Origin of the sequence: Mesorhizobium sp. dw_380 (assembly GCF_018588885.1) — a bacterium.
In the GTDB taxonomy this organism is placed as follows: Bacteria; Pseudomonadota; Alphaproteobacteria; order Rhizobiales; family Rhizobiaceae; genus Mesorhizobium.
The window spans coordinates 1-56,504 of the sequence record NZ_JAFFIW010000038.1; the positions used below are offsets into that span (position 1 = coordinate 1).

36 protein-coding genes and 7 pseudogenes are annotated in these 56,504 nt (G+C 57.9%); 15 read left to right on the plus strand and 28 right to left on the minus strand.

What is annotated here, in order from left to right; all coding sequences use genetic code 11:
• From JT360_RS26455 to JT360_RS26485, 7 genes and pseudogenes are all read left to right on the plus strand, one after another.
• Positions 1-619, plus strand: a 619-nt coding sequence (locus JT360_RS26455) for an ATP-binding protein (RefSeq protein WP_502845491.1), incomplete at its 5' end; no start/stop codon positions are given.
• A gap of 228 nt (positions 620-847) precedes the next feature.
• Positions 848-2,206 carry an aspartate aminotransferase family protein gene (locus tag JT360_RS26460; RefSeq protein WP_245466456.1) on the plus strand — a complete coding sequence of 453 codons (1,359 nt, stop codon included), beginning with the start codon at positions 848-850 and terminating at the stop codon, positions 2,204-2,206.
• 457 nt (positions 2,207-2,663) lie between these two features.
• Positions 2,664-2,990: a thiamine pyrophosphate-dependent enzyme gene (locus JT360_RS34135; protein WP_348526695.1), complete on the plus strand. Its 327-nt coding sequence runs from the start codon at positions 2,664-2,666 to the stop codon at positions 2,988-2,990.
• Entirely contained in the window at positions 2,990-3,775 is a 786-nt protein-coding gene (locus tag JT360_RS26470) for an SDR family NAD(P)-dependent oxidoreductase (protein ID WP_126080649.1), read from the plus strand. Before JT360_RS34135 ends, JT360_RS26470 begins: the two co-directional genes overlap by 1 nt.
• Positions 3,776-4,119: 344 nt before the next feature.
• Positions 4,120-4,302 (plus strand): annotated as a pseudogene (locus JT360_RS34140) (transposase domain-containing protein); the annotation flags it as partial.
• A gap of 119 nt (positions 4,303-4,421) precedes the next feature.
• The gene (locus JT360_RS33740; RefSeq protein WP_245466465.1) at positions 4,422-4,664 is read left to right on the plus strand and encodes a tyrosine-type recombinase/integrase; all 243 of its coding nucleotides are present in this window, start codon (positions 4,422-4,424) and stop codon (positions 4,662-4,664) included.
• A gap of 595 nt (positions 4,665-5,259) precedes the next feature.
• A pseudogene (locus JT360_RS26485) lies at positions 5,260-6,474 on the plus strand (IS5 family transposase).
• Here JT360_RS26485 and JT360_RS26490 read toward each other — a convergent pair.
• The 5 genes from JT360_RS26490 to JT360_RS26510 all read right to left on the minus strand — a co-directional run bounded on the left by JT360_RS26490 (position 6,468) and on the right by JT360_RS26510 (position 13,817).
• Positions 6,468-7,739 (minus strand): aminotransferase class I/II-fold pyridoxal phosphate-dependent enzyme, encoded by a 1,272-nt coding sequence (locus tag JT360_RS26490; protein ID WP_126080648.1) that lies wholly within the window; start codon positions 7,737-7,739, stop codon positions 6,468-6,470. The pseudogene JT360_RS26485 and the gene JT360_RS26490 sit on opposite strands and share 7 nt — an antisense overlap.
• A gap of 524 nt (positions 7,740-8,263) precedes the next feature.
• Positions 8,264-9,103 carry a 2OG-Fe(II)-dependent halogenase WelO5 family protein gene (locus tag JT360_RS26495; protein WP_126080647.1) on the minus strand — a complete coding sequence of 280 codons (840 nt, stop codon included), beginning with the start codon at positions 9,101-9,103 and terminating at the stop codon, positions 8,264-8,266.
• Positions 9,096-10,352 (minus strand): diaminobutyrate--2-oxoglutarate transaminase, encoded by a 1,257-nt coding sequence (gene ectB / locus JT360_RS26500; protein ID WP_127330948.1) that lies wholly within the window; start codon positions 10,350-10,352, stop codon positions 9,096-9,098. The genes JT360_RS26495 and ectB overlap by 8 nt, the downstream gene beginning before the upstream one ends.
• A gap of 870 nt (positions 10,353-11,222) precedes the next feature.
• Positions 11,223-12,104: a radical SAM/SPASM domain-containing protein gene (locus tag JT360_RS26505; RefSeq protein WP_245466457.1), complete on the minus strand. Its 882-nt coding sequence runs from the start codon at positions 12,102-12,104 to the stop codon at positions 11,223-11,225.
• Between the two features lie 969 nt (positions 12,105-13,073).
• Complete coding sequence (locus tag JT360_RS26510; RefSeq protein WP_127330950.1) at positions 13,074-13,817, minus strand: LuxR family transcriptional regulator; 744 nt, start codon at positions 13,815-13,817, stop codon at positions 13,074-13,076.
• 676 nt (positions 13,818-14,493) lie between these two features.
• Between JT360_RS26510 and JT360_RS26515 the strand changes: the two genes are divergently transcribed.
• Positions 14,494-16,296, plus strand: coding sequence for an ABC transporter ATP-binding protein (locus JT360_RS26515; protein ID WP_126080644.1), 1,803 nt, complete (start codon positions 14,494-14,496; stop codon positions 16,294-16,296).
• 387 nt (positions 16,297-16,683) lie between these two features.
• Here the strand turns inward: JT360_RS26515 and JT360_RS26520 are convergent, their stop codons facing one another.
• The 5 genes from JT360_RS26520 to JT360_RS26540 all read right to left on the minus strand — a co-directional run bounded on the left by JT360_RS26520 (position 16,684) and on the right by JT360_RS26540 (position 23,709).
• Positions 16,684-17,424, minus strand: coding sequence for an SDR family NAD(P)-dependent oxidoreductase (locus tag JT360_RS26520; RefSeq protein WP_126080643.1), 741 nt, complete (start codon positions 17,422-17,424; stop codon positions 16,684-16,686).
• A gap of 1,571 nt (positions 17,425-18,995) precedes the next feature.
• Positions 18,996-20,204, minus strand: a complete 1,209-nt coding sequence (locus JT360_RS26525; RefSeq protein WP_126080642.1) for an ATP-grasp domain-containing protein — start codon at positions 20,202-20,204, stop codon at positions 18,996-18,998.
• Between the two features lie 591 nt (positions 20,205-20,795).
• Complete coding sequence (locus tag JT360_RS26530; RefSeq protein WP_245466459.1) at positions 20,796-21,557, minus strand: SDR family NAD(P)-dependent oxidoreductase; 762 nt, start codon at positions 21,555-21,557, stop codon at positions 20,796-20,798.
• A 141-nt stretch (positions 21,558-21,698) separates the two neighbouring features.
• Complete coding sequence (locus JT360_RS26535) at positions 21,699-22,706, minus strand: alpha-ketoacid dehydrogenase subunit beta (RefSeq protein WP_126080641.1); 1,008 nt, start codon at positions 22,704-22,706, stop codon at positions 21,699-21,701.
• Between the two features lie 19 nt (positions 22,707-22,725).
• Complete coding sequence (locus JT360_RS26540; RefSeq protein WP_126080640.1) at positions 22,726-23,709, minus strand: thiamine pyrophosphate-dependent dehydrogenase E1 component subunit alpha; 984 nt, start codon at positions 23,707-23,709, stop codon at positions 22,726-22,728.
• Between the two features lie 388 nt (positions 23,710-24,097).
• On the opposite strand from JT360_RS26540, the pseudogene JT360_RS33745 reads away from it, so the two are divergent.
• Positions 24,098-24,725, plus strand: a pseudogene (locus JT360_RS33745) (transposase); the annotation flags it as partial.
• Positions 24,726-24,727: 2 nt separating this feature from the next.
• Here JT360_RS33745 and JT360_RS34260 read toward each other — a convergent pair.
• From JT360_RS34260 to dddP, 3 genes and pseudogenes are all read right to left on the minus strand, one after another.
• Positions 24,728-25,274 (minus strand): annotated as a pseudogene (locus JT360_RS34260) (IS91 family transposase); the annotation flags it as partial.
• Between the two features lie 33 nt (positions 25,275-25,307).
• A pseudogene (locus JT360_RS34265) lies at positions 25,308-26,092 on the minus strand (tyrosine-type recombinase/integrase); the annotation flags it as partial.
• Positions 26,093-27,206: 1,114 nt separating this feature from the next.
• Positions 27,207-28,538 (minus strand): dimethylsulfonioproprionate lyase DddP, encoded by a 1,332-nt coding sequence (gene dddP, locus JT360_RS26560; RefSeq protein WP_126080638.1) that lies wholly within the window; start codon positions 28,536-28,538, stop codon positions 27,207-27,209.
• 283 nt (positions 28,539-28,821) lie between these two features.
• Here dddP and JT360_RS26565 point away from each other — a divergent pair.
• Positions 28,822-29,433: pseudogene (locus JT360_RS26565) on the plus strand (transposase); the annotation flags it as partial.
• A 1,227-nt stretch (positions 29,434-30,660) separates the two neighbouring features.
• Here the strand turns inward: JT360_RS26565 and JT360_RS26570 are convergent.
• The 14 genes and pseudogenes from JT360_RS26570 to JT360_RS26635 all read right to left on the minus strand — a co-directional run bounded on the left by JT360_RS26570 (position 30,661) and on the right by JT360_RS26635 (position 47,324).
• The gene (locus tag JT360_RS26570; protein WP_126080637.1) at positions 30,661-31,665 is read right to left on the minus strand and encodes an ABC transporter ATP-binding protein; all 1,005 of its coding nucleotides are present in this window, start codon (positions 31,663-31,665) and stop codon (positions 30,661-30,663) included.
• Positions 31,662-32,675 (minus strand): ABC transporter ATP-binding protein, encoded by a 1,014-nt coding sequence (locus tag JT360_RS26575; RefSeq protein WP_126080636.1) that lies wholly within the window; start codon positions 32,673-32,675, stop codon positions 31,662-31,664. Before JT360_RS26575 ends, JT360_RS26570 begins: the two co-directional genes overlap by 4 nt.
• Positions 32,672-33,565, minus strand: a complete 894-nt coding sequence (locus tag JT360_RS26580; RefSeq protein ID WP_126080635.1) for an ABC transporter permease — start codon at positions 33,563-33,565, stop codon at positions 32,672-32,674. The genes JT360_RS26575 and JT360_RS26580 overlap by 4 nt, the downstream gene beginning before the upstream one ends.
• Position 33,566: 1 nt before the next feature.
• Positions 33,567-34,505, minus strand: coding sequence for an ABC transporter permease (locus tag JT360_RS26585; RefSeq protein WP_126080634.1), 939 nt, complete (start codon positions 34,503-34,505; stop codon positions 33,567-33,569).
• A gap of 15 nt (positions 34,506-34,520) precedes the next feature.
• Positions 34,521-36,104 carry an ABC transporter substrate-binding protein gene (locus JT360_RS26590; protein ID WP_126080633.1) on the minus strand — a complete coding sequence of 528 codons (1,584 nt, stop codon included), beginning with the start codon at positions 36,102-36,104 and terminating at the stop codon, positions 34,521-34,523.
• 306 nt (positions 36,105-36,410) lie between these two features.
• Positions 36,411-38,438, minus strand: coding sequence for a CocE/NonD family hydrolase (locus JT360_RS26595; protein ID WP_127330952.1), 2,028 nt, complete (start codon positions 38,436-38,438; stop codon positions 36,411-36,413).
• An 818-nt stretch (positions 38,439-39,256) separates the two neighbouring features.
• Positions 39,257-40,030, minus strand: coding sequence for an SDR family NAD(P)-dependent oxidoreductase (locus tag JT360_RS26600; protein ID WP_126080631.1), 774 nt, complete (start codon positions 40,028-40,030; stop codon positions 39,257-39,259).
• A 391-nt stretch (positions 40,031-40,421) separates the two neighbouring features.
• The gene (locus JT360_RS26605; protein WP_127330954.1) at positions 40,422-41,492 is read right to left on the minus strand and encodes a 2-oxo acid dehydrogenase subunit E2; all 1,071 of its coding nucleotides are present in this window, start codon (positions 41,490-41,492) and stop codon (positions 40,422-40,424) included.
• A 128-nt stretch (positions 41,493-41,620) separates the two neighbouring features.
• Positions 41,621-42,364: an SDR family NAD(P)-dependent oxidoreductase gene (locus JT360_RS26610; protein WP_126080629.1), complete on the minus strand. Its 744-nt coding sequence runs from the start codon at positions 42,362-42,364 to the stop codon at positions 41,621-41,623.
• Positions 42,365-42,499: 135 nt separating this feature from the next.
• Positions 42,500-42,739: a biotin/lipoyl-containing protein gene (locus JT360_RS26615; protein WP_164762741.1), complete on the minus strand. Its 240-nt coding sequence runs from the start codon at positions 42,737-42,739 to the stop codon at positions 42,500-42,502.
• The gene (locus tag JT360_RS26620; protein ID WP_206516850.1) at positions 42,732-43,688 is read right to left on the minus strand and encodes an alpha-ketoacid dehydrogenase subunit beta; all 957 of its coding nucleotides are present in this window, start codon (positions 43,686-43,688) and stop codon (positions 42,732-42,734) included. The genes JT360_RS26615 and JT360_RS26620 overlap by 8 nt, the downstream gene beginning before the upstream one ends.
• A 23-nt stretch (positions 43,689-43,711) precedes the next feature.
• Positions 43,712-44,746 (minus strand): thiamine pyrophosphate-dependent dehydrogenase E1 component subunit alpha, encoded by a 1,035-nt coding sequence (locus tag JT360_RS26625; protein ID WP_206516851.1) that lies wholly within the window; start codon positions 44,744-44,746, stop codon positions 43,712-43,714.
• Between the two features lie 732 nt (positions 44,747-45,478).
• Positions 45,479-45,631, minus strand: coding sequence for an isochorismatase family protein (locus tag JT360_RS34145; protein ID WP_126083658.1), 153 nt, complete (start codon positions 45,629-45,631; stop codon positions 45,479-45,481).
• 766 nt (positions 45,632-46,397) lie between these two features.
• A pseudogene (locus JT360_RS26635) lies at positions 46,398-47,324 on the minus strand (IS630 family transposase).
• Positions 47,325-47,617: 293 nt separating this feature from the next.
• Between JT360_RS26635 and JT360_RS26640 the strand changes: the two are divergent.
• From JT360_RS26640 to JT360_RS26660, 5 genes are all read left to right on the plus strand, one after another.
• Positions 47,618-49,156: a trimethylamine methyltransferase family protein gene (locus tag JT360_RS26640; protein ID WP_126080626.1), complete on the plus strand. Its 1,539-nt coding sequence runs from the start codon at positions 47,618-47,620 to the stop codon at positions 49,154-49,156.
• Between the two features lie 59 nt (positions 49,157-49,215).
• Positions 49,216-50,865 (plus strand): ABC transporter substrate-binding protein, encoded by a 1,650-nt coding sequence (locus JT360_RS26645; protein WP_126080625.1) that lies wholly within the window; start codon positions 49,216-49,218, stop codon positions 50,863-50,865.
• 367 nt (positions 50,866-51,232) lie between these two features.
• On the plus strand, positions 51,233-52,105 hold the full coding sequence (locus tag JT360_RS26650; RefSeq protein ID WP_245466464.1) for an ABC transporter permease: 873 nt from the start codon (positions 51,233-51,235) through the stop codon (positions 52,103-52,105).
• Positions 52,106-52,132: 27 nt separating this feature from the next.
• Positions 52,133-53,104, plus strand: a complete 972-nt coding sequence (proX, locus tag JT360_RS26655) for a glycine betaine/L-proline ABC transporter substrate-binding protein ProX (RefSeq protein ID WP_126080623.1) — start codon at positions 52,133-52,135, stop codon at positions 53,102-53,104.
• Positions 53,105-53,190: 86 nt separating this feature from the next.
• Positions 53,191-54,384 (plus strand): quaternary amine ABC transporter ATP-binding protein, encoded by a 1,194-nt coding sequence (locus tag JT360_RS26660; protein WP_127330956.1) that lies wholly within the window; start codon positions 53,191-53,193, stop codon positions 54,382-54,384.
• 502 nt (positions 54,385-54,886) lie between these two features.
• Here the strand turns inward: JT360_RS26660 and JT360_RS26665 are convergent.
• Positions 54,887-56,504 (minus strand): GcvT family protein (locus tag JT360_RS26665; RefSeq protein WP_214475367.1); only part of this gene is annotated, 1,618 nt, incomplete at its 5' end.

A 56,504-nucleotide genomic window follows, 5' to 3' on the forward strand; every position in this document is an offset into this window, starting at 1 on the left:
GCATTATATCGCTCAGATAATGGGAAATGAGGTCGTTGCGATTGCCGCCGCTGACTACGGCCCCCCACCGCATTTCGTCTTTCATAGCGGCACCCAGCCAGCCTCGCTGACAGATGACGAGCACGAGCGAATCGCCGACGTTTCGCTGAGCTGCTTGCGAATTCTCGGCCTTGGCTGGGGTCCCACGAATGTTGAACTCCGGTGGACGAAGCTTGGCCCTGTCGTCATTGAAGTGAATCCGCGACTTTTGGGCGGGACGGGTTCTCAATTGGTTCGGCTGGCTTATGGAGTCGATCTTATCACCGAACACATCAAGCTTGCCGTCGGCCACGAATGGGATTTGCGCAGAAGGCATTCACACATTGTGGCCGTCCGGGTCCTAATTCCTGACCGTGATGGCATCGTCGATTGGATCCATGGCGGCAGTCAGGCTGCTGCTGTACCGGGTGTCGCAGAGGTGCAATTTTGTGTCGAGCCCAATACCCCTATCGTGAGGAAAGGCGACTATCGAGATCGCATGGGACATGTCATAGCCGCTTCACCCGACCGTGTCCGGACCGAGGCGATAATTCAGCGTGCGGTGAACTTAATCAGTTGGTCGATCTCTCCATTTCCGTGAACAAAGACAATCATCAGCCCCTCAAGTCGCCGCACCAGGGGAAGCTATTGAAGAGGAAACTTGTAGTGCAAAATCAAGTGCGGTCGTCGCAAAGTGAATGATACCTAATTTTGTTTCTGGGAACCTCTAGGCAATTGAACTTATCTGCGGTGGACAATTGTCTTCTGATTTTTTGCGGCGGCTATGTCGCGCGAGTAATTCCCAGGCCACAGCAAGAGGATAGCCGCGGTGTTAGAGCAACCAGCCCTGCCCCCCCCTCCGCTCGTCGGACCCCGTTCTGCCGAGACTTTCGGCCGGGCGCGCAGGGTTTTCCCGGACGGCACCACGCGGATCACTATCGAGCGCGATCCCATTCCCCGCTACATGCATCACGGAGAGAGTGCGTTTCTTGTCGACGTTGATGGCCGTCGTCTCCTAGACCTCAACGGCAACTTCACGACCCTCATCCATGGCCACGCCTTCCCGCCCGTGATCGAGGCCGTGACGCAGCAGCTCAGAAGCGGATGCTGCTTCGCCAACCCGACCGAGATTGAAATCGATCTTGCTGAGCTTCTCTGCGCCCGAATTCCGCATCTTGACCGCATCCGCTTCGTCAATACCGGTACCGAGGCGGTCATGTTTGCGATTAAGGCGGCGCGGGCGTTCACGGGACGTCCCGCCATTGCCAAGATCGAGGGAGCCTATCACGGCGCCTACGACTGGGTCGAGGTCAGCCAGGCTGCAACGCCTCAAACGTGGGGCGATCCCGAACATCCCGCGCCCACTCTTTCTTATCGCGGCATGCCGCCAGCTGTGCTCGATGACGTTGTGATTTTGCGCTTCAACAACGCCGAGGGCGCGCGCCGGCTGATCACGGAACATGCAGGGCGTCTCGCAGCCGTCCTCGTTGATCCCATGCCGAGCCGCAGTGGGCTCATTTCGCCCACGCCGGATTTCGTATCCGCCATCCAAGAGACGGCCCGTCGTCACGGTATCCTTGTTATCAGCGACGAGGTTCTCAACCTCCGACAGGGTTACGAAGGCGCCTCTGCGCTCTATGGGCTCGCCCCCGATCTCTTCGCGCTCGGCAAGATCATTGGCGGCGGGCTCCCCATCGGCGCGATCGGAGGCCGCAGCGAGGTGATGGCAGTCTTCGAGGCCGCATCAGGCGGTCCTGCTCTGCCGCAGGGCGGCACCTTTTCAGCCAATCCGCTCTCGATGGCAGCAGGACTCGCCGCGATGGAAGCCCTCGACCGCGCTGCCTTCGATTACCTCGAGCGGCTGGGGGACAAACTGCGAAACGGGCTCGAACGCATCATCGCGCGGCACGGCGCCCCTTTCAGCGTCACTGGAGCCACTTCCCTCTTTCGCCTTCACCCGCGGCGCAAGCCGCCGCGAGAGTTCCGAGAAAGTTTCCTTACCCTACAGGAGGTGGCCGTGATGACGGAATTAACTCGCTTCTTCGCCACGGAAGGCATCATTCTGCCCAAAGCGGCCGCCGCTTGCCTCTCAACACCGATGGGGGAGGATGAGATCGCCTTCGTCGCAAATGCTTTCGACCGCTTCCTAATTCAGCGCGCGGCGCTCCTCGACACTATCACGGGTTAGATCATGGAAGAAACCGTCGCACAGGCGATCGCGCGTGCGTTGAAGCCCTTGTTTGGCCAGAGCCTGCCGTCTGCCGTCCTCCTCGCCTGCGGTACGATTGGCATCCCGCCAGCTCGCCTACCGGCAGGAGAAGATGGGGGGCGCCATGGCAGACGACTTTGAACGCGTCTTAAGCAGGATTGCAGTGGTTACCACCCAAAACGGGCCGCCCGCGGCCATCCTCGTGCCATCACTTCCGGAGGCTTTCAAGGCGAGCCTGTCGGAACGCGCACCAACCAGAATGGAACAGACAGTTGGCGCCAGATCACGCCTGGCGCGTGCAACATCCATATCGGCGTCGATCCAACCGAGGTCGGTTGCACCTACGAGGCGCTGTGCCTCGTGGTCCATGCTGCGGTCACGATCAACGCTCTTTGTCAAATCCTCCAACACATCGACCTGTGGCGCCGCCGCGCCGATGGTACGCAACTGCGTGTCCGTCGTCGTAATCGTGCTAAAGAATGGCGTGCTCGGCTTCCAAAGGCATGCCGAAGCAATGCCGTTAGGACCCTGTACGAGCGCCTGCCATTTCGCTCCAGTCGACCACGCAGCAATCGCCCGGGCGTGCGGTTGCGGCGCGACCGTCGTCAGGGTACCGGACGACATAGGGCCTGCTCTCGAGGCGCTCGCCTCTGAAAGGCCGTGGCTAGTCAAGGTCGTCGCCGCCCCCAACGCCCATCCTGCTCTTTCCCTTTTCGGCGGCGCGGTTGACCAGAACGTCGTGCGCGACGTGGGTTCCGTTTGATGACGACAGAAAACACCAAATCAATGGGCGTTGCGGTCGTCACCGGCGGGGCAACCGGGATCGGGTTTGCGACCGTCGCGCATCTAATCGACGCTGGCTGGCGCGTCGCTTTCTTCAGCCAGACGAGAGAGCGGGTGGAGGCTGCCGCTGTCGATCTACGCGCCCGTTTTCCAGCTTGGAATATCCACGCCGACACGGTCGACCTCCGTGACGAACGCGGCGTCTGCCGGTTCTTCGCCAATGTCCGCGAGCGGTGGGGAACGGTATCCGCGCTTGTCTGCAATGCTGGCTACTCGCCGAAAGGTCCAAACGATCAGCGTGTCGCTCTCGGCCATATGCCGCTTGCCAAATGGGATGATGTTATCCGGGTGAACCTCACGGGCGCCTTCCTCTGTTGCCGCGAGGTGTTGCCCGGTATGGCGGAAGCCCGGCAAGGCCGTATCGTCCTGATCAGTTCACTCGCGGCGCGTACGCAGCCGAAGATCGCCGGAGCGAGCTACGTTGCCTCGAAGAGCGCGCTTGCAGGGCTCGCCCGGTCGATCATGAGCGAATACGCCGGGCTTGGTATCACGGTGAACACGATCTGCCCTGGCCGTGTCTTAAGCAATATGACGGGACCGCCCGAGAGGCCCGGAAACCGCGCTGCACTCGCGCGGATCCCGATCGGCCGGCTCGGCAGGCCCGAAGACATCAGCCGCGTCATTAAGTTTCTTGTTCGCTCGGATTCCGACTTCATTAACGGCGCCATCATCGATGTCAACGGCGGTGAGTTCGCCCCCTCTTAATCTGTCGGCCGGCGGCACAAACCATTCAGTGACGAAGGACGCGGCGCCGGCCACTCCCGCACATTCTGCGCATGCGCGAACTTACGGACCTGCTGCACTAGGGGCCATGGCGAACGCCTGGAACAGGCTGCCTTCGGACAGGGCCGTGGTCAAGCCAAGCGAGCCCTGGCATCACGCGCACGGCGGCGACTTCTCACATCCGAAGGCCACCATGACAGGATCTCGGCCGCGTCGTTCCAAGGACGCCTCATTGGCGGGAGGTGGTGGCCGATAGCGACAGCGGATGCTCGACAGCAGCGAGGACGTGCTCAGCCGTCAACGCCTCGAGGTTTTGGCTTCAGGCGATGCTTCTGGCCGCGCGTGCGGAGAATGAGAGGCTCCGCCAAATCATCAAGGAGTTGCAGCGCTATCGCTTCGGGCCAAGGGCGGAGGGCCTGCCCGAGGACCAGTTGCTTCTGGGCCTGGATGGCCAGCAGGTAGAGGCGGAGGGCTTCGCCGGCACCGAAGCCGCGGACCCATCAAAGCGGTTTGGCGCATTTGCCGCCGCGTCTTCATGGGATGACCTTCGGCGACAATCGATGCGATCGGCGCAACGACGCCCGTCGACATCCGCGATCGAGCCCTGCTGCTACTCGCCACGACGGGCATTCGCAACGGTGAGCTACGCGCCATTCAGCTGCAGGATATCGACTGGCGTGCTGGCGAGGTATCGGTCCGGCGCACCAAGGGCAAGCGGGATCGGGTGGCGCCGCCGCTCGAGGAGACCGGCGCCGCGCTCGCCGACTACGTCCTGCGCGCTCGACCGAAGGTGGATAGTCCGTATCTGTTCCTGTCCTTCACGCCGCCCGTGGCAGCATTCAAATGCGCGTTTGCGACATGGCGGGGTTGAACTCGGGCGAGTCGCAGGTGCGCATCTCCTGCGCCACAGTCTTGCTACCCAGCTCGTCAAGCAGTGAAGGCCGGTCAACGAGGTCGTCGATCTTCTAGGGCACCGAAGCATCAACACAACGCCATTGTACGTAAAGGTCGCCACCTCGCAGCTTGCCGAGGTCGCACTTGCGAACATTCGACCTGTCATGGCAGCTTACGATGGTGAGTGTGCCCGATCCGATACACGTTTTCCGTGCTCTTTGATTCGCCGAGAGCGATGCGGTCGTGAGCGGCAGCTCTTTTTGCGACAAGATGATCAAAGGCATGACGGCTCCGCAAGCAGCCCAGTCTCACGCCGGGCTTTGCGAAGTCGCAGCCTTCCTTTTTCAGCTCATGTTGACCAGTCCCGAGAGCGGGAAGTGTCGCATCCTTCGCATACTAAATGGTTTGCTACATATGGAGTGGCATGACGATTGTTCTAGAATTCAAATTGAATCGGCCCTTTGTACATAGTCTGCCTTCCTAGAATCAGACAAGTGGGCGGGGCGCTTCATAGACGCTGTAACCGAAACGTGATTCGCTCGGCCGGCGGCGGGCGAATCGAGGGACGGCGAATGTCGGGGCCACGCGAGAAGCGCGAGACGGGAGAGCAGGACCTGTTCCGCTCCAGGCTCGACCAGATCATCAGCATGAAGCACGAGCTGGTGCGGCTGGCGGATGCGATCGACTGCCCGATGCTGGAGGAGCGTTTTGGCGCGGTCTATTCGGACGGCCCCCGCATGCCGCCGCTGCCGACCCGGCTGATGGCGGGGCTGGCGATCCTCAAGCACACCTTCAACCTGTCCGACGAGGTGCTGTGCGAGCGCTGGGTGGAGAACCCCTATTTCCAGTATCTCACCGGGAGACGTTCTTTTGCCATACGCTGCCGTTCGACCGCTCGTTGATGACGCGTTGGCGCAGCCGCATGGGCGAGGAGCGGATCGTGGCGCTGTTGCAGGCGAGACTCAGCCTTGCGGTCAAGACCGGGGCGATGAAGCCGGCCGACACGCGCCAGGTGATCCCCGGATCAGTCCGAGGACCGACACCACCGTGCAGCCGAAGAACGTCATGTTCCCGACCGACGCCAAGCTCATCCACCGGGCGCGCGAGCGGCTGGTGCGGCTGGCCAAGAGGACGGGCCTCCATTTGCGCCAGAGCTATGTGCGGGTCGGCAAGCTGGCGCTGATCAGCCACCAGCGCTATGCCCACGCCAAGCAGTTCAAGCGGGCCAACAAGGCGCTGCGCAGGCTCAAGACTATGTCGGCCGGACCATTCGCGACATTGGTCGCCAGATCGCCGGCAATGCGGGGCTGGACGCGCTCTTCAAATGGCCGCTCTACCAGGCCGCCACCGTTCTCCAGCAACGTCAGCGCCAGCGCGTCCGCAAGATCTACTGCCTGCACGCGCACGAGGTGGAATGCATTGGCAAGGGAAGGCGCATATGCCCTACGAGTTCGGGGGGAAGGTGTCGGTGGCCACCACGCTGAAGCGTCCGGGCGGCCAGTTCGCCCTGCATGCAAAAAGCGCTGCCCGGCAATCCCTATGGCGGCCACACGCTCGCAAGCCCATAGAGCATCGGCCACATCAAGGCTGAGCACCGGATGAGCCGCAACTCCTCGCCGGCCAGCAGGGCGACGCCCTCAACGCCGCCGCCGGCTACAACTTCTCCCTCCTGCTCAACTGGTTCACAGGTTTTGTGGCTTCTCATCGCAGCCCAGTCAGCCGAGAGGACTCGAAGCCTGACTAATCTCGTTGTTCACGGACGACTGACAATTCTTGGTGTTCAGTGAGGCTCCTCTGTTGCGGTAAACACGGATTGTCCGTGGATCTGAATCTTATTACAGAGCCGCGCCAAGTCTGACAGATCGTGACTCGCTGTAAGACAGATGCGTATGCCCGCATGGCCCCGAGCGACCGTCGGAAAGAACGTGACGGAAGTGTAAAAGCCATCATCGAATAGGCGTGCTGCGAAATCAATAGCCGCAAATTCATCGCCCACATTAATCATGCGAATTGGCAGAGGAGCGCCTCGCTGATCTGTGTTGATGAGATCGTCGAACAGGGCGATGCGGTCGATCAATTGATCTCGGCGAACCCTGAGCTCGCTCGTGCGGTGGATTTTCGCCGAGGCCATAGCGGCACCGACAGCTGCAACGTTGGGCGAAGCCGAGAAGGCATGCGGAATGGAGTAGCAACGAAATAGCTCTTCTTGATATGCCGTTCCCAGCATGAGCATGCCGCCCGACGCGCCGAAGCCCTTGGCGAGGGACGCCGCGACGATCGTGCGCTCACCTAGCTCGTTGGGTAATTGCGAGCGCGCAAAACCTTCGCCACTTTCGCCAAATAGTGAAATTCCGTGTGCGTCGTCGATGTAAAGAAAAAGGCCATACTTTTCCTGCAACTCAAGAAGCCCTTCGATCGGCGCGAAGCCGCCCATCGAATAGACGCCATCGCAGACGTAAGCGACGATTGGATGCTTGCGGCAAAGCTGCTCCAAAGCATCGAGGTCATTGTGAGGAATTGTCTCGACTTGGGTCTCCTCGGCCACAACTGGCTTATGAAAGGCAAGCGAGGCATGTGCCAGACGGTCGAACACCATGACAGGTCTTTGACCTCCCGTTAAATGTCCGGAGGCGATGATTGGCAGTGCGCCCATGTTGGCAATCATAACCGTCGAGTAAGTAATAATCCGCGCCCCAAAGAGTTGGGAAAGCAATCCCTCAAGTTCACCAACGAGTCCGAAATTCAGGCGCGTGCGTGCACAAGACCAGTGGAGTGATCCGTATTCCTTTATCGCGGCAACCGCGCCTGCAACGATAGCTGGATGATTGTCCAAGCCGAGGTAGCAACAACGTACGTAGTCGGCCATGGTATCGCCTCGACGCTCGCCCTCCGTGATCATGACCGCCCTCCCCTCTAAAGACCGCCCGTAAACACCCATGAGACCACGTTGGTGAGCCCGTTCGAAATGCATTCGCGTCCGATCAATGACCGAAGCGGTGTTGCGGAAATGACTGGCGTTTGCAGCGCCCGCTGTGAATTCCACCGGAGACATTTGGACGTCCTTTCAAAAGTGCATATTTGCGGTAAATTGGCTCCCCAGTCTCACGTGATCCAAATTGCGAACCGCCGAATTCCGATGCGGCTGATGGCCGTCTGATATGATCCCGAAGACACCTTCAGTCTGTCGGATGAGGAGCTGGCGCGCCCTGGGTGGAGAGACCCGAATACCCAGTTCTGGGGTGAAGAGTTCTTCTGCCCTGAGTAGCCGGCGCATCCTGGCACAACGTGCCGCAAAGCCCAGGTTGGAGTTTTCAGCACTAGGTGGAACATGACACCGGAAATGAATCGCGAGACAAGGGAACCGCCACGCGGTCGAGCCCGTCATCGGCACAATCAAAGCTGAACACCGGAGGGGCGGCACCTGTATCGCCCACAATCAGGACGACGTCGGCGGCGCCTCCCTGGCCACCGCCGACTACTTCCCGCTCCTGCTAGACGGTTCAGGAGCTTTTGTGGCTTCTGTTCGCCGCGGCGCTCCCACTCAGGCCGATATGACCCGCGGTCGGGGACATCCACTCAGGTCCACCAGAGAACAAGATCTGGCCGCGCAAATCCGAAAAAGCAATTCAGCAGCACGCGACGCTTTCCGTTGCCTGATTGACCGGTAACCCCGTGAACGAAGCCGCCATCGATTAGGGCGATATCCCCAGTTTTGAGCTCGAACTCGCGGCAAGGGACGGCCTCCAGATAGGCTGCCGAATAGGGGTATCCAGTGGTCTCCACACCTTGCGATATCCGGTCCGCAACCGTCGGCTTGTGGCTCCAGAGCTTCAGATTGCCGCCTTCCTCAGGCATGCTGGGATAGAGGTTGAGCGCTGCGACCGTATTGTGCGCCACCGCAGAAAGCTCGTAATCATCGCCAGCACGTAAGACTTGAGCGACGTCGTCGTGGGGATCCAAGGAAAACGTGCCTGTGCCCGACCAACTGAGGCCGCGACAAACATTGGCCTGGCCGTGTTCGGAACGCGCTAGCCGCAATTCGATTCCCTGGTTGTGAAGCTCTCGCTTCAACGCCCCGAATACTGCTCGAACCGGGTCAACCAAATTCTTAAAAAGGGCATCGACGTACGGCCGCGCGTTTTCGGCGTCTGCGAAATAGGTGGCTGCATCCTTTCTGTAGTGAGATGCACCGACATATTGTCCGGGCACACCATCTTTACGCTCTCTGAGACCGGAGCTTCCAATAAAGTTCGTAGTGATCTCCTCTGCTACTTCGGTGCTGAAAGCTTGCTTGATGTGCAGAGCGGTGAGCTCACCTTTCAGGACCGAGATGATCTCCGCCGTGTTGATCGACCCGGTCCGTTCTTTGATCGAAACCGGCGAGATGGCTGGCACTTGAGATATCTGACTAGGCATTGTCTTGCTCCTGTAGTGCGTGTTCAAGGATGGTGATGCCACGATCGAGTTCGGCATCGGTGATGGTTATCGGCGGGAGGACTTTGATAACGTCGCGATTTGGCCCCGAGGATTCGATAAGAAGGCCATTTTCGAATGCGACATCGTGCACGCGGCCGACAACTGCCGGTGAACGGCATTTCAGGCCGGCCATCAGACCGCGGCCGCGCTTCTGTTCGATGTATCTTGGAAATTTCGCAACCAGGCGATCGAGGTGCGTTTGCAGCCTGACGGCTGTCCGCTCGACACCTGCAGTAAATTTCCTATCCGACCACATCTTGCACATGGCTCCTGCCGTCACGAAGGCGAAATTGTTTCCTCTGAAGGTCCCGCTATGTTCTCCGGGCTTCCATATATCCAAGTAGGGTCGAATCAGAACGATGGACAACGGACTACCTGAACCGCTAAGGGACTTAGAAAGACAAACAATATCCGGTTCGATTTTTGCAGACTCGAATGAGAAGAAGTCGCCAGTTCGGCCCGCACCTGCCTGGATGTCGTCGACGATAAAAACAATGCCATGCGTGCGGCAAATGCGCTGAATTTCCGTGAGCCACGCTGCGGATGCGGCGTTCATGCCGCCCTCTGCCTGGATGGTCTCCAGAATGATTGCGGCAGGCTTTTCTATGCCGCTCCCCGGGTCGCTCAAAACGCTGTCGATGTAACTGGCGGAATCGAAAGCTTGGCTCGGATAGCCGTCATAGGGAACACGGATCACATCGTGGCGAGCGACGCCTCCCAGTTCCCTGGTTGAGGCCGAGCCCGACACCGCTAGAGAGCCGAGCGACATGCCGTGGAACGCATTCGTAAAGGCCATGACGCTCGAGCGGCCGGTGTATTTTCGCGCCAGCGCCAGAGCCGCTTCGTTGGCGTTCGTGCCGGTCGGCCCAGGAAACTGAATCTTGTATGAAAGGCCTCTGGGTTTCAGGATCCAATCGACGAACCCTTCAATGAAGTCACGCTTTGCCGCCGTATGCATATCAAGCGACAGAAGAATGTTCTCACCGACGAGATATTCAATCGCCGGCGCCATAATATCCGGATTGTTGTGCCCGTAGTTGAGTGCGCCGGAACCCACCAGGAAATCGATAAAGGGCTTACCCGTCTCGTCCCAGATCGTCGCCCCAAGGGCCTTCGTAAAGACGGTGGGGAACGCCCGGCAATAACGACGAACGCTAGATTCATGAGCCGTGAAAGCGTCGGTGTCCATATTAAGTCCTCTGCACATAGTCGTCAAAGAAGAGAGCTGTTTAATGGCTAGTGGTTTGCGGCATATGTTCGTCGTTTAACATTGAAGCAGAATGCCGGAGGCAGCTTTGTTTGGTCTGGGTTTGGTCTGGTGGTGCCGGGATCCTCATTGAATATTGTTGGTTGCGTTGCCCTCCATTCGGATGTCTTCGGGGAATGTGCTGCAACAAGATGGCTTCTAAACCTTCCGCGAAAGCACCGATACTATGGCATCAGGTAGTTGACGTACCCACCCATCGCTGCCCATAGCGCCTCCGCACAAATGAATGGGTCCAAGGAGATCAGCAGGGTCGCGTCGCCAGAGGTTGTGTCGCTCGGCGGTAGCGAAGCCGCTCGCGAGCGCGCTCCTCGATGGCGCCGTAGCGAGCGAGCGGCTTCGCGGCGGTCATCAATATTCGCCGTTCAACCTCGGGCTGCGGACACCAACCTGATTCAAGAAACTATTTGATGACCGATGACACAGCGAAAGCCACGCTCTCTTTGAGAAGAATGCGGATTCCGATCTCTTGCGCGATAACTGGCCCGAGCCGCCGGATCAAAAGGGCGGGGCCGCCGTGGACCCCCTTGACGGAAAGCCCGTTCGTAGGCCAGGCGGAAGCAACCGGGAGACGCGCTGGCGAAGGGCCGCATCGGTTTCGAGAGCGTCAACTACCGCGACGGCAACCATCCCCGGCCGCAGCTGGGGCTGCTGCCTTCAGGCGAGTCGAACAGGAGATCGTCTGGGAGGCTGAAGGCGTTGACGAGGTGGGCCGTGAGTAAGTAATCAAGCGCTGATCGGGATCGACGAACGCTGTTTCCGTCCGACCGAGGTTGACCTGTGATCGGCGTTACCTCAAGGCAGGCAGGCCGACAAGCTCGGTTGGAAGCCGAAGACCCCTTTCGATGTGGTCGAGGCCCACTGCCGCGCCTCACGCGAAAACACGATGGCGTCGCGAGCAGGTGCATTTGTCGTGGGGCCATCCGCATTGCCAGGCACGCCCTCTCGGCCGGCATCCGCCCAGGTCCGGTCGTTTGGATCGGCGAATTCACACATTCTGCAAAGCAGAAAACCATCCGCTCCATTCATGCGGTCGACGATTTCGCGAAAAACTGGCTTTTCAAACAGATCGGAGTAACCCTCATATAGAAGGTTGCCCAATACGTGACTCCGTTCAAAATCCATGGAGCACAGGGTGACGTCGCCGTTTGGAAGAAGAACATTCCGATACTGTCGTTCGTCCACGCAGGTTAGGGCTCCGAGCACTGGCTGACGTGGTGCAACGATCTTAGGGTCGACGCTTCCACCCCTACTGCTCACCGGCCGCGCTTTTATCAGTGCTTCGGTAGGAATAATGTCGGCTATATCTGGGTGGGGCTCGCCCAAGGCCACGAATCGGATCAAGGGGATGTCCGCGTCGACGAGTTGACGAACCAGATCGCGATACTTGTCTCCGACCAGGCGGCTGTTCATGTAGGTGCCGTCATCGAAAACATGGACCACGAATACGCCCAAGCGCAAGGCTTGCAATCGCTGCAGGTCCTGCCCGTTCATTCCCACCAGCGTCGTAAAAATCCTGATGCCATGGCCTTTGGCGAAGGCGTGCTCCACCATTTCGGTGCAGTCCGGATTGAGCCAAGGTTCGGAGTATCCCGCAAAACCAATGTCGACGGAAGTCGGTACGCGGGCCAGACACCGCTTGAAATCTTCAAGACCCAGATGACTCGCATGAGACACTTTTCTTTGCCGGACCGCGAACTTGTCCTGGGGACAATATGAACATCCTACGACACATCCCGTGGTCGTCGTTATCTCCAAAACCCTGCCGGCTGTGTTTGCTGAGCGAAGTTCCGGTAAAATCACTGGTGATTACTCCCATCTACCTCCTGCGAAGCGCCACGATAGTGTACGTGTGCCTTTGGCTTTCTGACACCGCCTGTTGATCCACCGCGGCAACGCGGCCATCTACCCTTTTTCGCAGCCTAAGCCGACCGGTTCGCCGATTTGCCGGGCCGACTCTTCACAAACTTCCAGCGCGTCGGACCAGAGACAGCATTGCAATTTTCGAGGCATCACTCGCTCCGGAGATGTAGCCTCAATCGTCGATCGCTGGCCCGTCGCCGAGATGCGCGCGCAGCACCCTCGAACCCGCCGGAGAGAAGCTTTCTGGATGAGGTCGATCATCCCTTACGTCGAGCGAGTTCCGTGTTCTCATGCGGCTTAACCCTCACACTATATTGCCGCACCTCGACCAGCAAAGGCCGTGCCAGTGCCCTTGGCGCGCAGTTACTGCGTGATAGGCTTCGAAAAGCCCGACAGGCCCAAGACGCTCCGCTGTTTTGAACCCGACATGTTTTCTGACGGCTGTCAGATTTTGGACACACATCACTCATGCGTCAGTCGCTTAAGACAGAATGGCGTGCTGAGTTCTGCAAATTCGCTGAGAGCGGGCGGTCATGACAGGGTGGTGCTCAACGTCACCGATTCCCTGGAAGGAACGCCGCCATGATCAAGACGGAAAGTAAGACCGCCAGCGCTGCCGTCAAAGACATTCTGCTTTGAAACCCGGATAGATCGAACGAGGTGGGTGATGCAGGAGGTGCTCGAGGCCGAGATGGACGAGGCGCTGGGGCTTCGAAGAGCGAGCGCACGCCGGAGCTCTCGGCTATCACGCGCGCTACTACGGGCGGAGAACTAGCTGCGCACCTACGGCGGTTCGATAATCCCAACTTTCAAAGCTTTTACAACAGCTACCGTTCTGCTGGTCGCATCCAACTTCCGCATTACATTTTTTAAATGGAAATCTATCGTATTTCGTGATCTGCCTAAAATAGTTCCTATTTCCCATGACGATTTTCCTTTCGACACCCAATCAATGCACTGTATTTCTCTCGGAGACAGGTTATGTACTCGTTCCGACGCAGTCGTAGTGTCGAACTTCGTAACCATCCGATGAAACCGCAGCGCGGCCATTTGCAGGTAGGTGATCGTTCTATTCTGCAATTCGCAGTCCGAGGATTGAGCAAAACTCACAAACCTAAAGCTGTCACCAGGGCCATGTAATGGGACGGTAACGCCTGACCTCAAGCCGAATGTTGCTGCTTCGTCCAAGACGCGGCGTCCATCTTCAGTTATGCTTTCATCGGTATACACCTCGCTCCATCGAAAGGGCCCCGCCTCCTTTCGACCTTTCTTGATGAGTGGGTCTATTTTGGCATAGCCCATTCTCGAGTAGCGCTCCTGCCATTCAGCAGGATAATTCCACATCACCACAGAACCCTCTCGGTTCGGCTTGAAAACCCCCTGTTTTGATGCGAGCGGGCCATAGGCAATCCACGGGCAATCGAACTTCAGCGCAAACGCAGACATCCGTTCGAACAACTGTTCGGATTGAGCGATATCATCAGTCATCTCGAGGAATAGGTCTAACTCCACCTGCGGGAGTTCCATGATGCCTCCTTCATTGCGTTCTCATCGGTGCAAAGTTTGCTCCAGCCCAGCCTCGCAACATCCGAAGTCAACGGGACTCGAGCCGGAGTTCCTTTCGCCACCTGGAGTACCCTCAAGAGTCGTGCCAGCTTGCGAGCGAAGCTTCTTCTTCAGGTCGTCAATCGACTGGGGGAGGTACCCAGGAGGCGAACCGAACAGCACTGTGTCGGGGAGCGCACAATCCGACAGTCGAGCATTCGATTGACGGAATATGGGCAGGAACGTATTCGCGGCGCGCTTTTGAAATCAGCACCTAAGTCCCGGGCCTGAGAAAGCTGCATGGCAACTGTACTTATTTGATCGAGGCAACGTGATGCACTCACTCCGCTTATCGGATGGAGAAAGAACAAGTTCACAATTCAATCGATACGTCGACCTTCTTTTCCAATCTCCCGAGCTGGGCAGCCGTAGCAAAAGTATTCGACTGGATCGCGGCTGACTTTCTCCAGGCTCGGTAACCTGCTGAATTTGTCCTTCGGATGTTCCCGCTCAGTTGGCACGACTTTTGAACATCACCGTCGTGAGGCGGCAGGAGCTGCCCGCCAAAATTGATGCTGTTATGGGGGAGGTCGAAAATTCTAGTTTTGTCTTTTAACGTCTTTGGGACCGAGCGTGTTGATGCGCCCGCTTGGAAACTATGAAACGTTTCCCCGTCCATGGACGCGGCGCCACTGGTCGCCACGTACTCGCCTTCACTGTCCGCCACTGGAGCCGGCAGCCGGTGCGGCTCGCGATCATCACGGCTGCGATGCTTGCCTCCACGCTGGCTGACGTGCTGATGCCGGTCTATTCAGGTCGTCTCATCGATGCTGTTGCAGGCGGCGCTGCTGTGGCAGCACCAGCCTGGCATTCGGCCCTTGCAGCCTTCTCTGTACCGATTGCGCTTGCGCTCGTTGCCATCGCCATGCGCCACATCGCCGTCATTGGCCTGAACGATCTTTTGCTGAAGATGATGTCCGATGTCGCGAACGAAGCGTTCTATCATGTCCAGCGCTTTTCGACAGACTGGCATGCGAACAGCTTCGCCGGCTCGACAGTGCGCAAGATAACGCGCGGCATGTGGGCGCTCGACCCTCTAAACAGCACAATATTGGTCGCGCTGTTCCCGTCCTTTATCATCTTGGTAGGTTCGACGGCGCTGCTCGGCTGGCACTGGCCGGTCATGGGCGTGATCTTTGCTTGCGGCTCTCTGATCTATCTAGCGTTTTCGATTTCGCTGTCGCTCAGCTATGTCGCGCCGGCGGCGAGCCTTGCCAACCAATGGGACACAAAGCTCGGCGGCGCGCTTGCGGACGCGGTCAGTTGCAACGCTGTGGTCAAAGGCTTCGGCGCCGAGGTTCGCGAAGACCAGCGGCTTGAAAATATCATGACCAAATGGCGGCACCGCGCGCGCCGGAGTTGGGTGCGCGGAACGATCGTCGACTCAACCCAAGGCGTCACTTTGGTTGCGCTCAGGGTGGCGGTGGTCGGATATGCCCTGCTTCTGTGGTCGCATGGACAGGCAACGCCGGGCGAGATAGCCTATGTTCTCACGTCCTTCATCGTCCTGAAGGGCTATCTGCGTGATGCCGGCATGCATGTCCGCACCGTGCAACGCTCGGTTAATGATATGGAAGAACTGGTGGCCATCCACAATCAGCAGCTGGATGTTGCGGATCGTCCAGAGGCCAAGCCGATCCGGATCACGACGGGCCGCATCGATTTCGAGAACGTCCACTTCCGTTACGCCAACCATCCCCTGCCGATCTATAGCCAATGTTCGCTGTCGATTGAGGCTGGCGAAAGGGTTGGGTTGGTTGGACCTTCCGGTTCCGGCAAGTCAACATTCGTGAAGCTCATCCAGAGACTCTACGACCTGAGCGGCGGCCGGATCCTGATAGACGGCCAGGACGTCTCCGAGGTGACCCAAGAGTCGCTCCGTTCGCAGATCGCGATCGTGCAGCAGGAGCCTATCCTGTTTCACAGGTCGCTTGCCGAGAACATCGCCTATGGCCGGCCTGGCGCGAGCCAGGCCGAAATCGAGCAAGCGGCACGGCTGGCCAGTGCGCATGACTTCATCGCGCCCCTGCCGAAGGGCTATGGGACATTGGTCGGCGAAAGAGGTTTGAAGCTCTCCGGCGGCGAGCGCCAGCGCGTGGCGATCGCGCGCGCCTTCCTGGCGAACGCGCCGATCCTTATTCTTGACGAGGCCACATCGAGCCTCGATTCGGAATCCGAGGTGCTCATTCAACAAGCGGTGGATCGGTTGATGGTGGGTCGAACCACACTCGTCATCGCACACCGGCTGTCGACGGTCCGCTCGCTCGATCGGCTGCTCGTCTTCGACCGTGGCCGCATCATGGAGGACGGCGATCATGCCGCGCTGATCGATCTCGATGGTGGCATTTACCGCCGCCTCTTCGAACGGCAGGCGTTGGAACTAGCGATGGGCCTGGCCTGAGCGCCAAGTATCAGGATCGAGTGCCCGACCGCGAGAGCGCCCATTCCCGGTACAAAATGTATCGCCGTCTCACGACATCCCAAATCTAGCCCGGTCGACGTATATTGGGAAGCACATGGAGGTGTCCGCTGAAACCGACTCCCATCCAAAAAAACATAAGGTACCGTCCATCATACTCCTGTTTCGCTTGCATTGCGCAGAACTTAAGCTCGTTAATTTTCGCTTAGAAAATTCTAGAACTATACTGCAAGAGATCCTCCGAAATCCTAGACCTCTTTCATACCGGGCACAACGCAAACGTTTCGCTCAGGTTGCAACCTAAGCTGTCAAACACCTTTTAAGAGAGCGGTGTCCAATGAAGTCCGGCTTGGCAAACCTGCGCAGGTTCTACTGTGGCAGACTGAGCTTCGCCATTCGGCCTCCATCGATCGTCCACACCTGACCGGTGATAAACGAGGATTCTGGCGAAGCCAGCCAGACTACGAGGTTCGCGACCTCCTCCGGCTTCCCCGTTCGCCCAATTGGATGGATATTACCGATCTGCTGGCGAAAGCGCTTGGGGTCCGGCATGCTCTCGATGAAATCCAAGTTCAGGTCGGTGTCGATCCAGCCAGGCGCGACAGCGTTGCAGCGCACACCTTCGGCGCCGTGGTCGATCGCAACCGCGCGGGTGAGACCGTGGAGACCAGCCTTGGAGGCGCAATAGGCCGCGTGTTTCGGGTTGGATCCCAGCCCCTCGATCGATCCGACATTCACGATCGCGCCGCCAGTGGACCGCAGGTGAGGCATCGCCGCCTTTATCAGCACGAATGGGGTGGTCAGATTTATGGCGATCGTCCTCTCCCAATCTGCTAGGCTCATATCTTCGACGAGCGCCTCCTGCATGACCCCGGCGTTGTTTACCAGGACATCGAGCCGTCCCGCCCGTTCGACAACCGCTTTGATAGCATGAGCCGCCTTGGTCGGAGCTGTGAAGTCGACCGAAATGGCCTCGAATTCCCGGTCCTCACCACGTTGAGCGGTGAACACGCGAGCGCCCTCGTCCCTTAGACGTCGCGCAGTCGCAAGACCGATGCCGCTACGCCCGCCCGTCACGAGAGCCACCTTACCTGCAAACCTTTTATCCAACTGCCTTTCCACCCTTCACTTCGACGAGCGACATGCATAGGCAGCGGGACATCGCGTGAGGCACGATGGTCTGGGCGATGCCACCGCCTCTGCGATCTGCCGAGCGGACTAGCTTGCCAAGCTCTGCCCCTATCCGCAGGATCGACGGGGAAGCGGTGAAGACGCTTCCCCGGTTCTGCTACCTCAAACCCAGATGCCATCCCGCTGATCGAGACCCGCGGCTTCCTTCCCCCCGCCGAAGTTCCCCCCGACGACTGGCTTCTGCAGCGGCGGAAGCGGAGTATTACATACTCAGGATCCGGCAAGCCGAGCCTTGCTTGTGTCATTCTAATCGTAAGCACCAGCAACTGCCCTGAGAATGCACAAAAGGTTTCGCTAGGGTTAAAACCAGTTTATGCCTCGCGCAGTCGTGCGCAAGCTGTTCGGACCTGCGACATCGCCTTATTTCGGAACCAGCTGGCGGTTTGGTGAGTACCGGCACACGGGCTCCTTGTCCGGGTGCAGCAGAACTCGTAGGCCTCCGTTGCCTTGCGCCAAGCTCCTGGAGTAATGCGGGCATGGCTGTTCTAAAACATCCCAGGACGTACCCCCGGGCCTCGTAGGCGTATGCGCGGTCTGCAATCAGGTCGATCGTTCGACGACCTTCGAACGATCGCAGCCCGTACGTCTCTATTTCGCGATAAGCCTCTGCTTGACAGCGCCTTGGCGGCAACCTCAGCTTTGAACGCGCTCTGTTGGGGTATGAATGCGGCCCACCGAGAGCGCTGGCTGGCGCTTGCCGAGTAAACTCTGCCATGCAGAATCTCAGTCTCCTGCGACTGGCAGCCAACCAGCTGGGCCGGTATTGATTCGGGCCTGGCCGAGCTCGACGCGGGTGAGATCGTTGAGCGGGCGATCTTGGCCGTGGAGCTGACGCTCGAGGAATTGCCGAACCCGCGCAAGACGACCTGGAGAGCGAGTATGCCAGGCTGGAAGTTAACAGGCTGCCCAGCAATTGAGGGGGACCCGACGGGTGCAACACCTGTTTTTTCTTCCAGGGGGAACTCGGCCCTGCTATGGCCGATCCTACCGCACGTCGCTGATCAGCGACCGGACTTTCGAGAAGCGGCAGTGCGCCTTTCGTCCGGTCAGCCTTTCTCCTGACGCAAACACATGCGGATCGCCGCGGACGGGGAAAGTCGTCCCGCGTCCCGTCCTGCGGCCTGCGCTTTGCTGACGCTCCTACGGCTGTCCCGTTCACCGCCCGAGGCAGGGGCGAATTTCCTCCGTCCTACGCACGACAACCGTCCGCTGTTGCGGACGCGCGCGGGACTGCCGGTTTCCCTGTTGGAGGGCCGACAGTCGCTGGCTCGGAGGTTAACCGGAAACGGGTGCGTCGAGGACCAGCGATCCTGTGCGCCATCCGCTGATCGTATGGCTCCCTGGCGGTTCTTCTTCGCTGCGCTAGCGCTTCAGCAGCTTCAACAATGATGCACGTCGGCTTCATCATCTTCAGCGGCTGGCGCTTGAACCCGGCAACACCACACGGTGGACACAAGCGCCGCTCCGCCAGGTAGCAAGGGAAATCGAACCTATGTAACCGACCACTCAATTAAGCCGACGGCCCGCTGAAGTATCGCCTCCGTCCGAGCGATGTCAGGCGAGCTGGCGGTCACATATCCGATTAAGTCTCGGTGATCGCCTCTCCTTTTGATCGTGGTGTTTGGTTCAAGGTAAAGCTTCACTTTGGCGACGCCAGGTACAGCAGCCGCCCGGCTGACGCCATCGATCCAATCGAGAACGCCGTCCCGTTCAGGAACTAGGAATTGCGCAGCAGCAGTTTCTGAACGGGTTCCGCGCAAATCGCCCTCATCGCCGATCACGAGTTTAATGTGCTCTCGGATAAGATTGATACCGCAAGCTAGCTCAACTAGCTCAACACCGGGCGAGCCCGACATACGCGGATTTACTTCAATGACGACCGGCCCATGTGCCGTCCACCTGAGTTCAACGTTGGTCGGACCCCAGTGAAGGTCGAGAGCCTGTAAACACCTCAGTGAAACATCGGCGATGCGCTCATCCTCTTCATTGGTAAGCAAGGCCGGATAGGCGCATCTATTATATACGAAATGCGGCGAGGGACCGAATTCGAGAGAGGCGATTCCAATGACGTCATCTCCCATCATCTCCACCCAATAATGAAAGCCTTTCACAAATTGTTCCACTAATATTCTTGCTGGGGACTGCCATGTACTCCACCTGCTTGATAGATAAGCAGTATGCTGGATTAGCTCCTCGCTACTGCCGCACAATCGGACCCCCTCGCTGCCGCCGGTGTCCGTGGCTGGTTTTACAATTACAGGAAAGCCGATTTTAGCGGCAGAGCTTACAACCTCGCTCGCATTCGTTGCCAACGCGTAGGCAGGAATTGGAATGTCGGCTTGCCCAAGCAGCTGACGTTGAGTGAATTTATCGCAGCATCGTTCAACCGATTCGGCGTTCGGACCTGGCAGATTGAAATGTCGACAGAGCATGCCGACTGTCGCATATGCAGCTTCCTCCGAGCTCGTAATCCCAGCAATATCATAGGTCGCATGCAGCCGAACACACTCGCAAATCAGCGCATCGAGATTGGATGTGTCCACACAGATTACCTCACTGTCTTCTGCGGCATGATAGTAGTGCCTAAGTGGATCAGCCGCCAGGGTAATCGAGTGCAGGCCAAGACTTCGGGCCGCTTGGACATATAGAGGACCATTGTTCCTTGTACCCTCGATCAGGATAAGCGCTCTTCTTTTCATGTTTGTCGACTCCGAATAGCTTGTCTGGTTTTTTTCCGCGCGTGAGTTCGTCCAACATACCACTGCTCGTGGTTTGCGATTGGTAAATTCTTGTGAAGTAGTTGTATTTATCTGTTGCAGGATGTGACGTCATGACCACCAAAAAGAGTGTCTTGGTTGCCGCAATATAGGCCTATTCTTCTCGCGCAAGTCGGCTGGGGAATGAGAGGCGCGATGATGGGATCCGTTACCGCCGCACCGATCCTGGTGAAGGACCAGAGATCCCATGGCAACGGGTGATGACCGGTGTCTACATCACTCAGCTGGCTGGGGAGCGTCTGGGAGAAGGTACGATGCACGAGCTTCTGCTCGTCGCGCGAACTGTCATTCAAACGAGCTTGGTGAACGGCCTTACACCTAACCTACAGCGGCCTCAAGAACGCACCGCCAAACTGCTGGATAGCTTCATCGATTCGGTTGACGTTCACCGTGCTTTTGACTACGAAACTATGGATCAAGTAGTGCGACGCACAGAAACTTCGATGGGTAGATCATCTTGCTTTGTCACCCCAGGCAGCAGGATGGCCCACCAGAATTAACCAATAGAAAATCTCACCAGCAAGTGTAGCCACCATCCACCAACAATACCGTTCCCGTGATATAGGTTGACGCGTCGCTAGCAAGAAATTGGACGGCAGATGCAATCTCATGAGGTTGGCCGAAGCGGCCCATTGGCGTCCGATCAGACCATGCCCTGACCACTTCTACAGGATACTGGTCGGTCATCTCTGACTGTACGAATCCAGGCGCCACTGCGTTCACCCGAACCCCAGATCTTGCCCATTCGCAAGCAAGGGTTTTGGTTACCATAGTTACCCCCGCCTTGCTCGCATTGTAAGCCGTGACTACGGATTCCTGTCGGGTGACAACATCTCCACATATCGAACTGATATTTACAATCACGCCGGAACCGCGCTCCGCCATGAGAGAGCCGAAGGTGCGACTGCAGTAGAACAGGCCGTCCAAGTTGACTGAAAGGACAGCTCGCCAATCCTCGTCGGTGGTATATTTCGTCGGCGCCGCGCGGGACACCCCGGCATTGTTAATAAGGATGTCAGGGCAAACGGCGATGCCATCGGCGAGATCGCGTACCGCCTGCGAGTCCCTAACATCGAGCTGATAGACTTTAGGCTTGACTGGAAACTGATCTGCCGCCGCGGCCACGCGAACCCGATCCCTTCCAGTGAGAATTATATCGGCGCCAGCTTCTTGTAATGTAAGCGCGACTTGCAATCCGATGCCGCGTGCTCCGCCGGTCACCAAAGCGGTCTTCCCACTCAGACCGAATCTGCCATCGATGAATGATTTACTCATGTATAAGCCCTATCCCTTCTGGAATGTTTCCCGCCTATCGTCTGATGGCCTGCCTTCTTTTTCTAAGCGCGTCTTATCACCTCCTACTGCGACGATAACGGCAGTTGCTGTGTTACTTCCATTCATGCGTTTTTTGGGAACTCAGAGTAACTGTCGTATGGCGCCAACAATGCTGTCCCGTGTTGGAAAAAAGTCCTTCTCAAGAGCCGGACTGAATGGGACATGAATATCTGGAGCACTCAGCCGCAAGATAGGTCGCTTCAAAAGATCGAAGGACTCTTCCGCCATCACCGCTGCGATTTCACTTCCGACGTTGCAGATACGGTGTCCGTTCTCGACAATAATCAGCCGTCCGGTCTTCTCGATTGACATCTTGATTGCCTCATAATCGAGCGGCTTCAATGTACGTGGATCGATCACTTCGACCGAAATGCCTTCCTCGATGAGGTAGTTGGCAGCTTCCATGGTCGGCCTGATAGCACCGGCGATGGCAACGACGGTAACGTGCTCCCCCTCGCGCTTCACGTCCGCTTTGCCAATTGGGATTAAATGGTCCGGATCCGTGGGGACGTCGCCTTTGAGAGGCCAGAGGCGGGTGTCCTCGAAGACGAGCACAGGATCGCCGTCGCGAATGGCGGATTTCATGAGGCCTTTGATATCGGCAGCGCTGGTCGGGCTGATAATCTTAAGGCCCGGCACGTTCATAAAAAGCGGGTAAGGCCGGTCGGCATGCTGTGCCGCTTCGGAGCCCGTCGAGAACATACAGCAGCGAAAGACGATTGGGATGTCTATCTGGCCCCCAGTCATATACCGCAATTTTGAGGCCTGGTTTACAATCTGGTCACAAGCGAGATAGATGAAACTGGCAGTTGAAATGTCTACAATCGGTCGCAAACCATTGATGGCAGCCCCGATGCCAAGTCCCGTAAAACTGCCTTCTGAAATTGGCATGTTCCAAACCCGGTTCTTGCCGAAGCATTCGATAAGCTTGCCGCCGCCATGAACTGAGACGTCCTCTCCCAACAATACAACGCGCTCATCCCGATGCATTTCCTCTAGCTGGGCCTGCACGATTGCCTCAAAATAGGTCATCTGAATATGGGGACCGGGCGTGGCTGCGTCTCTGTGGGTATCGTCTTTCACATCCATTAATCCCTCCAGCCCACCCTTAGCGGGCAATGGTCGACACGAACATATAGTCGGGCAACGTTTCGGGCCGGGGCATGGGGCTAGCCAAAGCAAACTGTACGGCCTGTGTGACGGCTTGGGCCACTTCATGCTCGATGGTTGCTAGAGTCTCTTCATTTACACCCTCTTCGAGCAGCACAGTGCGATATAGCAAAATTGGGTCCCGGTCGCGTTTGTGTGCCTCGACTTCTGCGACCTGTCGATAAGGCTCCCCAGAAACGGCCAAGCCTATATTGTGTTCATCGAACCGATAAGTGTTGGCCACTATGAGAGTGGGTCCCTGCCCCGCGCGTGCTCGCGTGACCGCATATGCCGCAGATTGATAGACGGCACTGACGTCCTGTCCGTCTACTATTTCTCCTGGAATTCCGTAACCTGCCGCTCGTAGGGCAATGTCCGGCTGTCCGTGGCTTGTTGCTACGGAGGTGGTCATTGCATAGCCATTGTTCTCGCAAAGATAAATGACGGGAAGCCTCCACAACGAGGCCATGTTGAGGCTCTCGTGAAAAGTGCCCTGGTTCACTGCTCCGTCGCCGAAAAAGCAAAGGGTAACCTGATCGACGCCGCGCACCTTGGCGCTAAATGCGCATCCTGTGGCAAGAGGAATGCCCCCTCCGACGATTCCCGATTCACTGATAATCCCCACTGAACTGTCCGCAAAATGCATCGAACCGCCACGCCCCTTACAAACGCCGCCCTCCTTACCCATCAGTTCTGCCATAAGCGCCTGCAAATGCGCGCCCTTCGCAATCGGATGGCCATGCGAACGGTGTGTTCCGGTCATGGCGTCATCGTCCCGGAGGGCGAGGCTTGCTCCGACGATAGCGCCTTCCTGACCCACGGTCGTGTGAAACCAACCAGGGATCTGACCACCGTTGAACAGGCGCCTACCTTCTTCTTCGAATCGGCGGATGCGAAGCATCCGTCGAAAAGCCTCTAGCCTACGATCGCCCTTCAACTGCATGACCCAACCCTGCCCGTCAGCAAGGGGCGATCGCCTGCATTCCAACAGCGCGCATCGGCTAAATCCTCGTGCTCGAGCTCCGAAGGTACGTGGCGGGTCTCTTCGGCATTCTCCTGGCGAGGCACGATCTCGGCAGGCACTTTCATCTGGTTCTCTGTCAGCATGGCCTTGTTCCTTCCGGCTCGCACAACCCTGTGCATGCGTCATGCCATTTGACCTGAAGGCTCGCATTACACTGTTCTTCATCGAAGAAAGGCGTCGTGAAAGAACTGCACAGACCTCCTTTGTTCGAAGTTCGCCAACAATGTCGGATCCTGAACTGGCCCCCATTTCGGCCGGACAGTCGGCCTAACGCGGGAGGCTTGGGGATATCCTCAAGCACAGGCTTATGGCTGACGACTGTCGACGGATTGAACTGATCACCGGGGAGGTACGGCGCCGACACTGGACGACGACCGAACAGAAGCTGCAGATTATCGAGGAGAGTTTCCTTCCGGGTGAGACCGTGTCCTCTGTCGCCGCACGATGAGGCGTGGCGCCAAATCTCTTGTATCGTTGGCGCCGTTTATTGAAGGAAGGCGGAACGGCTGCGGTGGGATCGGACGAATCTGTGGTCGGGAGTTCGGAAGTGCGGCGGCTTGAAGAGCGCCTTCGCGACCTCGAGCGGCTTCTCGGCCGCAAGACCATGGAAGTGGAGATCCTCAAAGACGCGCTGGCCAGGTCGGAGTCAAAAAACCGAACTTGCGGCTCTTGTCGCAGCCGAGGGACGGTTCCCGATGAAGGCCGTTGCCGAGACCCTCGGGGCGGCGCGTTCCCATCTCCATGAGTTGCATCGCCTGGTGAAGCCGCGCGGGCCTTATCGCAACCCCGATGACGATGGGCTCTTGGAGCTGGTCGCCGCCTGATCGACGAACGCCCGACCTATGGCGATCGTCGCATCACAGCCCTGACGAACAGGGAACGCGAAAGACGGCGAACCGGCCGTCAATCACAAGCGCGTCTTCCGTGTCATGCGCCAGCGAAACAGGCGCGACAGCACGCGCACGAGTAAAAAGAGCCCGGCCTGCACGAGATCCAGCGTGTGCCGTCGGGCGAGACACCACCACCCGGTACGATACAATCAGGCGGGATGGTAGATGAGAGCTATGCAGCGCCGCGATGAGGCCGATCTCAGCTCCCAAATGCCTGAGATTGGCTTCGCGCGCAGGCGTTTCGGCCGCGTATAAGGTGCCGCCTTGTGAAAGGGATCGCAGCAACCTCAGCCGGCAGCATGAACACTGCGTGATAGAGCACCGGCAGCAGTTCATTCTGGCGTGCGGCAAGCCAGTCCCGGCAGGCCTGACCCTGGCATTTGGGACTGTGCCGGCTGCGACAGGAATTGTAGGCCACGCGGATCGACCGCAGGAGCGGCAGCCGTAGACTGGCCGCCCAGTTCGGCGGTCCGGCAGAGCTCGATCGCGCTCATCACACGCCGCTCGATGCGAGCCTAGATAGCCGTCATGAACCTGTCTATATACTTCGCCATGGCGGCGGAAGATATCCGCCACCTTCAGTCTCGCCGACATGGCGGTACCACTCACCCTGGCGGCACCTCGATGTTCAGCCGGGCTTGTCGTGCGTCGGATGAGGCTGTTCGAGACCTTAGCGTAGCGCGCCGCCGGACAGATTGTTGTGGCCGAGTAGAACCTGGATGGTGCGGATGTCGGTGCGTTCTGAAGATGCGTGGCGAAGCTGTGCCTGAGCGTGTGGACCGTCACCCGCTTAGGCGGCCGCACGCGCCGAACGACAAGCCCAAATAACACCCGCGCGCGGGAAACAGCCAGTCCCGCGGCTTCGCCAAGCCGCCAGTAGACTCGCAGATGCGCAGAAGCTGCGCCGACAGCATCACGGTGCGGTCCTTGTCGCCCTTGCCGTGCTCAACACGGATCACCCCGCGACCGCTGTCGATGTCGCCGACCTTCAGCCCGACAGTCTCCAAGCACTGAGACCTGCTCTTAGGCCGTCGTCAGGGCCGTACGGCACTTCAGGCTCGGCACCGCCTCTAGGAAGGCCACGACTTCGTCGGCGCTCAATACCACCGGCAGCGTGCGTAGCGAGCGAGCATAGACGATCCGCTCCGGACTCTCGGCATGGCCCAGCGTCACGCCGTAGAGGAACCGCAGCGCGCACACCGTCTGGTTCAGCGCAGCCACGAGATTCCGGTCGACATCAAATGAACTTGGAAGGCGCGCACGTCCTCCAGACCGAGCCGGTCCGGCGAACGGCCAAGTAGCGCGAAAACTTCGCCGCGGCATGCACGTGGGGATCGCTGCGTGGCCGGCGGCAGATTACGGATCGTCATATCCTCGATCATGCGCCGGGGAACTGGGGTCAACTTGGCCATTTCTGTAGCTCCTGTTCTCAGATTGCGCTTCAACAGCCGCGATCCTTCAAAACAGAAGCGTTCCTGCAAACCGATCCGCCAAATGCCGCGTTAGCGGCTTCGTTCAATCCTCAAAATGCCCACATCGCCAAAAATCTGCCAAAGTAGCACTAGGCTGCGTCGCGACGGATCGCCTCTGGTGGACTCCGACAGGCAAGTCAGAGAAAGCTCGAAAAATCAACACTGGGGCGTTTCCGTCGGACGCTCAGCTTAGCTACATCCGTGGCAGACTTATTGGACTTGCTCAGCGCGGCGGCAGCACGATCGAAGAACTCTGGAGGAAGGCCCTCTCCGGGTTAGTAGAGTCAAAAAGATTTGTCCCCTGTGACGCAAATGCGAAAAGCAAGCCGACCAGGGGAGTCGTGATCAGTAGGGCGGAAATCGCACAGCATTTCTCTTCCAACAAACGCCCAGCCTCGGCATGTATATCTAGGGAATAGTGCATATTTATCCTGCGAGATAGCGTTCCGTCACGACAGGAGGGACTTCTCATAGTATCGCGCTGCCTCAGGTTTCTTGTCAAGCAGGTCCCGGCTGTGACGTAAGCAGATGAATTGACCGCCCCATGGAGCACCGAACACGCCGAACGATGACGACCGATCCGCGCTCCATACACCGAAGCTCCACATTGTTGTGTCCCCAGCCAAGATCGAGAGCATGCAAACCACTCAGCGAAATGTCTGCTACACGAAAATCGTCGTCACGAAGCGCCAACCCAGTGTGACCTGACACTGACCGGCTATTGCCTGCAATTCGACCAATATCCTTGGCGGAATGGCCACATGCGCCACCCCCAACAGAGACCGTGTGTTCGGAGGCTAACAGCGGACTTGCTGCAAATCTGACGCCACAGCTGCCACTGCCCGACTGCTGGTCAGAGTATCGACAGCACTCGCGGGTCAGGGCGTCGACCATGGACTTGGATGCCTCCACCCCCCTTTCTACGAATGTAGGCGGGCGAGTTGGACCAACGAAAAGCCAACTTCCGCAAAAGTGCTGAGCCAGATGCGCAACAAACAGCTTTTCCGCGGATCTCTCAAGAATTGGACAATTTGAAGAGACTCGGCCGAAATCCCTAGGCCACCAAAGCCTCATCAAACGGGCATCTCGTGAGATTTTCAACTCCGCTCTCGGTCACGAGCACCTGCTCTTCCAGTTTTACGCCTTCCCGCCCACCGACGGCACCGATATAAGCCTCGACGCACAGGGTCATTCCGGGCTCGAGAACATAGTCGAATGCTCCCGGGATGAAGTCTTCAGGATAGAGAATCGCGGGATATTCGTCGCAAAGACCAATGCCATGCATCATGACGCCATATCGCTGCTTGACGAAATCCGCGGGAAGCTTGTGGCTGCGCTGAGTGAGTTCGGTGAAAGAGACGCCCGGCTTTAGCATAGCCATGTTTGCAGCTACGTGCTCGTAGGCTATGTCGTGCAGCCTTCGCTGTGCTTCGGTGGGTCGGCCGTCACCGCAGTGCCAAGTGCGGGAGAAGTCGGCACACATGCCGTACGGGCCCACCATATCGGTGTCGAAGGCGACGAGGTCTCCTGAGACAATGCGACGGGGGCCGGCCTCCTGCATCCAGGGGTTCGTGCGCGGGCCGGAAGTTAAAATGCGCGTTTCGATCCACTCGCCACCACGTGCGATGTTTTCGGCATGAAGAACCGACCAAAGTTCCGTTTCGGCTATGCCGGGCTGCAAACGTTCTCGCATTTTGGCAACGGCAATCTCGCAGGTCGCGAGAGAGCAGCGCATGGCGTTGATCTCGTCGATTCCCTTAATGGCCCTGGCGTGCTCCATGAGCTGCATGCCGTTGCAAACCTCGATGCCAACTGCATCTAGCGCACGAAGGCCGGGGATTTCGATCTTGTCGACGGCAAGACGACGGTTTTTGCCACCAGAGCGGCGCAACAGTTCGTCAATTTGTCCGGCAAAGTCCTTGGCGACTGCTTCTTCTTGGTCGCCGGCAACGAAATAGTAAAAGCCGGCCCCGCCATCCCGGGTTTCGTTGATGAGCGGCAGATAGGTTGACAGGTGGCTGCAACGATGGAAATCCCAGAGAACGACATAGCCGTCGGCCGATACGAACACAGCTCGTGACGGATTGTGCATGATCCATATGTGCATGTTCGAGGAATCTGAAGCGTATCGTATGTTCAGCGGGTCGAAGCAGAGCACGCCCGCATAGTCTCTTTGGCGGAGTTGCAGAACAATCCGATCAAGACGGGTCTTGCGCATACGATCTAGGTTGGGCGTGGTCAGGCCCAAGGCTGCCCACTCCGCAAAGGCGACGTCCGTCGGCCCAATTTCAACCCGATCGTTGTCATCCATGCTCCCATCCGGCTTAAGTGCTTTTGCCACTCGCGTGGGATCAATTTTGTGGTTCACAATCGAAAACGAGGACATGTTAAGGCCGCCCTAGTGGCTCACTCTTACGTGGATCTAAGACCGGATTTCTTGGATGCTAAAGGCGGAAAAAATATTGCTCGATATAAAGTCAATTCATCTGCATTCGTGCTCTGGGGTGCCTGCGACCACAACTGGAACCAGGTAGCCTTCCAGCGCGCCGCAATGGGCAATCTGTCGATCCCAGAGCTTTGCCGGGAGCCCTGTCGTGCTAGTGGTTTACGCCTGACATAAGAGTTCGGCTGAGGATTCCCTTTTGTGAGTGCGCATGCGAGTCTGGTACATGCGCACAGGAATATACCTCACCGTTTCTTCGATTGATCGTCAGCCTCTCTCTGATCAGCGCGCCCATCGCAGTGCGCTGCAGAAGCACGTTTGGCGCGCAGAGATCATTCTGTTGAGCAGCGACGGCGTGGGCACCCTCGAGATCATGCGGCAATCTGGTAAGTTCAAGACTTGCGTGTGGCGCGCCAGTGCAAGCTCTGCAACGATCCGCAGTTCGTCGACAAACTGCGCAACGTCGTCGGCCATGCCACTAGTTGATCCACCGGCTCACGCTATCCTGTTGTCGGTCGACGAGAAGAGCCCAGATCCAGGCGCTCGACCGCACCCAGCCCGGCCTGCCCATGAAGGGTAGGCTCGGCACCACGACCACGACTACAAGTGCAACGGCACGACCACCCTGTTTGCCGCCCTTACCGTGCTCGATGGCACCGTTATCGGCAGGAACATGCAGCGCCATCGTCACCAGGAATTCATCCGCCTCACTCAACGCTGTCGATGCCGAGGTGGCGGCCAGCAGGGCCATCCACGTCGTTCTTGACAACTACGCCGCTCACAAGCACCCCAAGGCGCGTGCCTGCTCGGCCGCCATCAGCGCCTCACCTTCCGCTTCCACCTTAAGCGTCACGAGCACCGCACGGCTGTCCTTGGTTGACAGAGGCAGGGTCAGATGCGGGCCGCTTTGACTCGCTGCGGCATGGTACGAGCGGATGGCGACGACCGCCTTTGCAACGGCGGCGACGCCCGCGCCGTCGAGACGGGAGTTCACCCCCTTTGTGTCCCGGATTAGGACGGCGTCATCTGGGTCTACGGCGCCAATGATGACGACGGGATCTTCACCGATGAAGGCTTCGAGGAGGTCAAACTCCTCCTCGAAGAACATCATCGCGTCTCCCCATCGAAAGCTTGACCCCAGCACTCCGGTGCTCAGGTTCTCTGGCCACCAGATACGCACGTCTGCGGTCTTCACCGGATGCGTACCACGCAGGCTCAAGTTGGCGTTTGGAATTGGCAACGCTTCCGGAGCGAAACGTTATGACGAACTGAACGTCAAGGGACTCTCCATCGCTGACCTAATGAGCGTGGAAAGCTCTACGAGGAGATGCTGGACCTCATGGAAGAATCCGGGGAATTTCCGATTCCTGACCCACGGGGCCACTCCCGTCGTGTATCGCACAACGAAGGTGCAGGCGGCAATGCGCCCAGATGGAACCCCACTATATCTCGATTGCAAGCCAGTTTCGGGCTGAGCGACATCTGTGGCTTTCGTCCCAACAAGAAGCGTTCCAGGACCGCTATTCTAAGCCAGAACGATTCGGCGCTCGCGAAATACGTGTAGAGGAGCGCCGCCACTTCATAGGCGCTTACTACATAGCGGACACGGACACCGGTTGCCCGAGGTTATCGGTCCCTGGATGCCAGATTCAATCATTGAATTTGATGCGCAGCATGATGTTGATGCCCCATTCGTTATTAGCGCGCCGGCGGGAACAGTGGGCGCCTCCGCCTTACCCCCATAAGCCGTACCCTCATAGGGCGCGCGAACCGGGCACTGCTTGTGCGGCACAGCTGAACCATGGACGCCTGCCGAGGGTGCCCACCAACCGCAGTTCCCCAGTTGCGAAGCCCTCGAGGCCACCCCGTTTTTATGTTACGCCGTCGCAATCGCCGGGTTCGGCTGTTCGGCCGGAACACCCCAATTGCTCGCCATGGAATGCCAATGCATTACGCCAGACCCGCGGTCTGTTGCGCTGATGAAAGGCTTCGCGCCTGACAAATTGCCTAAGCCCAGCCAAGATTTTAAACAAATCGGCCCCCAGTTTCCGCGAGGGATGAACGTTCAGCAGGTCAACGATTTGGAGCTTAACGGGAAATGGCATCTAAAGCTGTGCTCCGGGTCCTGCAGGCTCACTGAGGATGGGGGAGCGACGCGGCCACAGATGCGATCTTGAGCGTAACGACACCGGGTGTGGAACTCGCAGCCGGATGGCCGGTACATCACGCTTGGCACTTCGCCCTTGAGCTCAATCCTGTTGAGCACTGCGTCTGGGTCCGGTTCGGGATTGGCCGCAAGCAGCGCTTCGGTATAGGGATGGCTTGGCTGATGGAAAATACTCTGCGTCGTGCCGACTTCAATGAAGCGGCCGAGATACATGATTGCCATGCGGTCAGTTATGTGGCGCACTACATTGAGGTTGTGCGTGATTATCAGGATCGCGATGCCTAGTTCGTCCTGCAGGCGAGTGAGAAGATTTAGCACCTCGCCTTGCACCGAGACATCCAAGCCCGCGGTCGGCTCATCGGCGATGATCAAGTCCGGATTGAGCGCTAGGGCGCGCGCCACGCTGACGCGCCTGGCTTGACCACCGGAGAGTTGATGAGGATAGCGGCCAACAAAATCGGCCGGCAAGCCCACCATCCGCAGGAGGCGCGTCGCTTCAGCTCCTAAATCGCGATCCTTCAGCCCATGGATGCGGAAAGGCTCGGTCAAGATCGATCGCACCGTCAGCCTGGGCGAAAGTGAACCGATCGGATCCTGAAACGTCATCGCCATGCGTCGCAAGTAGGGCTTGCGTTCTACCGCACTGAGGTCCGTGAGTTCCTGCCCATCGAAGCTGATGCTGCCGCTCACCGCCCGCTGCAGGCCAATCATCGTGCGAGCGACGGTGGATTTTCCGGAGCCGCTCTCGCCGACAAGGGCCAGCGTCTCACCCTTGTGAATTTCAAAAGAAACACTGCATACCGCGTCGATGAAAGGCGCATTTGTCCCGGTCGCGAGCGCTTTAAGCGGCCCCATCGTGCGGAAGCGGACGCAGAGGTCCCGAACACTGACAAGGGCACTCATGCCGAAACTAGTCGATTTTCTTCGAGCAGATGGCATCGTGCCGTCTGCCCTGGGCTGATCGGGCGATCGACTGGCTGTTCCTCGAGACAGCGATCATATGCCTGCGGGCATCGCGCGCTGAAGATGCACCCCTTCTTCAAGCCCAGGAGGCTGGGCACCTCGCCGGAAATGGTCGGCAATGTGCGTGTGGTTCGTTTAAGCCGCCCCGGGTCGCACTCAAGCAGGGCGCGGGTGTAGGGATGAGCGGGATTGCGGAATATGCTGCGCACATCGCCTTGTTCGACCACTTCGCCGGCATACATGACGACGACCCGGTCGCACAACTCAGCCACAGCTCCAAGATGATGGGATACGAAGAGGACGGAGCAACCGATCTCCCTTTGGAGATTTTTGAGCAGATGGATGATCTGGACTTCAAGTGTCGCATCGAGCGCAGTCGTCGGCTCGTCGGCGATGAGGAGCACGGGTTTTACAAGCAGCGCCATGGCTATACATATCCGCTGACGCATGCCGCCGGAAAAGTGGTGCGGATAGGCCCCGATCCGGTTTTGCGGATCCGGAATTCCGACCCGGTGTAGCATGTCGATGGCACGAGCACGCTTTTCACTCCGGCTTTTTTGCTGGTGGTGCTGGATGTCGATCATCTGGTTCTCAACGGTGCGCACAGGATTAAGCGCAGTCATTGGATCTTGAAAAACCATGGAAAGTCGATCGCCAAGCAGGCTACGCTGCGACTGAGCCGGCATCTTCAGCAGGTCTCGCCCTTCAAACAGGATCTCGCCACCTGTGACATCGGCATTTTCCGAAAGCAGACCCATCACCGTATACGCAAGCGTCGACTTTCCAGATCCGCTTTCGCCGACAACGCCGACCACCTCTGCGGCTGCGACATTAAGCGACACGTTTCGCAGTGCATGAATGCGCCCCTCTGGTGTCCCGAAATCAAGATGGAGGTGACGTATCTCCAGGAGGGGTGTGGTCGATTGCGATGACCGATCGTGTGGTATCATAGATCTTTCCGCAGCTTTGGATCGAACATGTCGCGTAGCGCCTCACCCAGGAATGTGAAGCCCAGCGTTGCGAGGACGATTGGAATACCACCGCCAACCACAAGCCACGGCGTCTGCTGGATGTAATTATAGCCGTCGTTGAGGATTGCTCCCCAATCGGGCGTGGGTGGACGTACGCCCAAACCAAGGAAGCTGAGACCGGCCTCCACCGCGATTACCGCGGGCACGTCCATGCTCACGAGGATGAGAAGCGGGCCGATAACATTAGGCAGTACGTGCACTGCCAGGATGCGCATCGTGCCAGCGCCCAGAGTGCGTTCTGCGGCGATGTATTCACTGTTGCGTAGCGCCTCTGTCTGGGTCCTCACGACCCGTGCATAAATGGGCATAGAGGTGATTGCGATAACAAAAATCATGCTGGCCAGGCTGGGTCCAAGTAAGCCGATAATCGCCAACGCGAAGATGATGCCCGGAAAGGAGCGGATCGTATCGAATAAAAGAAGGAGCAAATTGTCCAGCCACCTCGGTCCGAAGCCTGCGATCAGACCAAGCACGAGGCCGGCTGCCAGCGAACTGCCTAGCGAGGCGAAGGCGACAAGCAGCGGGACGCGGCCGCCCATCATGACGCGCGAGAATGTGTCGCGGCCCAGTTGATCGGTGCCCAGAAGAAAAAGTAGTGACGGGTCCGCCAAGCGCGGCCCCACCATGATGCGGGTCGGATCATGTGTAATGATGATCGGGGCGAAGATCGCGCTTGCGAAAACGATCGCGACCAGCGCGGCTCCAAGGACGCCAAGACGGTTCTTGCGCAGTTGCCGCACCGTCTTACGGAAGCTGCCGGGTGCTAGCTCTGGGCCAGTTTCGCCGCGGAGCGCTTCAAGGCTCGCCATGCTAAAGTTTCTCGCGGGTTCGAGGATCAAGAGAGGCAGCGATCAGATCGGACGCCGTCGTCGCCAAGACAGTAACAACAGTGGTGACTAGCACGGCCCCTATTACGACTGCATAGTTGCGCGTGTTGACCGCCTGTACAATCAAGGCACCGATACCTGGTCTTGCGAAAACGACCTCGATAAAGACAGCTGACGAAAGCAACCACGCTATGCCCACGCCGAGGATCGTCACTGTCGGCAGGATCGCAAGCGGCAGCGCGTAATGCAAAACAATGCGCCATTCGGAAATGCCGAAGGAACGGGCCATTCGCACATGGTTTTCACCCAGGATCTCCATCATGGATGCCCGTACCAGCCGGGAGATGTATCCAACCCAGCCGATCCCGACGGCGAAGGCTGGCAGAATGAGATGAACAAGGCCGTCCAAAAAACCCTGTCCGGCTCCGACTGCTGGTAACCAATGGAGCGTGACAGCGAAGATCAGGAGTGCGTAGACAGCCATGACGAACGAAGGAATCGCGATCGTGGCGACTGCCATGATCGCGACGATCTGGTCGATGACAGAATTACGCCTCATGGCCGAATAACAACCGAGCGGCACCGCAATCGCCACCGCCCACAAAATCGAGACGAAGATTAGTTCGATAGTATAAGGAAGTTGCTCGAATATTATGTCCGCAACCGGACGTTGGCTCAACACATCAAAACCAAGATTGCCTTGCAGCAGCCCTTCGAAGAAAATGACGATCTGCACGGCAAGCGGCTTATCCAGCCCCATCTCCCGATGAAGGTGCGCTATCATTTCAGGCGTGGCGCGGGGACCTAGCAGAGCAACGGCTGGGTCGCCAGGCACCGCATGGATCATCATGAACACAAGGGTCACCGCGATCACCGTAATGGCGACCGCGAGGAAAACGCGTTTCAGTAGATAGATCCACACAGTTCACGCTCAAGCTTAAGCCGGCTGGAAATCGATATATAATGGGGTTCCATCTGGGCGCATCGCCGCTTTCATTCGCGTCTTCCGATATAGGATTGGATTGGTCTCATTGGTCAGGAACCGAAATGCGCCAGAATCTTCCATCAAGTCCTGCATGTCCTCGTAAACCTTTGCCCGCTCGTTGGGATCGTTAATGGACAGTCCCTTAGCGTTTAGCTCGTCAAAGCGTTGGCTGCGGAAGCGTTGCCAGTTCCATATACCCACTTGATCTTGCACGAACCAAGTCACGTAGTCGTACGGATCCGGCAGTCCGGAGAAGGTCATAATAAAGAGCTGCACGTCCTTCCAGCTGTCTCCCTCAGACTCCACGCCGAGTGACCAGAATGTCCCGGGATCTCGGGCATTAACCACCAGAGAAATTCCGACTTGGGACAATTGTGCCTGCACCGTCTGAGCTATGGCTGAAGTCTGGCTGTCGTTTGTACAGTCGAGGCTCAATGTCAAACCATTTACCCCAGCCTTCTCGAGAAGCTCTTTGGCTTTTGAGAGATCACCTTCCGGCGGAACCAGAGTCTTTGCGCGATGCCCAACGATACCTGGAGGAATAATACCCGTGGCCGCAATTGACTGACCGTCATACGCGGTATCTAAAACCTGTGGTACATTGATCGCCCATTGGATCGCCCTGCGGACATTTATGTCCTTCAGTTTGGGATGATCCATGTTCATGCCGATCCATGTATAACGGGTCGATGCCCTTTCCGCGATCTCCGTGTTGGCGGGCGGATTGCTCTTGAACGCCGCGAGAGAGTCCAAACCGACTACGGTGAAATCGACGTCGCCCGCCTGATAAGCACGTTCCGCTGCCTTAGCGTCCGGAATAGGCAGGATACGGATTTCGTCGAAGCCCGGCTTGGGGCCTGACCAGTCCGGATTTCTCGTGAGAAGTGCGTACTGGTTGGGCTTCCAGTCAGCCAGCACGTAGGGACCTGAGAATGCTGGCGGCTTCACACCGAAATTACCGCCGTCCTTGGTGGCTTTCCTTACCGCAGCCTCAGAAACGATTTGGCCGACGGCATAAGGCAGCGGAACAAGCCAAACAGCCGCAAATGGCGCGTTGAACACGATAACACCACTGTAGTCGTCCTCCACCTCGACGTGATTTAACGAGCCCCATTGGGGCTTGATGGGTGAATTGAGCTTGATGACGCGCTCGAAAGAGAACTTAACATCCTTGGCCGTCAGCTCGCCGTAATCGCCACTAAATTTTATGCCTTTCTTGAGGCGAAATCGGATATGCGTGGGATCAACCTGCTCGATCTTGTCTGCAGCCTCTAACTCCCAGCCCCATTCGGTGCCGGGCTTATATCGCGTGAGCTTTGAATAGATACAGTTTGTTAGGTCTACTTCCGCCGCCTGCCCGAGGAAAGCGGGATCCAGCGTGACCAGGTCTCCACTGGAACGCACCTCGAGCACCTTGCCTTCGGCCGCCCAGATGACTTGAGACAAGGGCATGCCAGCAGAGATTATGCCACCGCTTAGCGCGGCTCCTGCCCTAAGAAAGGTGCGGCGGCTTACACTTTGCATCATGTCCTCCATGGCTGTTCCCCTTGCCGAGCGACTTGCCGAGGCGTCTTGCCGTGGCCGCGGCGCCCGCGTTCCTTGCTCGGGTGTGTTTCTCTTTGGAATATACTATGGGGCAGCCAAGCCGCAGGCGGAAAAGATACCGTCAGGCATAAATTCTGTTTATGTCATGAGCTCTCGGCCTAGTTGCCGACGCAGCACTCTTTCCTTCAGAAGTTGCGGAGATGGCGTGAACCTCACTGCTGGTTGGAACGCGTCAATACCTACTATCTCGTTGTAAAAAGCGACATTTGAACCCCGGCCGAGCGGGACCAGTACCGGTCAGTTTAAGTCCCGAGCGAACTCCTTGACGTCGTCTCGTTCAAGTAAAAGCTTGTCGCCTTCCTTCGCCACGATATGTGTCTCGATGCGCCATACGTCGCGCAGCGCGCGGACAGTGGCCGAGAGCGCAATATGCACGTTCCAGTTACCGCGGGCGTACGACTTTTCCCAGTTGGAGGTTCCGCGCGCCGAGCTCGGATCGTCGGGATGCATGGTAAGTGTGTCACTGTGCTTAGCCGAAATGACCATTCCGGTGTGCGGATGCACCACGGTCCCCGCGTCGCTCGCCATCCGGAAAGTTGTCTCGCCCGTGGCTTGGTTGGTGATTACCTCGCGACAGAAAGGTTTACCAGGCTTAATAGTCTCTGTTGCCATCGGCCGAGCACTCTCTGGCTTCAGAAACGGTACAAGTTTGGAGTCTACGGCATTCGCTTTGCGCACCGGCAAGATAAGCCTGCTGGCCGCACAATGTATTGATAGACTTGCCCTCTCTGGACTAGGAAAGACAATAGGCCAATGGCTGGTGGCGATGGCGAGCCTTATGCGTTGCCCTTTTTCAAAGCGTTGCCCGCAAGACCGCAGCTTCAGGCGTATTGCTTCAGCCTTACCGGGCGTCATTGGCTTCAAATCGAGGTCGTCGTGGCGATGGGTCAAATTCAGAATGCCATAGCTCACACGGGTGGCCGAGCCGTCCTTAAACACGAGCGAAAGCGTGGCCGATAGGATTGCCACTGCTTTGTCGGAAGAGAGGGTTACCTCAAGCTCGGGGAAGCCGAGAAGGTCTACCTCCTCCAGAAGAGGCTCGGTTTCGAATACCAAGGCGTTTCCGGCTTCCATGCGCTGGTCGATGGGCTGGTCCGGCACTGCGCCATACGCGCACCAAACACCGGATGATAGCCCCGAAGTGGACGGTGAACAGATCGTAAGAACAGCATCACTGCCATCTCCTTCGGCAAGAAGTCCCGGTGAGAGCGACAGCCGTCTTTCGACAATGCTCGCCGTCGGCCAGGAAGGCTCAGCGATCCAACGGCCTGGCCGCTCGTCGTAGATGGCGGCGGGGGGCAAAGGATCCTGAATCCACGCGCGCAACATCGGCTCGTCCTCAACGCCGGTGTGGATGCCTTTAAGATGCTGGTCCCACCAGCGCAAGCATTCCTGGAGAAAGCCGATGCGAGGCCCGGGCATGGCGATGTGAGGATACTTATGAGCCCAAGGGCCGATCAGGCCTTTGCGAGGTCCCGGCAGGTTCTCGAGCATGCGCAAGATGGCGTTGGGATAGGCGTCCGCCCAGCCACCCACCGCGTAGACAGGAATCTCGATGTTGGAATAGTCCTCGCAGATAGAACCATGCTTGTAGAAATCGTCCCGACGCTGGTGCGCGAACCAGTCTTGCAGCCAGATCCCGTTGCCGTTGAGCCGCTCTTCCCAAATCTCACGCCAGCGTTCTCCCACAAGAGCTGGATCGGGCGGGGTCATGGCAATCGCCCAAGCCGCTGCCCCCCACATCAAATTTTCGCACATAAGCGCGCCGCCGAAATAGTGACATTCATCCCGGTATCGATCGTCGGTCGAACACAGCGAGATTATCGCCTTGAGGGCTGGCGGACGGCGGGCAGCAACCTGAAGGCTGTTGAACCCGCCCCAGGAGATGCCAATCATACCGACACTGCCTGAGCACCATAATTGCTTCGCCAACCATTCGATCACGGCAAGACAGTCGTCCTGCTCTTGTTTGAGATATTCGCCCCTGCAGACCCCTTCGCTATCACCCGAACCGCGCATGTCCACGCGCACACCTGCATAGCCATGCCCGGCGAAGTATGGATGGGTGAGTTGGTCGCGCTCCACAGTCCCATCCCTCTTTCGATAGGGCAGGTATTCGAGGATGGCGGGGACCGGGTCCGCCTCGGCGTCCTCCGGCAACCAGAGGCGGGCAGCGAGCTTTACCCCGTCCGGCATCGGGATCCAGACATTCTCGATCTCGCGCACTTTGCGGGGGAAGTCGGTAACAACGCGGATGTCATCCATGGTCCAATCCTCATATGCGTTCGCGCTTGCCGAACTGCCCTTGAGGTTCAGCAAGAAGGCGGCGGGTAACCTGCTGGAACAAAAGCGGTGGCAGGGATACCCGTGTTCGTCGAAGGGGGACCGGCGACCAAGTTGCGAGCGCCGTCCTCGTCCTCACCTCGAATAGACGACGAGGCTGAAGAGTCGCAGACTGAAAAGCTCGCGACTGGCATAAAGCCGATTCATATCAAACGTTGCGCTCGCTAGCCTTAGTCCCGAGTGACAGGTTTCGCGCAGACTTAGGTCAACTTGGCTCTCGCATGGAGCGCGTCAAGGCTCGGCCCAACACCCGAGCGGCGGGATGTCATGGTGGCGTGAGACCGGTCGCCTCACCGAGCCTAGTTTGCCATCAACTTCCCATCAGCCTATCTGGGGCACCTCTCAGCCTTTAGTGATAGCCCGACAAATCTCGCAATGGAGATCCGTATTCCGCGGTTGCGCAGGATCGTCACGCATCGTCCGGCTATACGACTTTATTTGACTCCGGCCAGCCAGCGGATGTTCTTCCCGCAACCGCGACCGGCCGGCGGATGCAGGCGGATCAGCGGCGGTTAATGCGCCAAATAGCAGGCCATGGCCCGTTTTCCCCAACGAGATCTCTCTCTAAAACCCGAACGTCCAAGTTATCCTTCACGCCACGATTTTAAGCTCTTAGGTGGCTCCGCACCCGACGCACCTGCACCAACATTCCACTCCCCCAAATCGATACGCTTATATTGATTCTGAAGTGACATCTTACTGACGCGGCAGTTAGTCACTTCCAATGAATTATCCGTCGCTCACATACATGTATAGCCGCCATCAACGGACAGGATGGCTCCCGTGCAATAGCTTGATGCAGGGCTGGCGAGAAACAGCACCGCGGATGCAACTTCATGGGACTCGCCCATTCTTCCCAGCGGAGTCTGCTCTAACCATCGATCATACTGAAATGAGCTTTCATTCCTCGGGGAAATTGTCATCTCTGTTGTAACATATCCTGGAGCTACCGCATTTACTCGCACATTATGCTTTGCCCAGGCACAGGCCAGCGACTTCGTCATCATGTGAATGGCGCCCTTACTGGTAATATAGGCGGTGTTGTTCTGTGGCTGCGTCACTATCATGCCGCACATGGATCCGATGTTCACGATGTTGCCCCAGCGACGGGCGATCATGTGCCGGCCAAAGGCCCTCGCACACCAAAATGCAGCATCCGAATTGACCCGCATCGTTGCCAGCCAGTCCGCGTCGGAAGTGTCGAGGGCCTCGGTTATCCGGGCTATACCGGCATTGTTAATAAGGACGTCGATCGGCTGTTCGGCATTCAGTTCGTCGGCGAGCGCCGTAACCGCATCCGGCTTTGCCACATCGATGCCGCGATGACTTGCCGCGATACCGCATGATGCGAGTTTGGCCGCAGCGGCAGCAGCGCTATTCGCGTCCAAGTCCGCGATGACAATTGACGCGCCCGCTTGGCCGAGAGCGTGAGCGATTTCAAGCCCGATACCGCGCCCCCCTCCGGTTACAATTGCACGCTTGCCGGACAGGTCGAATTTCTTCAGATAATCCATGCTGCCTTTGATCCAAGTTTGTATGTTGGCCTCGCCCCAATAAATTGACCGGGATCATGATCCCGATACGGGTGGCGCCCGTTGTTGCTTTTGCGGGTCTGTGCCACTCTGCCGGCTATCATCACTAAAACGGCCCCGCGACACGGATACGGAATGACATTGTCCAGCACCGTCCGACAGGGATCAACATTCTGCCGCAGAAACAACCCGTATAGGCAGCCTGGCCAATTGGCTTGCAATGATAGGCGCCAGCAATTGTCCTGAGAATGCGCAAAAGGATTCGCTGGCCGTAAACCCAGCTTATGTCCAGCCGCTCATGCGCAAGATCGCGAATACGCTACCTTCGCCGGCCATAACGCAAGCGTCTAGTTGCCAAACTTGGACCTCATGCTCAGGCGACCATGCTCATAGGATTTTCAATATAGCTCTTAAATATCTGCAGCAACTTTGCTCCGAGCACGCCGTCCACACAGCGATGGTCGATGGAAAGGGTAACACTCATCACCGTTGCGATGGCCATTGAACCGCTCTTGACGACTACATGCTGTCTGCCCGCACCGACTGCCAGAATCGTAGCGTGGGGGGGATTGATCACGGCAGCGAACTCTTTGACCCCCATCATGCCCATGTTCGAGATCGATGTCGTGCCGCCTTCATATTCTTCAGGCTTTAGCTTGCGATCTCTCGCGCGTTTGCCGAGGTCCTTCATCTCGGCGGAAATGACTTGAAGTGTTTTCTGTTCAGCCTTGCGTATGATCGGCGTGATCAGACCGCCTGCGATCGAGACAGCTACCCCTATGTCGACGTGCTGGTGTTTAAGAATAGCGCCCTCGGTCCAGGAGACATTCGCGTCCGGAACGTCACGCAGCGCAAGCGCCAAGGCCCTTATCACCATGTCATTGACGGACAACTTGTAGACCGGCAGTCCGTCCGCGGCCCTAGGCGCCGCACCGTTGAGTCGGGAGCGCAGTCCTAGAAGCTGATCGATCTCGCAATCCACTGCGACATAGAAATGCGGAATGGTTTGCTTCGAGGTCACCAGACGACGTGCAATCGTCCTTCGCATCCCGTCGTTAGGTATGCGTTCATATGATCCGCCCTCAAACAGCTTAAGAACAGCGTCGTCCTTGGCACCTTTGCTTCCAGACGACGCTGCAGGAGCAGGGCCTCCAGGCGCGTCGGACCGTTGTCCAGGGGCTGCGGCAACCGAACCAGCTTCAGTCTTTATGGCAAGAACGGCGACCAGGTCCCTGACTTTTAGACCGTTAGCGCCTTCCGGAACGACAATCCTTTCCAGAGTACCGCCGGCAGCGGCCTTGATCTCACCTGTATCGCTACCGCTTGATACTTGAGCCAAAACATCTCCGGCCTTTATGTCGTCCCCCTCGTTGAACATCCATTTTACAATGGTGGCTGCTCCCATATCGGAAACGAAGGCCGGCATTCTGACGTTGATAGGCATCGGCTCTACTGTGGCTTTTGAGGTATCTAGCGGGCTAGCGGTTTGCGGGTTCGGGCTGCTCTGCTTGGGGTACGAAGCGGAAAAATCTTCGAGCTGAACGGATGTTGGGGCTAAGAAGGCTCAAATGCTCACAGCAACAGTCCTCCGTCGATCGCGATCTCCGCCCCGGTAATGTAGCGGCTCTCGTTCGAGAGCAGGAAGAGAACGAGGTCGGCCACCTCGTCGACCGTCCCGGCCCGCTTGAGCGGAATGAGCGCGTACTGGCGCTCTCTGTCGGACGGATCCTCGGCGAGCAGCATGTCGGTTTCCACCCACCCGGGGTGGATAGAATTGACGCGGATTCCTGCTGGCGCAAGCTCTAGGGCCGCGCATTTTGTCATGCCTCGAAGGGCCCATTTCGTCGCGGAGTAGGCCATACAAGTTCGACTTCCGCGCATCCCGGCGACAGACGAGATGTTTACTATTGCGCCACCGCCGGATGCCTCGATCAGAGGTGAGACTTCCCGCATACCGAGGAAGCAACCCAACTGATTCACACGGAAGTGCTTTTCGAAGAGCGCGACGCTCGAATCCCTCATTGGCACGGGTTCATAAATCGCCGCGTTGTTGACCAGACCATGAAGTCCCGTCCCCTCCCCCTCCAGACAGCGGATCAGGCTTCGCCAGTCTTGCTCGCTAGTGACGTCGAGATGCACGTATGACGCTTTTTCACCAATAGTCGCTGCAAGTTGTTCGCCCTGCTCGTCTAGGAGGTCGCCGATGACAACCCGCCCTCCCTCCGTTGCGATTTGGACGGCTTCCGCCGCACCTTGACCTCGAGCTCCACCAGTAATCAAAACCGTCTTGCCTTCGAAGCGTTTGTCCCGCGTCATGGTAGTCCTACAGCAACGAGCAGTTGACTCCGAATACTAACCAATGGGTATGCAGACGTAAGCAGCCAGGAGTGGCACTTAAATCGCCGGAGGTTCTGAAGTTTAGTCAGATAAGTAACGAACCGTGATTCTTTTCTACTGCCCGGTGTTGATGCGACAGATGACGATTCCGACTTCCGTCGCTGACCCTTCATCAACAAGGATTTCGGCAACCACGCCTGCGGTCTCCGCCTCTATCTCAATGTTAGTTTTTTCCGACTCCACTTCGGCTAGAATCTGACCCGGAACGACCGAGGTGCCGACCGAAACATACCACTTCGTAAGATCAACCTCGACCGTCGATGCACCCATCTTCGGGATACGAACTTCAAACATGAGCATAGCTCCTTACGGCTAAGATCGCGTCTTCCAGTTGCTGCGGCTTCGGCAGAACAGCAGCTTCGAGCGCAAGATTGAACGGCATAGGAACGTCAGCTCGCGTGACACGCTTGATCGGGGCCTTGAGAGATGAAAACGCCAGCTCCCCTATTATTGCGCTCAATTCGGCGGCGAACCCACAAGTACGGTTCGTGTCGTCGTAGATTACGACGCGGCCAGTTTTCTTGACGGACTTCAACAGCCCTTCCCTGTCAAGCGGCAAGAGAGACCGAGGATCCCACACTTCGACGCTGATGTTTTTCTCCTGGGCGAGGCGCTCAGCGACAGCTAGAGCCTCGGGCACTAAATGCCCGATAGCAATGACTGTGACATCGGATCCTTCACGCTTAACGTCACCGCAACCGAAAGGGACGGCATAGATTTCCTCCGGCACCGGACCCTTTTGCGGAAGCGACATGGCTGATGCTATGAAAACGACGGGGTCGTCTTCGCGGATCGCCTGGATCATGAGGCCCTTGGCGTCGTAGGCATTCGAAGGGCAAACAACCTTGAAGCCAGCGTGTAGGAGGTACGGATAGGGATTGTCTGAGTGCTGGCCCGCGTTTCCACCCCGCGATCCAGACACCATAAGCGTGTAAGTGATTGGAAGATTTGCTTGACCTCCTAACATCAATCGCATCTTCGCCGCTTGATTGACTAGCTGGTCGAATGCGACGTAAATCAGTGAGGGAACTTGAAACTGAACGATTGGGCGCAAACCGGCCAAAGCCGCCCCCGTAGCGAAGCCGGTGAACGCTGCCTCGGAAATGGGTGTGTCGAGTACGCGGAGATCGCCGAAAGCGCCATGGAGGCCTTTCGTCTCACCGCGAATTCCACCTCGAATGTCCTCCCCGATAATCATGACACTCTCATCTGCCCCCATGGCCTGATGGTAGGCTTCGTTCATGGCCTGAAGAAATCTCAGCTGTCTCACGGCTCTACTCCCCATGCCGGAGTGTTCGGATACGGCACGGCATACATGCAATCGAGAGCCTCGGCCGGGTTCGGCGGGGGGCTGCTCCTAGCGAACTCGACGCCCCGATCGATCTCAATGTTGACCTCGGCATCGATAGCTTCAATGTCTTCTTGAGCGCACAAGCCACTTTCCATCATACGCGCCGCCCAGATCTTGATAGGGTCCCGCAACTTCCAGCGATCGACTTCCTCTTGAGATCGATAGTTCATCTTCATGTGACGCTCGCCTGTATAATGCCCAAAGTAGCGATAGGTTTGACACTCAATGAACGTTGGGCCTTTGCCGGTCCGAGCGCGTTCCGTAGCAGTGAGAGCAGCGTGATAAACGGCCTCGACGTCCATGCCATCGACGCACACACCAGGCATTCCGTAGGATTGGGCGCGAACGTAAGGGTCTAGGATCGTGACTTCTTTGAGAGGCGTCGAGATCGCGTACTGATTGTTCTCGCAGACGAAAATGACAGGAAGATCCCAAATCGCCGCGAGGTTCATCGCCTCGTGGAGGACCCCTTGGTTGATTGCTCCGTCGCCGAAGAATGAAACAGCAACGCGGTTTTCGCGAGCAGCTTTGAATTTGTGAGCCGCACCACAGGCTATAGGGGCTCCAGCGCCGACGATACCATTCGCCCCAAATATTCCAATCCCGACGTCAGCAATGTGCATGGATCCGCCGCGACCCTTATTGTATCCGCCCGTTCGCGCGAGCAGCTCAGCAAACATTCTGCCAACGTCGCCGCCCTTCGCCAGTGTGTGGCCATGCCCTCGATGGGTACTTGTGACGATGTCTGAAGTCGTGAGTGCGCCGCAAATACCAACCGCAACCGCCTCTTGCCCGCTGTACTCGTGACATACGCCGGCGATCTCGTTGTCATCGACTAGGGTGACGACCCGGTTCTCAAACTGCCTGATACGCGCCATGTCGTAATACAAGCTTCTCGCGAATTGAGCAGGCATAATGTTAGACGTCGACGCCTCTATTTTGTGTTCCAAGTTGATCTACTCCGGTCAAACCCGTTGTCGATGTGGCTACTCGATACCTATCGCCGACCAAGATTGTCGCGGCACGCAAGCCCAGAATAACTCTTTTCGAATAAACCATATTCCGGGCGTCTCGTAGACTGAAAGGATGGCGTCGGGTATAGACCTGATTGATATCAAGCCTCACAATCTTCACCCGAGGTAATCGCTTCTCGCCGTGGACCGGTGGCCGCGCATGAAGTACGAGAACGCGGCCAGCGAACTCAACGTGACGCGTTAAGATCCGCACATGACAGAACCTGAAAGGCAACTGTAGCAGTGCCGCGAACCGGGTTCCTCCCTATGCAGCAGCGGCGTGAACTGACCGCCCAGTTCTGTCCACCCAACTTTTACTGCCCGGATCGGCTGACGCGCCGGCGGTTGGCTTCGCGATAGGCCTGCTTAAAAGGCTTCCAATTGAGAGGCCGTCTCTCTCAAAGGGAGCTGTAGAGAGGATTTAACGTTTTCCAGTGTGTAAGCAAATGCAGTGGGCCTATCGAAGCGCCAATCCTTGTTGGCATACCCTCCAGAGCCCTCTTTAGGTTGTCCGCGGTGATCACCGAGCCTGCGTAAAGCCAGTTGGCCAAGTCAAGCATGGCGTCATATGCATCAGTTCAGTCGCGGTGCCGCAGGCATCCTTGAAAATCCTGATGCGGTAGTCGCGCGAAATCGCGTCTCACACTGTCGTTTCCAAACAAACCTCGCTTAAGCTCCGAACATTATAAGATGGTCCGCATTCAATCGGCGCAGCAAAATCTCCAAATTCGTGTTGTAGAACGCGCTGGGACGCTGCTTTCGTACAAGGCTAGCTTCCGGTTTCAGGTCCACGATGAATCTCGGCAGCCTGCCCGACGCTATGTGATGGGCGTCCGCCGTTCAAAGCCTCGTGACGTAGCGCGTCTACTCCTCTTGGATCATACCAATTCTGTGTATAGACAATAGGCAGCCCCGCTGCACGGCATGCATCGGAGAGCTGTCTTGGCACTCCGCAGCAGCTCTTCTCGATTGTAGATCGACCATGCCCCATCCGCTTCGATGCAGTCATGTAAATCCACCGCAATGACTACAGTGCGCTTGAACTGATCGGGCAACGTCATGTCGAGAACCTTTCCCCTTGTTCATAATTTACCCAAGGACATCTTCAAACAGCCGCGAGTCGTGATAGAAACGCTCCGAGGTCGATCGTGCCGATGCATGGGCGCACCTTCAATTGTCCGTCCAAACGGCTATTTGCCAATGAGGGCACGGAATGCGCAAGCAACCACGCCGCAATCGCGATTTGAATGCCACTTCCTGGTCAGATGGTTCAATTCTCAGGCCTGTTCGAAGAACTCTACTGCAATCAGCCGCTCTTTATTCCAGACGCTAGTGCTTTGACAGGCGAAAGATTGCTGCCCGACATAGACCATCTTCATGACAAGCTTAAAGCCGCTCGTAGGAGCATTCAATTTTTGCGCTGACACGATGCCCGCAGCGAGGGATCGCGAAAGTCCATCCCATACGCGCCTGGAAAGGGGGAGCCTAACGACCGTACGCGGCCGGCCCGGGCAGCATTAGTCCGAACGGCACGAGAGGAATAGCGGAACGACGTCCACAGGTTCTGCAGTCCTAGAGCAGTTCGCATTTAGGTTGACTTATAGCCTGCGCTTTCCATGTAGTTGTTGCATTCGTTTGGGCTGACCTGGGGTGTGGGCGATGGCGTTGTGATCGTTTGGCGGCACGGTCGGATGCAGTGCTTGAGCTTAGCAAACAGCTTCTCGATTGGATTGAGATCTGGACTGTAGGGCGGCAGGAAGAAGAGCCGCGCCCCAGCAGCTCTGACGATATCGCGGACGGCTTGGCCTTTGTGGGAACCGAGATTGTCGAGAATGACGATGTCCCCCGGCTTCAGGGCTTTGATGAGCTCGGTTGCGACATAGGCACGGAGGGCCTGCGCATTGATAGGGCCGTCAATGACCCAAGGCGCCTCCAACCCGATCATGGCGTAGCGCGGCGATGAAGGTCATGGTCTTCCAATGGCCATATGGTGCGTGGGCCATCAGCCGCTTGCCGCGCACACCCCAGCCGCGCAATGGCGCCATGTTTGTCTTGACCCATGGTTCATCCAGGAAGACCAAGCGCGTAGGGTCAATGCGGGTCTGGTAGCGCATCCATTGCGCTCGCCGGCGCATCAGCTTGGGCTTGAACTGCTCGGCCGGCAGAATGGGTTTTTTAAAACTCTTGCCCTCGCGATGCAGGAAGTGACCGACGCTCGCAGGGTGGATGATGAGACCACGTTCAGCCAGTGCCGCCGTCAACTGATGAAGCGTCACGTTGGCATCTCGCTCGACCTAGCCCAGGACGAAAGCACGATGCTCCCATCGATCAGATAGGGCCGGTGACCGCCCATCTTGCCAGGTGCCGCACTGCCAAGGCGACGCTTGCGCGCCGCCCACTTGATCACGCTCGACACCGCCACCCTCAGAGCCGCAGCTACCTCACGGCTCGTCTCGCCCTCTTCAAGTCGGGCCAGTGCTCGCTCCCGAAGATCCATCGAATAAGCCTTCGTCAGTCCCGACCTCCAACGGTCAGAACATCAAATCTGATTTGCTCATCCTTGGGAATCCCGAATCAGATAAAACGCGAACTGCTCTAGTGGTGTGATGGGATCGCAAAAAGCTTTCGCCCGAGGGACTTGGACATAAAGTGGGTTTAAGACTAGCGAAACCTTTTGCGCATTCTCAAGGCTATTGCCCGCGCCTATCATCAGCAAGATACAAATCCGGCACGCCTTCTTAGACGGCGGGGCCACGAGTGTTTTAATGCGGGACGCCGGTCGTTCCGCTATCGCGGGCGAGGCTCTGAATGGACACTGACGTTCCCGCAAACCGACGCCGCGGAGGCCGGTCTTCGGTGGTTGCGGCACGGGAGGCTGAAAGAAGGCCGCGTGTCTCGACTATCAAGTACGGAATTCGACCTGTGGAGGCCGTCAACGCCGAACAGCTTGAGCGCATTCATCAGGCTTCGCTGGCGATCCTACGCGAGATCGGGATCGAATTCAGAGATGAGACAGCGATCAGGCAGTGGAAAGAGGCGGGGGCGGATGTCCGTGAACACCGCGTTCGCCTCGAGGCCGACATGGTCATGGATCTCATCTCCAAGGCCCCTTCCCGTTTTGAAATGACGTCTCGCGATCCGTCACAGCGTTTCGAGATCGCGCCAGATACAATGACTTTCGGCGTCATGCAGGGTGCGCCAAACATCCGCGATCTTCAGGGCGTGCGGCGCGCATCCACGATCGAGGATCTCCGGAACATGAACCGGCTGACCCAGATGCTGCCCGGTTTCCATATCGCGGGCGGGTTCACCTGCGAGCCGACCGACATCGCCGTGCCATGGCGCCATCTGCACATCAATCATTCGAGCCTGGTGGAAACCAACATGCCTTTCTTCGGTCTGACGACCGGAAAGCAACGTGCCGACGACTCGATCGCGATGGGCCAGATCGTGCATGGCAAGGCATTCATGGATCAGAACGCGGTGATGATCGGTCACGTGTCGGGCAACTCGCCGCTTGTCTGGGATTCGACCATGCTGGAAGGGCTTCGCGCCTTCGCCGACGCGAACCAGGTCGTGCTGCTGTCTCCATTCGTGCTCGGCGCCGCCAACACTCCCGCCGACATCCCCGCCACGATCGCCCAGTTGAATGCGGAGGCGCTCGCCGCGCTGGCCTATACTCAGCTTGCCGCGCCAGGCGCCAAGATGATCTACGGTCAATATTCCGTCTCGGTGTCGATGCGCAGCGGCGCCCCCATGTCCGGCATGCCGGAAGTTACTCTGATCAACGCCGTCATCGGACAACTGGCAAGGCGCTATAACGTGCCGTGGCGAACCACTGCGTCTCAATCCTCCGCCAAAACCTTCGATGCCCAGTCCGGTTATGAATCAGCCATCGCCTACATGTCCGGCGCCAGCGCCTGCTCCAACCTTATGATGCATGCCGGCGGCTGGGATGAAGCCGGTCTGGTGTGCTGCATGGCGAAGTTCATCGCCGATGCTGAACAGAACCTGCTCATCGAGAAATACGCGCGGGGCATATCATTCGAATATTTCGAGGATGCGCTCGAAGCCGTCCGCCGCATCGGACCCGGCGGCCACTATCTCGGAGATTCCTTCACGCTCAAGCGCTTCAAGGACGCGTTCATCGCGCCGGAGATCCTCGACTACCTAAGCTACGAGCAGTGGAAGGTCAAAGGTTCCAAGGACATGGCACAGCGCTGCAGGGAGAAGGCGACAGCAATCATCGCGAGCTACGAGCAGCCGCCGATGGACCCTGCCGTCCGCGAGGAACTCGATGCGTTTGTGGCGAAACGCCAGGAGGATATTTCCCCGAGCCTCGCCTAAGTCCAGCCAGGCGCCCATGAATAAATGGACCGGGAACAATAAAATTAGGGAGAAGAAACATGGCGTTTTTCAGAAGCAATGGGGATCGCGTTCCAGCTTCCATCGATAAGATGGCGAGCGAGGTCAAAGCAGGCACGATGGACCGGCGTGAGTTCCTTGCGCTTGCAAGTACATTCGGCGCCTCGGGTGCGATGGCCTATAGCCTGATCGGCGTGGCATTTCCCCAATCGGTGCGCGCCGCTGAACAGAAGAAGGGCGGAATTCTGCGCGTCTCAATGCCCGTCAAGGCGCAGAAAGACCCGCGTACCTATGACTGGGTGGAACTTGCCAACATCTCTCGTTGCTGGCTGGAGCCGCTCGTCCGTTACACACATGAGTTCACGTTCGAACCTGTTCTGCTGGAAAGCTGGGAGATCAATGAGGACGCGACGGAGTATGTCTTCCACGTCCGGAAGAGCGTCACCTGGAACAACGGCGATACATTCGACGCCGATGACGTAATCTTCAACATAACCCGGTGGTGCGAGAAGGGCGTCTCGGGCAACTCGATGGCCGCTCGTGTCGGGGGGCTTATCGATGCCAAGAACGGCAAGGCGAGAGATGGAGCGATCGTCAAGGTCGATGATTATACCGTCAAACTCGAGCTAAGCGACCCCGACATCGCCATAATCGCGAATTTCACCGACTATCCCGGGCTGATCGTCCACCCCAGTTTCGATGCCGGCGGCGCCGACCCAGTCACGAAGCCGATTGGGACGGGTCCATTTGAACTGGTATCCTACTTGGTCGGCAGCAAGGCTGAAGTCAAACGCCGGCAGGATGGCAAGTGGTGGGGCGGCGAGGCGTTGCTCGATGGCGTGCAGTTCGTCGATTATGGGACCGACTTCCAGGCGACGGTGGCTGCTTTCGAGTCCGGGGAGGTCGATCTCAATCTGGAGACTCCGGCTGACTTCATCGACATTCTGGACAAGATGGACCTGGTAAAATCGGAAGTCGCAACGGCAACGACGCTCGTGTGCCGCACCAACACCGCCCACAAACCATATGACGACAAGAAGGTCCGAAACGCGCTGCAGATGGCGGTCGATAACAACGCTGTCCTTCAACTCGGCTATGCAGGGCGGGGAACGGTCGGCGAAAACCATCACGTCAGCCCAATTCATCCGGAATATTATGCTCTGCCCAAAAAGAGCCGGAACGTAGAGGGCGCGAGGAAACTCATTGCTCAATCCGGACATACAGACTTCGAGCATGAGTTGATCTCGATCGACGAGGATTGGCAGAAAAACACCGGGGACGCCATCGCGGCCCAGCTGCGCGAGGCCGGTTTCAAGGTCAAACGTACTGTGCTTCCGGGTTCGACATTCTGGAATGACTGGTCAAAGTACCCATATTCGCTGACCGTCTGGTACATGCGCCCCCTCGGCGTTCAGGTTCTTGCATTGGCCTATCGCACTGGCGAAGCCTGGAATGAGACCGCTTATTCAAACCCCGAGTTTGACGCCAAGCTCAAGAAGGCCTTCTCCGTGAGTGACGCTGCCGAGCGCAAAGAGTTTATGAAGAACATCGAGGACGTGTTGCAGGACTCCGGAGTGATCATCCAGCCGTTCTGGCAAAGCCTCTTCGGTCACATGAACAAAAAGGTCCAGAACTACGTAATTCACCCGACGTTTCAAATGGATCTGCAGAACGTCTGGCTCGCCGCCTGAAGGCTCCAGTCGAGCACGCCGACTGGAGGGCAGGCCTGGTCCGGAGCGTGGTGTCCAGATGGACGTCGTCGGGTGAACAGGACGGTGAAGTCTGGACGATGGCACCATGAAGCAGGGAGAACTGCGCATCTGTCGGTAACGGTGCGACCTGCTCAGGAATAGAAGAGTAGCTCTACCTGCCGTAGGGCCTTGCGGAATCCGGAGCACCTATTGCACACAACTAACTTTAGCGCGACGCCGCGATATTCCCCTGGACCCTGGTGGCGTAGCAAGTTTTCGAGCGAGAAAGCTTCTGGAGAACAGCAACATGGGTAAGTGCGGAATACTAGATCCTTTTGAGTGCGGGGTAATCCCTCTCGCTGATTGGATGACTATCGGGCTGCGCTGGGTTGTTGATCACTACAGGCCGTTCTTTCAATCGGTCAAGGCGCCCTTCGACCTTCTACTGCAGTGGTTCGGCATAGCGCTCCATTCGGTTCCTCCGGTCGTGATGATCATCGTTGCGGGCCTGGCGGCTTGGCAGTTCGGCGGACGGAAGGTCGCCGGGGTTATCGTCGGCGCTCTCATCTTTATGGGTCTCATCGGCGTCTGGCAGGACGCCATGACGACGCTTTCAATTGTGCTGACTTCGCTCGTCGTAGCGGTGATGCTTGGCATTCCGCTCGGTATCTGGGCGGCGCGGAGCGAGCGAGTATTTGTGGTGATGCGTCCGATCCTTGACGGGATGCAGACCATTCCAGCGTTCGTCTACCTGGTTCCCATTGTGATGCTCTTCGGTATCGGCAACGTGCCGGGCGTGATCGTTACGGTAATTTTTGCGGTTGCGCCGCTGATCCGCCTTACGAACCTCGGCATACGGCAGGTACCGGAAGAGGTGATCGAAGCCATGCGCGCCTTCGGCGCTACGGAGCGTCAGCTTCTGTGGAAGGCTCAGCTGCCGCTTGCGCTACCCACCGTCATGGCCGGCATCAACCAGACGCTGATGATGTCGCTATCGATGGTGGTCATCGGTTCGATGATCGCTGTTGGTGGACTGGGCCAGACGGTGCTGCGCGGCATAGGCCGTCTTGATGTGGGTTTGGCGACAGTCGGGGGCCTGGGCATCGTCGCGCTGGCCATCGTGCTGGATCGCTTCACGCATTCGCTGTCGACACAGAAGCGAAGGCCGGGCGAGCTCTGGCATCAAGGTCCGGTGGGACTTTTCAGGGCCGTCACCTTAACAACTAGTCACAGAAGCTGAGCAATTTGCTCACACAGGGAGGAAACGATGAAGATAAAATGTGTGGCGCTGGCCATGGCCGTGATGGCTGGCTATGCGGTGCCGGCAATGGCAGATCAGGTCATGCCGGCCTGGAGCGGAGCGACAGAAGAGCTGTTCCAGACATTTGTCGTGGATGAGGGTCTCAAGGAGCTCGGCTATAACATAGCTGACCTGACCCAGGTTCAAGTTCAGCTGGCGCATACCGCTGTAGCTAACGGCGATCTCACCTTTTATGCGGTGCACTGGGTTCCGCTTCACGACACTTTCTGGAAAGCATCAGGCGGCGATGAAAAGCTGATGAGCGTCGGCACCCTAATCAAGAACAGCCTGCAGGGCTATCTGATCGATAAGAAAACGGCCGACGCCACTGGCATCAAGTATCTTGAGGACCTCAAGGATCCCGAGAAGGCCAAGCTTTTCGACATCGACGGGAATGGAAAGGCAGACCTCTACGGTTGCGAACCGGGGTGGGGCTGCGAACGCGTGATCGAGCATCAGCTCGACGCCTATGGCCTGCGTGATACCGTCGAGGAAAAGCAAGGCGGCTATTTCGCCATCATTCCTGACGCGATCGAACGCATCAAGGCTGGCAAGCCGACACTGTACTACACTTGGACGCCGCTGTGGGTATCTGCCATTCTCCGCCCAGGCAAGGAGGTTGTCTGGCTCAACGTCAAGAACACCTCTCTTCCTGACGCGGAGACCGGCAACACAGTTGTTGAAGGCCTCGGGAATCTTGGCTTCGCCGTGAACGACCAGAAGATCATCGCCAATACGACTTGGCTGAAAGCCAACCCGAAAGCCAAGAAATTCTTTGAGCTCGTGCAGATCCCGATTGCGGACGTCAACGCGGAAAATCAAAAGGTTGCCAATGGTGAAAAGAGCAACGAGCAGATCATGAAACACGCAACCGACTGGATCGCCGCTCACCACGCTGATTGGGAAAAGTGGATCGCTGAAGCCAAGGCCGCCAAGTGAGGCTCTGAGGTTTAAATCGGCCGGCGGCATCCGCCGGCCGATTACGGTCTGAAGATAGGCACAACACACTATCGAGAGTTCCGCACATGACTATACCCGCCATCGTCTGTTCCGGCTTGTGGAAAATTTTCGGGACGCGCAAAGGGGAAGCCCTCGCGGCGGCCCGCGATCGCGGGTTCAGCAAGAGGCAAGTCCTTGAAGAATTCGATTGCGTTCTGGGTGTGGCCGATGTGTCCTTCTCGGTCGAGCCCGGCGAGATCTTTTGCATCATGGGGCTGTCCGGCTCAGGGAAATCGACGCTTGTCCGCCATCTCAATCGGCTGATCGAACCAACCGCAGGCGAGGTTCGGATCGGCGGAAATGCCATCAACAAACTTTCGCCGTCTGAACTCCGGACCCTTCGCTCAGAGACGGTCGGCATGGTCTTCCAGCACATGGCGCTGCTGCCGCACCGCACCGTCTACGACAATGTTTCCCTCAGTCTCGAACTCCGAGGCAAATCACGCAAGGAGTGCCGCCGCGTGGCGGAAGAAAACCTCAAGCTCGTTGACTTGAGCGGTTGGGGCGAGCGTTACCCGGACGAGCTCTCGGGCGGGATGAAGCAGCGGGTGGGGCTTGCCCGTGCCATGGCGGCAGACCCGCAGATCCTGTTACTGGACGAGCCGTTCTCAGCGCTCGACCCGTTGATCCGCCGCCAACTCCAACAGCAGTTCCTAGACCTCGCGAAGGTCGTCCAGAAAACAACGGTGTTTATCACACACGACCTCGACGAAGCCATTCGCCTGGGCGATCGTATTGCGATCATGAAGGATGGTAAGTTCGTTCAAGTGGGAACGCCGGAAGACATCGTAACCGCGCCCAAGGACCGCTATGTCGCTGATTTCGTCTCAGGCATTTCGCTGCTCAATCTCGTCACTGCCAGGAAGATCATGCAGCCGCGGGACAGCATAGCGACGCTTTCTGAAAAGAAATTCCAAGCGCTCCCCCGCGTGCAAACCACTGACAAGCTCTCCGCTGTGATCAGCACCGCTGCGGATGGCGGCGATCTGATCGCAGTCTATGACGGCAGCGAGCCGGCGGGCGTCGTCACCCGGCGCGCCCTGTTTTCAGGAATTCAAGGCGTGATATCGAGCCCCAAGGCCGTGAGTGGTTTGAAATCGGGAAAAATTTGCCAGTACGGGGGCAGCTCTGCCCCCTCAATCCGCCCAACAAGCTCTGGAAGATCAATCGATATGGACACAGCTGCGCTCTCTGCTCACAGCGACGAAGGCAAGAAATGAGCGAACCGACCTTGTCCCGTGCTTAGTAGAAGTGCTCGCGCAGTGCCCCGGCGCCCTGCATGCTGAACAGTCTGAAACTACTTTCGTGAAGGACCCCGCCGTCGCCCTTTCGCGGCGATGACTTACGTTCCGCCCGGGCGATCCACGCGCGGTGGACGCAACGGGCTTTAAATCCGCACGCCCATTTTACCACCGCCGATCTGACACATTTAAATTGGTCCTATTGAAGACTTGCCACCCACCCACGGCTGTGGTCGATCGTAGGGACCGGTACTGAGGACGTCTGCCTACAAGGCCTTGAGCCGCTCCACCGCGGTTAGGGCTGATATCTCTCGGGCCTTGGCCAGCATCACTACTTTCAAGGTCTCCCAACAAGAGACGGCATTGGGGATACGGACACCTAGACGCTTGACGTATAATTGCTCGCGTTACGTATCGAAGCTGCATCCCTTGCGAAGACGCGTTGCGCAGCTATCCACTCATTCCTATAGGTGTTTGTAACTCAGGCCCGCACTTTTTCAGCCTTCGGATCGTACATCGGCTTCAACGATGCTTCCGCCGCGAAGCGTTCGCCGGCGATTTCGATCTCGTAGGATGAAGCCAGCACATCGGCCTCGCTCTCGCCCCGGCATGGCACATAACCCAGCCCTACCGCGCCGCCGAGGTGATGGCCGTAATTGCCTGATGTGATCGGACCGACGATCTTGCCGTCGCGCAGGATCGCCTCGTTATGGAAGAGCAGGGGCTCTGGATCCTTAAGCCGGAACTGGACGAGCCGGCGTGACAGGCCGGCTTCCTTTTTGCGCAGCACGGCATCGCGGCCGATGAAGTCGCCCTTGGCGGTCTTCACCGCGAAGCCGAGGCCGGCCTCCAGCACATTGTCCTCGTCGGTGATGTCGTGGCCGAAATGCCGGAAAGCCTTTTCGATGCGGCAGGAATCCAGCGTGTGCAGGCCGCAGAGTTTCAGGCCGACATCGGCACCGGCCTCGTCGATCGCTTCGAAAACGTGTGCTGCCTGGTCGGTCGAGACATAGAGTTCCCAGCCGAGCTCGCCGACATAGGTGACGCGGTGGGCGCGGGCCAGGCCCATGCCGATCTCGATCTCCTGGAATGTGCCGAACGGATTTTTCTCATTGGAGAAATCGTTCGGGCTGACCTTCTGGATCAGCTTTCGCGCATCCGGACCCATGAGACAGAGCACGCTTTCGGCCGCCGTTACGTCGGTGACGACAACGAACTGCCCGCCGACATGGCGGCGCAGCCAGGCGAGGTCACGCTGCAGCGTGGCGCCTGGGACGACGAGGAAGAACGCCGTCTCCGACAGGCGCGAGACCGTCAGGTCGCTCTCGATGCCGCCGCGTTGGTTGAGCATCTGGGTGTAGACGATCTTGCCCGGCGCGACGTCCATGTCGTTGGCGCAGAGCTTCTGGAGGAAGGCACAGGCGTCGCGGCCTTCGACACGGATCTTGCCGAACGAGGTCATGTCGAACAGGCCGACCTTGTTTCGGACCGCGAGGTGTTCCTCGCGCTGGTTGTCGAACCAGTTCTGCCGCTTCCAGGAATAGCGGTATTCGCGCTCCTGGCCCTCGCGTGCGAACCAGTTGGCGCGCTCCCAGCCGGCGACTTCGCCGAACACCGCGCCGCGCGCCTTCAGATGCTCATGCAGGGGCGAGCGGCGGACATTCCTCGAGGTCGCCATCTGCCGATAGGGGAAATGGTCGGCATAGAGCAGGCCGAGCGTCTCGGAGACGCGCTCCTTGAGATAGCGTCGGTTCTTCTGGAATGGCTGGGCGCGGCGGATGTCGACCTCCCACAGGTCGAAGGGCGCTTCGCCGTCATTGATCCACTGCGCCAGCGCCATGCCGGCGCCGCCGGAGGAGACGATGCCGATCGAATTGTAGCCGGTCGCCATCCAGTAGCCGGACAGCTCCGGCGCCTCACCGAGATAGTAGCGGTCATCGGGCGTAAAACTCTCCGGACCGTTGAAGAAGGTGTGGATGCCGGCGGTCGCCAGCATCGGCATGCGGTTGACGCCCATTTCGAGGATCGGCTCGAAATGCTCCATGTCCTCAGGCAGTTGGTCGAAGCAGAAATCCTCGCTTATGCCGTCCATGCCCCAC

Coding starts and splice junctions, on each gene's coding strand:
- JT360_RS34135 (WP_348526695.1), top strand. CDS start 2,664: ATGGTACGCAACTGCGTGTCCGTCGTCGTAATCGTGCTAAAGAATGGC.
- JT360_RS26470 (WP_126080649.1), top strand. CDS start 2,990: ATGACGACAGAAAACACCAAATCAATGGGCGTTGCGGTCGTCACCGGC.
- JT360_RS26490 (WP_126080648.1), bottom strand. CDS start 7,739: ATGTCTCCGGTGGAATTCACAGCGGGCGCTGCAAACGCCAGTCATTTC.
- JT360_RS26495 (WP_126080647.1), bottom strand. CDS start 9,103: ATGCCTAGTCAGATATCTCAAGTGCCAGCCATCTCGCCGGTTTCGATC.
- ectB (WP_127330948.1), bottom strand. CDS start 10,352: ATGGACACCGACGCTTTCACGGCTCATGAATCTAGCGTTCGTCGTTAT.
- JT360_RS26510 (WP_127330950.1), bottom strand. CDS start 13,817: ATGGAACTCCCGCAGGTGGAGTTAGACCTATTCCTCGAGATGACTGAT.
- JT360_RS26515 (WP_126080644.1), top strand. CDS start 14,494: ATGAAACGTTTCCCCGTCCATGGACGCGGCGCCACTGGTCGCCACGTA.
- JT360_RS26525 (WP_126080642.1), bottom strand. CDS start 20,204: ATGAAAAGAAGAGCGCTTATCCTGATCGAGGGTACAAGGAACAATGGT.
- JT360_RS26530 (WP_245466459.1), bottom strand. CDS start 21,557: ATGAGTAAATCATTCATCGATGGCAGATTCGGTCTGAGTGGGAAGACC.
- JT360_RS26535 (WP_126080641.1), bottom strand. CDS start 22,706: ATGGATGTGAAAGACGATACCCACAGAGACGCAGCCACGCCCGGTCCC.
- JT360_RS26540 (WP_126080640.1), bottom strand. CDS start 23,709: ATGCAGTTGAAGGGCGATCGTAGGCTAGAGGCTTTTCGACGGATGCTT.
- dddP (WP_126080638.1), bottom strand. CDS start 28,538: ATGTCCTCGTTTTCGATTGTGAACCACAAAATTGATCCCACGCGAGTG.
- JT360_RS26570 (WP_126080637.1), bottom strand. CDS start 31,665: ATGAGTGCCCTTGTCAGTGTTCGGGACCTCTGCGTCCGCTTCCGCACG.
- JT360_RS26575 (WP_126080636.1), bottom strand. CDS start 32,675: ATGATACCACACGATCGGTCATCGCAATCGACCACACCCCTCCTGGAG.
- JT360_RS26580 (WP_126080635.1), bottom strand. CDS start 33,565: ATGGCGAGCCTTGAAGCGCTCCGCGGCGAAACTGGCCCAGAGCTAGCA.
- JT360_RS26590 (WP_126080633.1), bottom strand. CDS start 36,104: ATGGAGGACATGATGCAAAGTGTAAGCCGCCGCACCTTTCTTAGGGCA.
- JT360_RS26595 (WP_127330952.1), bottom strand. CDS start 38,438: ATGGATGACATCCGCGTTGTTACCGACTTCCCCCGCAAAGTGCGCGAG.
- JT360_RS26600 (WP_126080631.1), bottom strand. CDS start 40,030: ATGGATTATCTGAAGAAATTCGACCTGTCCGGCAAGCGTGCAATTGTA.
- JT360_RS26605 (WP_127330954.1), bottom strand. CDS start 41,492: ATGCCTATCAACGTCAGAATGCCGGCCTTCGTTTCCGATATGGGAGCA.
- JT360_RS26610 (WP_126080629.1), bottom strand. CDS start 42,364: ATGACGCGGGACAAACGCTTCGAAGGCAAGACGGTTTTGATTACTGGT.
- JT360_RS26615 (WP_164762741.1), bottom strand. CDS start 42,739: ATGTTTGAAGTTCGTATCCCGAAGATGGGTGCATCGACGGTCGAGGTT.
- JT360_RS26620 (WP_206516850.1), bottom strand. CDS start 43,688: ATGAACGAAGCCTACCATCAGGCCATGGGGGCAGATGAGAGTGTCATG.
- JT360_RS26640 (WP_126080626.1), top strand. CDS start 47,618: ATGGACACTGACGTTCCCGCAAACCGACGCCGCGGAGGCCGGTCTTCG.
- JT360_RS26645 (WP_126080625.1), top strand. CDS start 49,216: ATGGCGTTTTTCAGAAGCAATGGGGATCGCGTTCCAGCTTCCATCGAT.
- JT360_RS26650 (WP_245466464.1), top strand. CDS start 51,233: ATGACTATCGGGCTGCGCTGGGTTGTTGATCACTACAGGCCGTTCTTT.
- proX (WP_126080623.1), top strand. CDS start 52,133: ATGAAGATAAAATGTGTGGCGCTGGCCATGGCCGTGATGGCTGGCTAT.
- JT360_RS26660 (WP_127330956.1), top strand. CDS start 53,191: ATGACTATACCCGCCATCGTCTGTTCCGGCTTGTGGAAAATTTTCGGG.